This window comes from Patulibacter defluvii (assembly GCF_034096925.1).
Classification (GTDB): Bacteria; Actinomycetota; Thermoleophilia; order Solirubrobacterales; family Solirubrobacteraceae; genus Patulibacter; species Patulibacter defluvii.
The window spans coordinates 1-55,697 of sequence record NZ_JAWZSQ010000009.1; the positions used below are offsets into that span (position 1 = coordinate 1).

Below are 55,697 nucleotides of genomic sequence, written 5' to 3' on the forward strand. Positions count from 1 at the left end.
GCCGGCGCGCTCGAGGGCGCCTCGGCCGACGGCTCCGGCGACCGCACCAGCGGCGGCCGCGGCGGCTCGGGCAGCGGCGGCGGCTCCGCCCGCGGCGGATCGAGCAGCGGCTCCCCCGCTGGATCGGGCGCCGCGCCCACCCCCGCCGCCGGCGACCGGACCGACGACGCCACCGCCCGCGCCGCGACCCGCGCCGCCGCCCGCCGCCGACGCGCCCAGCCGGACGCCGACGACGGTGCCGCCGACCAGGTCGCCGGCACCGTCGTCGGCGCCAACGGCCCCACGCCGCGGACGGCCGGGGTCGCGGCCGGCGGCCCCGACGGCGGCGACGACGGTCCCACGCTGGGACTGGCCAGCGCGCTGCTGGCGGTCGCGCTCGCCGGCTCGCTGCTCGAGCGCCGCCGCGCCGAACGGGGACCGCGATGAGCCCCCGCCGACGCCCGCCGTCCCCCCCTCCTGCGCACCACCCCTGGGTACCCCGACCGATTGCGACGTTCCTGACATGCCGCCCCTCGACGCCCTGCCCGACCACGACGCTCCCGCCGACGCGTACACGGCCCCCGCGCCGCTATCGACGCCGGTCGCCGCCGACACCCGCCTCTCGCCCGCCGAGGAGGCGCGGACGATCGTCGCCGGCGCCACGATCGGCACCCTCGGCACGCTCTCCGAGGACGGCGGCCCCTGGGCCTCGATGGTCGCCTTCGCCACGCTCGCCGACGGCCGCCCGGTGCTCGTCGTCTCGACCCTGGCCGAGCACGGCCGCAACCTGCTGCGCGACCCGCGCGCGAGCCTCAGCGTCGTCGCGCCGGCGACCGGCGGCGATCCGCTCGACAGCGGCCGGGTGACGTTGGCCGGGGCGGTCGAGCCGGCCACCGGCGACGACGCCGAGCAGGCCCGCGAGGCCTACGTCGCCGCCGTCCCGCCGGCCGGCCTGTTCGCCGGCTTCGGCGACTTCCGGACCTGGCTGCTGCGGGTCGACCGCGCGCGCTGGGTCGGCGGCTACGGCCGGATGGACTCGGTCAGCGCCGACGACTACGCCGCCGCCGCGCCCGACCCGGTGCTGCCGGGCGCCGCCTACGCGGTCGAGCACCTGAACGCCGACCACGCCGACGCGCTGCTGGAGATGGCCCGCAACCTCGGCGGCTACGACGACGCCGACGAGGCCCGCTGCCTGCGCGCCGACCGCTACGGCCTGGACCTGCGCGTGACCACGCCGCGCGGCGTCGGCCGCTCGCGGATCGGCTTCGACGAGCGGCTCGACGCGCCGGCCGGGCTCCGGGCCGCGACCGTCGCCCTCGCCCGCCGGGCCCGCGGCGCGGTGCTGCTGCCGCTGCTGGCGCTGGCGCTGGTGGCCGGCGGCGTCGGCGCCACCGCCCCGACCGCCGACGCCGCCCCGACCGCCAAGGTCGCGGCCAAGAAGAAGAAGAGCTACAAGCGGGTCGTCGCGCTCTCGCCGTTCCTGGCCAACGCCGTCGCGCGGCTCGGGATCACCCCGAAGGCCGTCGGCGACGCGATCGACGCCGTCCCCCGCAACCGGCGGCTCAACGGGGTCCGGCGGCTGACGCTGGCGCACCCGAACGGGCCGAACCTCGAGCAGCTGATCCGAATCAAGCCGGACCTGGTGCTCTCGTCGCCGAACTGGCGGACCGGGACGCCGCGGATCCGCCGCCAGGGGATCGAGGTCGTCGACCATCTGGAGCCGCTGCGGATCAACGACGTCTCCCCCGCGGTCCGCCGGCTCGGCCGGCTGTTCGGCCGCGAGCGCAAGGCACGGACCGCGATCAAGCGGATCGACCGCGGGATCCGCGCCGCCCGCGGCGGGATCGTCAAGCGCCCGAAGGTGCTGCTGGTGCTCGGCGTCGGCCGCTCGACGATCGCCTTCCTGCCCAACAGCTGGGGCGGCGACGCGATCAGCTACGCCGGCGGCGAGCTGGTGACCGCGGGCCTGAAGGCGTCGTTCAACGCCGGCATCCCGGGCAGCTTCGCGCCGCTCAGCGACGAGGAGGTGCTGCGGCGCGATCCCGACGTGATCATCGTCGTGCCGCACGGCAACGTCTCCGCGATCGAGGCGACGAAGCAGTTCTTCCGCAACAAGCCGGGCTGGGCCCCGACCCGCGCGGCCAAGAGCGGCCAGATCCACATCGCCGACCCGAACACGCTGCTGCAGGCCTCCGACGATCCCGGCGCGGTGATCACGAAGGTCCGGCGCGAGTACCTGAAGAACTAGTGGCCCTGCGCCAAACCGCCGTCCTGGCGACCGCCGGGGCGCTGCTGGTGCTCGCCGCGCTGGCGTCGGTGGCGCTCGGCTCGACGACGATCCCGCTCGCCGACGTGCTGCACGCGCTGCCGCTGGTCGGCGACGGGAACGTCGACGAGGCGACCGACAAGATCATCGACAACCTGCGGATCCCGCGGACGGTGACGGCGATCGCCGTCGGCGCCGCGCTCGGGGTCTCGGGGGCGCTGCTGCAGGGCGCGCTGGCCAACCCGCTGGCCTCGCCCGAGGTGATCGGCGTCACCGCCGGCGCCGGCTTCGGCGCGATGGTCCTGCTGCTGGCGATCCCCGACGCGGTCGCCCTGGTGCCGCTGAGCGCGCTGGCCGTCGGCCTGCTCGCCGCCGGGCTGGTCTTCGTGGTCGCCTGGAGCGGCCGCGGCGGCGGCAGCATCGCGCGGCTGATCCTGGCCGGGATCGCGGTCAGCGCGGTCTTCACCGCCGGCACCACGATGCTGATGACCGCCTACCCCGACCGGGTCTCGTCGGCGATCTTCTTCATCGCCGGCTACATCGCCGACGACGGCTGGGGCGTGCTGGAGCACGTCTGGTACTACGTCGTCGCCGGGCTGGCGCTGGCCGCGCTGCTGGTGCGGCCGCTCGACCGGCTGGCGCTCGGCGACGACGTCGCCCAGTCGCTCGGCGTCCGCCCGCGCGCGATCCGGCTGGCCGCGGCGGCGGTCGCGGCGCTGCTGGCGGCCGCGGCGGCGGCGCTGGCCGGGCTGCTCGGCTTCGTCGGGCTGGTGGTCCCGCACGTGATGCGGATGGCCGGCGGCACCGCCAGCCACCGCTTCGTGGTCCCCGCCTCGGCGCTCGGCGGGGCGGCGATCCTGCTGATCGCCGACATCGTCTCGCGGCGGGTGGCGGCGCCGCTGGCGCTGCCGGTCGGGCCGTTCATGGTCGCGCTCGGCGTGCCGCTGTTCCTGTGGCTGCTGCGGAAGGCGGTCTGACGGTGACCGCGAGCGACCAGGCCCCGCCGCTGCTCGAGGTCCGCGACCTGGAGGTGCGGCTGGGCGGGCGGCCGATCGTCCACGCCGCCGACCTGACCGCCCGGCCGGGACGGCTGGTGGCGATCGTCGGCCCGAACGGGGCCGGCAAGTCGACGCTGGTGCGGACGGCGGCGGGGCTCCAGCGGGCGTCGGCCGGCAGCGTCCGCTGGCAGGGGACCGACGTCCGCCAGGTCTCCGGCCGGCGGCTGGCGCGGCTGCGGGCGTTCGTCCCCCAGCGGCCGCGGGTGCCGGACGGGATCGACGTCCGCGAGGCGGTGATGATCGGCCGCTCGCCCCAGATCGGGGCCCTCCGGCGGCCGGGCCGGGCCGATCGCGACGCGGTCGAGGATGCGCTCCGGCGGGCCTCGGCGCTGGAGCTGATCGACCGCCAGCTGTCGACCCTCTCCGGCGGCGAGCTGCAGCGGGTCCAGCTGGCCGTCGGGTTGGCCCAGGGCGCGCCGGTGCTGATCGCCGACGAGCCGACCTCGGCGCTCGACCTCGGCGCGACGGCGACCTTCGCCCAGCTGCTGCGGCGGCTGGCCGGCGACGGGCTGGCGATCGTGCTGGTGGTCCACGACCTGGCCCTGGCCGCGGCGATCGCCGACGAGGTGGTGGTGATGGCCGACGGGCGGACGGTCGCCAGCGGCCCCCCCGAGGCGGTGCTCGACCGCGAGCGGCTGGCCCGGATCTGGCGGGTCGACGCCGCGCTCCGCCGCGACGACCGCGGCCGGACGGCGCTCGACGTCGACTGGCTGACGCCGCCCGCCGGCGCCTGACCCGGGCATTGCCGACTATCACCGTCGGCTTTTGTTAGGGTGGCCGAAGGTTGATGTCCGGGTGTTGCCGGGCAGCGACCGCTCTCCCCCCGGATCCGACGCCTGGAGCAACCCGTGCCCCGCTCAGCCCGCGCCTCGCGCGCCCTCTCCCTGACCCTCGTCGCGGGAACCGCCGCCGCGCTGGTCCCGACCGCCGCCCACGCGGCCACGATCGACGGCGGCACGGTCACCGTCACGCCGAAGGGCGCCGCCGCCCGCGCGCTGACCCGGGCCGGGGTGACGATCAGCGCCGAGGGCGCCGCCAGCGGCAGCGGCGGCGCGATCGTGCTGCCGGTCAGCGGCGGCAGCACCGCGAAGGTCACGCTGGTCGACGTCGCCGGCGGCGCCGGGCTGCGGCTGAAGGGCCGCGACGGCAGCGTCACGCTGACCGACCTGCAGCTGAAGCTCGGCCGCACGCCGCTGGTCCGCGGCCGGATCGACGGCGGCCCGCGGCGCACGATCTTCCGGCTGAAGGCGACGACGCTCTACCCCGACGCCGCCGGCACCACCGCCTCGCGGCCGTCGCTGAGCCTGCGGCTGGTGGCCGGCGCGGTCCGCAGCCTCCGCGAGCAGCTGGGCGCGCCACGGCTGCGGGCCACCACCTTCGGCCGCGCCGGGGTCAGCGTGACGCTCGCGTCGGCGCCGGCGGTCGCGCCGCCGGTGATCCCGGTCAGCCCGATCGATCCCGGCCCGAGCGTCCCCACCGTCCCGACGACGCCGACCGTCCCGACGACGCCGACCAACCCCGGCCCGACCCTGACCGGCACCGCCGACTGGGGCGTCAAGGCCTCGTTCCGCGGCTACATCGCCAGCCCGATCGCCCACGGCACGATCACCGTCGCCGACGGCGCCGCGACCAACCCCGACGGCAGCTTCCGGTTCGCGCCGCCGGAGGGCAGCTACGACGCGGCCAGCGGCGCGATCGACGCCCGCTTCGGCGGCACGGTCACCTTCGACGGCCACGCCGGCGCGCTGCACGTGGTCCTCCGCCGGCCGCGGGTCGTGCTGGCCGCGGGCGCCACCGACGGCGTCCTGCGCGCCGACGTCACCAGCAAGGACATGGCCAGCGGCGCGCTGGTCGAGTACCCGGACGTCGCCCTCGCCACGCTCGACTTCGCCCAGGGCACGAAGTCGACCACCGCCACCGGCGTCAGCTGGAGCGGCGTCGCGGCCACGATGACCGCCGACGGCGCGCCGGCGTTCGCCAACTTCTACGCCGCCGGCACGGCGCTCGACCCGCTCTCGTTCGCCCTCGACAACGGCTGAGGAGGACGACGATGACCCCCCGCCGCGGCCTCGGCGTCGCGCTGCTCGCGACCGCCGGCCTGGCCACCGTGCCCGCCGGCGCCGTGGCGGCGTCCGCCCCCGGAACGACCACGATCCGACCCACGGGAACGGCCGGCCAGGCGCTGGCCAAGCAGGTCCGGATCGGCGCCGCGCGGCCGGCCACGGCCAAGCGCACGGCCTGGACGCTGGCGGTCGCGAGCGGCACCGTCGGCCGCAGCGCGGCCACGCTCGACCACCGCGGCGAGCTGCGGCTGCGGGCCGGCCGCCGCAGCCTGCGGATCAGCGCGGTCCGGACCGTGCTCGGCCGGCGCTCGTCGCTGCGGGCGCGGGTCGGCGGCCGCACGGTCACCGTCTTCACCATCGCCCCCGCGCGCAAGCGCCCGCCGCGCTACGACGCCGGCGCCCGCCGGGTGCGGCTCGACGGCGCCAGCCTGCGCCTGACCGCCGCCGGGGCCAGCGCCCTCCGTCGCGGGCTGCGGCTGCGGCGGCTGGCCGCCGGCCGCTTCGGCACCGTCGCCGTCCGCGCGACCCTGCCGGCGCCGGCGCCGCCCGCGCCCGGCGGTCCGACCGTCCCCGGCCCAGGACCGATCGCCCCGGGCCCACCGCCCGGGCCCGCCCCCGGCCCGGTCTGCGCGACCACCGATCCCGGCGACGTCCGCTACCCCGACGGCTATCCGGCGGTCCCCCCGGCCAGCGCCGCGCCGCCGGTTCGCTGGACCCTGCGGACCTCGCTGGTCGACTACCTGCTGCGCCGCTGGGCCTCGGTCGCCCCCGCGAGCGACCCGCTCTGCAGCCAGGGCTGGGGACGGCTGGTCGGCACCGGCGGCGCCGCGGTCGGGGTCAGCGCCGACGGCGCCGCGAGCCCGCCGGCTGCCTCGATCGTCTCGCTGGTCGACAGCGGCAACGCCGGCCAGCCCGACCGCGCCGGCGTCTTTGCCGCCTATCGCGCGACCCCCGACGCCAGCTACGCGGCGACCACCGCCGACGCCACCCGCTACCGGTCGCGGTTCACCGTCGCCGCCGTCGAGCGCGACCCGGCCAGCGACGAGGTCATCCTCCAGTTGCGGGGCACGGTCCACCTCGACATGCCGGCGCACCTGATCGACACCCGGATCAGCGACCCGCGGATCGTGATCGCCGCCGACCGCCAGCAGGCCCGGCTCTACGCCGACGGCCGCGACTCGGGGGCGATGGCCGACGCGCTGGCCGGTACGCCACGGCCGAAGCGCTGGCAGCAGCTGCCGCTGCTCGACCTCGACCTGTCGCAGGTGACCCCGACCGACGGCGACGGCATCCGGACCTGGACCGCGGTCCCGGCGACGGTCGCCCCCGACGCCCCGGGCGCGACCCCCGACCCGCAGCTCCAGCACTCGGCGGCCGCCGCGCTCGGCTCCGGCCAGTACCCGGCCGGCAGCCCCTTCGGCACGCTGACCATCGCCGTCCCGCTGGCGGAGCTGGGCCCGTGAGCGCGCCCCGCCGTCCTCTCCTCGCGGTCGCCGCCGTCGCGCTGCTCGCCGTCGGACCCGGCCTCCTGCCCGCGCCGGCGGCCGCCGCCACCGCCACCGCGCCGCGCGGGATCACCGTCCTGACGCTCGACGGTCCGGCGGCCACGCGGCTGCGGGCGGTCGCGACGGTCGACGCCCGCCGGCCGGCGGTCCGCCGCGGTCGCGCGCTGCGGCTGCCGGTCCGCAGCGGCAGCGTCGACGCCGCGCAGGGGATCGTCGACCACGAGGGCCGGCTGGTGCTGCGGGCCGGCGACCGCAAGCTCGGGCTGACCGGGCTGCGGGTGACCGTCCGCCACGGCGGCACGATCAGCGCCGTCGTCCGCGGCCGCCGCGAGCGGCTGCTGACCATCGCCAGCCGCGGCGCCGACCGCACGCTGCGGCCGACCGCCGGCACCGTCGGCCTGCGCGCCAGCCGCGTGACGCTGACCGCCCGCGGCGCCCGGATCCTGCGCCGGGCGCTGCGGCTGCCGCGGCTGCGCGGCGGGCGCTTCGGCACCGTCGCGGTCGACGCCCGGCTGGGCGCGCTGACCCCCGCCCCGTCACTGCCGGCCGGCAGCGCCCTGACCCCGACGGCGGACGCCCGGCCGGTCGTCGCCGGCACCCTGACCTGGCGCCAGCGACCGTCGTGGCTGCAGTACATCGAGAGCGGCCGCGGCAGCGACCCCGACGGCGGCACGACGGTGATCGCGCCGGCGACGGCGGGGCCGGTCGAGTCGCTCTCGGTCGACGGCCGCGAGCCGATCGCGCTGCCGTACAGCCACGTCTACCCGCTGACCAGCGGCTGGTACGACCCGGTCCTCGGCGTCGGCGCGATCCGCTTCGGCGGCGGCCTCCGGCACCGCTTCTCCAGCCACCTGATCGACTACGCCGCGACCGATCCCGAGCTGGTCCTGAACGGGGCCGACTCGCAGCTGGTCGCGACGCTGAAGGGCGCGCCCGGATCGACCACCAGCTTCGACGGCCGCGGCCGCTACGTCACGCTCGACCTGGCGGCGGCGGAGCGGACGATCGCCGGCGACGAGGTCGCGGTGACCGGGATCGCGGGCCGCGTGCCGGCCAGCGGCAGCGGCGCCTTCCAGGGCTTCTACGCCGACGGCGACCCGTTCGGCGGGATCGACCGGGTGCAGCTGACCCTCGGCCGCTGAGGGCGGCGGACGGCGGAGGGGCGGCCTGCGTTAGGCTGCCCGAACTCCGTGTCCGCGATCCGGGTTCCTCGCTTGCGCCGTTCCGCCGTCCTCGTCCTCCTCGCCGCCGTCGCCCTGCCGGCGGCCGCCGCGCCCGCCGCCCCGGCCGCGACCGTCGCGGCGAGCGGCGGGACCACGACCGTCCGGCCCGGCGTCGCGCTCGAGCGGGCGAAGGTCCGGCTCGAGGCGACCGGCGACGCCCGCCGGCGGAGCGGCCGGATCGTGCTGCCGATCGCCGCCGGCAGCGTCGGCCGCGACGGCGAGGCGACGACGCTGCGCCACGCCACCCGCGCCGGCCTGCGGCTGCGCGCGCCCCGCGGCCGGGTCACGATCAGCGCCCTGCGGCTCGACCTCGACCGCACGCCGACCGTCGTCGGCCGGGTCGGCGGCGGCCCGCGGCGGACGCTCTTCCGCGTCGCCCCCGCCGCCCCGCTGCGGATCGACGCGGCGGCCGGCACCGCCGGCGGCGCGCTGCGGCTGACCGCGACCAGCGCCACCCTGCGGACGCTGCGCCGGGCCCTGCGGCTGCCGAAGCTGCCGGGCGCGAAGATCGCCCGCGCGACGGTCGCGGCGACGTTCGCCCCGACCACCGGCGGCCCCGGTCCGGCGTCGACCCGGATCGCCAGCGGCCACGCCGACTGGGGCGTCAAGGCCTCCTTCCGCCGCTACCTGGCCGGCGCCTTCGCGGGCGGCACCACCACCCTCGCCGACGGCGCGGCCAACAACCCCGACGGCAGCTTCCGGTTCGCCGCCGGCAGCGGCCAGCACGACCCCGCGACCGGTGCGCTCGACGCCCGCTTCGCCGGCAGCGTGCTCTTCAGCGGCCACGGCAGCGGCGACGCCGCGATGCTGCGGGTCGAGATCCGGCGGCCGCGGATCGTCGTCGCCGCCGGCGCCAAGCAGGGCATGCTCCACGCCGACGTCCGCAGCAAGAGCCTCTCCTCGGGCCACGTCGTCGACTACCCGAACGTGGGCCTCGCGACGCTCGACCTGACCAAGGGCAGCCGGACGGCGAACGGGAAGACCGTCGGCTGGAGCGGCGTCCCGGCGACCCTGACCGAGGCCGGCGCCCCCGCCTTCGCCGACTTCTACCACCCGGGCGAGGCGCTCGACCCGATCACGTTCTCCGTCGTCAACGGCTGATCCGGCCGCTCACGCCGCCGGCGCGGCCGGCTCGCCGCGGAAGGTCCGGCGGTAGGCGAGCGGGGCGACGCCGATCGTCGCCTGCAGGTGCTGGCGGAGCCCCGCCGCGCTGCCGAAGCCGGCCTCGTGGGCGACGGTCTCGACCGGCAGGTCGGTGGTCTCCAGCAGGCTCCGGGCCAGGTCGACGCGGCGCTGGATGATCCAGCGCGCCGGACTGACGCCGACCTCGGCCCGGAAGCGGCGGCTGAAGGTGCGGACGCTCATCCGTGCGTGGGCGGCCATCTCGGCCAGGGTCAGCGGGTCGCGCAGCCGCCCCAGCGCCCACTCGCGGGTCGGCGCGGTCGTCGCGTCGCCGTGGCGCGGCGGGGGCGGCTCGACGAACTGGGCCTGACCGCCCTCCCGCCACGGCGACACGACGCAGCGGCGGGCGGCGGCGTTGGCCACCATCGCCCCGTGGTCGCGCCGGATCAGGTGCAGGCAGAGGTCGACCCCGGCCGCCCCGCCCGCCGCGGTCAGCACCCGCCCGTCGTCGACGAACAGCACGTCGGGATCGAGGGTGACGCGCGGGAACAGCCGCCGGAAGCGCTCGGCCTGCATCCAGTGGGTGGCCGCCGGCCGGCCGTCGAGCAGGCCGGCCGCGGCCAGCACGAACGAGCCGGTGCAGATCGAGACCACCCGCGTCCGCTCGGGGATCGCGCGCAGCGCCGCCAGCACCGGCTCCGGCAGCACGCCGTCCTCGGCCAGCGCGCCCTCCGGCTCCTGGGTCGCGACGACGACCGTGTCGGCCCGCCGCAGCAGCCGCTCGTCGTGGTCGACGGCGATCGAGAAGTCGGCGCTGGTGCGGACCGACCCGCCGCCGATCGCGCAGGTCGCGACGGCGTAGAGCGGGCGACCGTCGCCGTCGCGCGCCGCGCCGAAGACGCGCGCGGGGATCCCGAGGTCGAAGGGGACGACCCGATCGAGGGCGAGCACCGCGACGCGATGGACCATGGCCAGATTCTTGCGCATCTTGTCTTTTCGGCCACTGGTGGGCTCGTCGCCGCGCCGGAACACTCGCTCCATGAGCACGATCGAGCAGACCATGCGCGCCCTGACCGTCCCCGCCTGGGGCGCGGACGAGCCCCTCCGCGAGACCCACCTCCCCCGCCCCGTTCCGGGGCCGACCGAGGTCCTCGTCGCCGTCCGCGCGGCCGGCGTCAACCCGGTCGACTGGAAGTCGCGCGCCTCGGGCGGATTCGGGATGTGGGACGAGCCGGCGATCCTCGGCTGGGACGTCTCCGGCGTGGTCGCGGAGGTCGGCCCCGGCTCGACCCTGTTCGCGGTCGGCGACGAGGTCTTCGGGATGCCGCGCTTCCCGCGCCAGGCCGGGGCCTACGCCGAGTACGTCGTCGCGCCCGCCCGCCAGCTGGCGCCGAAGCCCGCGGCCCTCTCCCACGTCGAGGCGGCCGCGCTGCCGCTGGTCGGCCTGACCGCCTGGCAGGCGCTGGCCGAGGTCGCCCACGTCCAGCCCGGCGAGCGGGTCCTGGTCCACGCCGCAGCCGGCGGGCTCGGGCACGTGGCGGTCCAGATCGCGCGGGCGCTCGGGGCGAGCGTCGTCGGCACCGCCTCGGCCGGCAAGCACGCGCTGCTGCGGCGGCTCGGGGTGGACGAGCCGATCGACTACACCGCCGTCGACTTCGTCACCGCCACCGCGCCGGTCGACGTCGTCCTCGACACGATCGGCGGCGACTACGCCCGGCGCTCGCTGGCGCTGCTGCGCGACGGCGGCCGGCTGGTCTCGATCACCGGTCCGGACGCCCCCGGCGCCGAGGTCGAGGCGGCGGCCGCGGCGCGCGGGATCCGGACCGGCTGGACCGTCGTCGAGCCCGACCGCCACGGCCTGCTGCAGCTGGCGCGGCTGGTCGACGAGGGCCGGCTGCGGCCGGAGATCGCCGCGGTGCTGCCGCTGGCCGAGGCCGACCGCGCGCACCAGCTGGGCGCGACCAACCGGACCGCCGGCAAGATCGTGCTGGAGGTCGGCGACGGCGACCGCTGACCCCGTCGACTACGGTTCAGCGCCGTGACCGACACCGAGCCGCCCTGCCCCGAGTGCGCCAGCGAGTACACCTACCCGCGCGGCGGGTTCCAGGTCTGCTCGATGTGCGCCCACGAGTGGGAGCCGGGCGCCGCCGCTCCCGAGGCGGAGACGGCGCCGGTGATCCGCGACGCCGTCGGCAACGTCCTCGCCGACGGCGACACGGTCACCGTCACCCGGACGCTCAAGGTCAAGGGCAGCTCGGCCCCGGTCAAGGCCGGGACCAAGGTCCGCAACATCCGGCTGGTCGACGGCGTCGGCGACCACGACATCGAGTGCCGGATCGACGGCTTCGGCGCGATGCAGCTGAAGTCGAGCGTCGTCAAGAAGGCCTAGCCAGCGCCCGCGGCGGGTCGGGCAGCGACAGCGCCAGCCCGAGCGCCGCGACCGCGAAGACCGGCAGCGTCAGCAGCGCGGTGTGGAGGCTGGTCGCGTCGGCCAGCGCCCCGAGCCCGGTCGCGAGCAGGCCGCCGAGGCCGATCGCCAGCCCGAGCGTGATCCCCGACGAGAGGCCGGTGCGGCCCGGCAGGTACTCGTGGCCGAGCACGACCGTGGTCGCGAACGGCCCGTCAACGGTCAGCCCGACGCCGAGCAGCAGCACCAGGAAGAGCGCCAGCCCGACGTGCGGCAGCGCGGCCAGCAGCAGCGCCAGCGGCAGCATCGCCCAGACCAGCACCACCCGCCGGCCGAAGCGGTCGGCGCAGCGGCCGCCGATCAGGGTCCCGAGCGCGCCGGCGGCCAGCATCGCCACCAGCGCCAGGGTCCCGACGCCGTCGCCGGTCCCGAGCTGCTGGACCAGGTAGAGCGGCACGAACGCCTGCAGCGCGAAGAAGGCCGCGGTCCGCGAGACGGCGGCGCCGGCCAGGCGGGTGAACGGTCCCCAGGCGGCGGGCGTCGCCGTGGTGGGCGTGCCGGCGCGGGTGGGCGCGGCCGCGGCGGCCGCCGGGGCGATCCGCGGCAGCTCGCGCGCCAGCAGCGCCGCCACCGCCAGTCCCGGCAGCGCCAGCAGCGGCGCCGCGTCGAGGCCGCCGATCGCCAGCACCAGCAGCACCAGCGCCGGCCCGACCGCGAAGCCGACGTTGCCGCCGATCGAGAAGTAGCTCATCCCGCGGGCGCTGCCGCCGGCGACCGCGCCGGCCATCCGCGCGCCCTCGGGGTGGAAGAGGGCCACGCCGAGCCCGCTGACGGCCAGCGCCACGGCCAGCGCCAGGTAGCTGTGGCAGAGCCCGACGGCGCCCAGGCCGAGGGCGCCGATCGCGACCCCGATCGGGGCCAGCCGCGGCGTCGACAGCCGGTCGGCCCAGAGCCCGAAGAGCGGCTGGACCACCGATGAGCCGATCGTCGCGATCGAGACCAGCGCGGTCGCCGAGGCCAGGCTCAGGCCGCGGTGGGCGATCAGGGCCGGCAGCAGCGCCGGCACCGCGCCCTGGCAGAGGTCGGCGCAGCCGTGGCCGAGCGACAGCCGGCCCATCGCCCGCCGGTCGATCGCCGCGGCGGTCACGGCCGGACCCCGGCGGTCAGCAGCGCCGCGACCCGGGTGGTCGCCTTCTCGACGCTCCAGCGGTGGCCGGTGCGCAGGTGGCGGTAGGTCCAGCCGGCGGCGTTGAAGAGCAGCGTCGCGGTCTCCTCGGGATCGTCGTCGGCGGCGAGGGTCCCGTCGCGGGCGCCGTCCTCGAGGATCCGGCGGAGGGCGTCGGTGAAGCCGGGACGGGTCAGGACCTCGCCCTCGCCCGGCTCGTGGAAGACGTCCGGCAGCCGGTCGCCGAGGCCGTCGATCAGCCCCCGGTAGCGCTCGTCGACCGCGCAGACGGCGCGCAGGGCCTGCTCCAGCCGCGCGACCGCCGGGCCGGATGCCGTCAAGGCCGGCAGCGCCGCGGCGGCGTACTCGTCGCGCAGCAGCTCGGAGAGGCCGTCGGCGACCTCCTGCTTGGTGATGCCGTGGCGGTGGAGGGTCGCCCGCGAGACGCCGGAGGCGCGGGCCAGGTCGGCGATCGTGACCTCGTGCCACGACTGCGGCCCCAGCTCGTCCCGAACCCGCCGCAACTGCTCCACGCTCAACATGAGACGGAAGAGTAGCGTGAATGAGACTTCTATGTCTCACGGCGGGTCCGGCGGGAGGTCAGCCCGGACGGCGGGCGGTCACGGTCAGCCGCGCGCCGGCGGCCGGGATCATCGTCACGTTGCGGTGGGCCGGTCGCTCGGCGGCGGCGTCGACGGCGGCCATGTCGGTCCGCAGGACGATCTCGCGGAGGACGATCCGCAGCTCGGCCATCGCCAGCGCGGCGCCGAGGCAGCGACGGATCCCGCCGCCGAAGGGCAGCCAGGTGTAGGTGCCGGGCTTGACCCCGAGGAACCGCTCGGGCCGGAAGGCGAGCGGATCGGGGTAGAGGTCGGCGCGGCGGTGGAGCAGCAGGATGCTGATCAGGATCCGGCTGCCGGCGGGGACGGCGACATCGCCCAGCCGCCACGGCACCAGGACCTCGCGGCCGATCGTCGGCACCACCGGCCGGATCCGCATCGCCTCGTGGATCACCGCGTCGACGTAGCCGTCGTCCTCGCCGGAGCGGACCGACTCGCGCAGGCGGTCGTAGGCGGCGGGGGTGCGGAGCAGCCGCTCGAAGGCCCAGGCGAGCGTGTTGGCGGTCGTCTCGTGGCCGGCGAGGACCAGGGTCACCAGCTCGTTGCGCAGCTCCAGGTCGGTCAGCTGCTCGCCCTCCTCGGTGCGGGCGTCGAGCAGCATCGAGAGCACGTCGTGGCCCTCGCCGGGGCGGTGGGCGGCGCGGCGGGCCGCGATCAGCGGGTAGATCGCGCGGTCGAGCCAGTCCATCGCCAGCCGCTGGGCGCCGACCGCCTCGTCGCTGCCGACGTTCAGCAGCTCGGCGAGCTTGGCGCCGGGGCCGACCGAGAGCGCGAGGATCCCGCGGACGGTGCGGCGCAGGCGGTGCTCGGCGGTGCCGGGAGCGGGACGGCCGTCGATCCCGAAGACGCCGGCCAGGATCACGTCGAGGGTGATCGCCTGGGCGGCGGGGGCCAGCCGGAAGGGCTTGCCGACGGGCCAGCCGGCGATCTCGCGCTCGGCGGCGATCGTGATCTGGTCGCGGTAGTGGGCGATCGCCTCGCCGTGGAAGGCGGGCAGCAGCAGCTTCCGCTGGCGCATGTGGCGGGGGCCGACGGCGGTCAGCACCGAGCTGTCGCCGACGATCGGCCGCAGCGGCGACTGGCCGGTCAGCGACGGGGCGACGGCCGGGTCGGCGGTCAGCAGCGAGCGCACGTGGTCGGGGTGCGAGGTGTAGGTGACGCGCTCCTGGCTCAGGTCGAGCGAGAAGACGTCGCCGTAGCGGCGCTGGGCGGCGATCAGCAGGCTCGACTGGCGGACGCTGAAGCGCAGTGTCTGGCGGCGGGGGCCGCCGGGCAGGACGGGCGGCGCGGGCAGGCCGGTCTCGCCGTCGCCGAGCGGGCCGGCGGGCGACGCGGGGGCCGCCTGGCTGATGGTCTCGGTGCCGCTGGTCGTCATCGCGCTTCTCCGGTCCCTGGCCGCTATTGGACGCACTGTAGAATTAGCCCGCCGCCCCGGACTGTGATCTACCGCACACGGCCGGCTCCTAGGCTGACGACGACGTGCCCGAGCCCGAGCGACCGCCCCGAACGCGACTGCCGATCGACCGCCGGCGCGAGCAGATCCTCGAGGTCACGATGGGCCTCTTCGCCCAGCGGCCGTACGAGGAGCTGTCGATGGACGGGATCGCCGAGGCGTGCGGGGTCTCGCGGGCGCTGCTCTACCACCACTTCGGCGACAAGCGGCGGCTGTACGTGGCCACGATCGCGGCCGCGGCCGGGCGGCTGACGGCGCCCGACGAAGAGGCCGGGGCGGGCGCGGCGAGCGTCGAGGGCGCAGCGGGCGGCGAGAGCGCGGCGGGCGGCGGGCCGCCGGACGCCGCCGCCGACCCGGCCGAGGACGAGCTGCGGACGGGGCTCCGTCACTACTTCGCCACGGTCGAGAAGGCGCCCGAGGTGCACGCCGCCTTCCGCCGCGCGGCGGCCACCGACCCGGAGATCGCCGGCATCGTCGCCGCGACCCGCGAGGGCTTCGCCGCCCGCGTGGTCGAGGCGATCGAGGGCGGTCCGGAGTCACCCCTCGCCTGGGCGGCGGCCCGCGCCTGGGTGGCGGCGGTCGAGGCGGCGGCGGCCGACTGGATCAGCCGCCGCGCCCCGGCCACCGACGACCTGATCGAGGTCCTGGTGGCCGCGCTGGAGGCCTCGATCGACGCCGTCCGGGCGCAGGATCCGACGGTCGGGGGCTGAGGGGTGGCATGGCGGCGGCCGATCGTCCCTAACGGAATCGGCAAGTTTCGTTAGAGACGATCGGCGACCGGAACGCGGGCGTTCTGGTCGCCGATCCCGACCGCCTGGCGCCAGACCGGCTCGTCGAACCGGACCGGGAGCGGCCGGTCGCTTCCGGCCATTCAGCCCTCGCCGTCGGCAGGACCCATCTGGTCGACCAGCGCCGAGAACTCGGCCTCGGTCGCGGGCGTTGCGCCGAGCCGGGCGTAGACCTCGCTCATCGGCACCGGCGGGGTCACCTCCAACAGCTGCGAGGCGAGGCGATCCATCCGCGCCGCGACCTGCTCGGCCTGCCGCGCGTCGAGCGTCTGCACCGCCGAGAGCGTCCGCGTCAGACCGTCGAACTGCTCCTGGAGCCGGGCGAACACGTCAGCCTGTGCGCTCATGGGTCAACGGTAGCGCCAGCCACCGACGATCCAAACCCGCGCGACCATCGCCCCCAAACGACGGAACCCCCGGCGACTCGCCGAGGGTTCCGTATCGAGAGCGGCAGACGAGGCTCGAACTCGCGACCCTCAGCTTGGGAAGCTGATGCTCTACCAACTGAGCTACTGCCGCACGCTGCGGCGAGGATATCGCGCCCGACCGGCGGGGGTCGGGCCGGGCGGCGCGGCGCGGCCGTCGCGCGGCCGAATCCCTAACGTTCTTGGGCGATGCGCCGCTCTGCCGTGCCGTTCCTGCTCGGGATCCTCGCCCTCGGCCTGATCGGGCTGCTGGTCTTCGCGATGGCCCGGACCGGGGAGGGCGAGGATCGGCGGGACACGATCGACGCGCAGATCCAGGCCGGCAAGGTGGTCGCCGCCCCCGGGCTGCAGCGGCAGCTGCCGCGGGTCGGCCATGACGGCACCGCCCGGATCGCCGACTACCGCGGCCAAGTCGTCGTCCTCAACATCTGGGCCTCGTGGTGCCAGCCCTGCAAGGCCGAGGCCCCGCTGCTGGAGCGCACCCACCAGGCGCTGCGCAAGGCCAACGCCGGCACCGTCCTCGGCGTCACCAACCGCGACACGCCCGAGGACAGCGTCGCCTTCGCCCGCCGCTACGGCATGACCTATCCCTCGCTCGGCGATCCCGGCAGCAAGCTCGCCACCGACTACGGCGCCCTCCAGGTGCCCGAGACGATCGTGATCGACCGCCAGGGCCGGATCCGCGACCTCGTCCGCGGCGAGGTCGACGTCGCCTTCCTCCGCCGCGCCCTCGGCGAGGCCGGCGTCCCCGCCGCCGGCCTGCCCGCCCGCTGACCACCGCGATGAGCCGCCGCCTCCCCCTCCGCCTGCTCGCCGCGCTGCTGGCCCTCGTGGCCGCGCCGGCCGCCGCCGTCGCCGCCCCCACCCCGGCCCAGCAGCAGCAGGTCGCGCGCGAGGCCGAGTCGCGGCTGATGTGCGTCACCTGCAACACCCCGCTCAACCAGTCCGAGGCGACCCAGGCCAACCGCGAGCGGACCGAGATCGAGCGGCTCGCCGCCCGCGGCCTGAACGCCGACCAGGTCGTCGACCGGATGGTCGAGATCTACGGCGAGAACGTCCTGATCGACCCGCCCGACGACACCGTCCGGCTGCTCCGCTGGCTGCTGCCGGCCCTCGGCGCGCTCGCCGCCGCCGCGCTGCTGACCGTGCTGGTCCGCCGCTGGCGCCGCCGCCGCAGCGTCGACGACGACGCGCCCTTCTCCCCCGCCACCGCCGACGACGCCCCCGCCCCCGCCGAGGACGCCCCCAGCGGCGAGGACGCGCGCCGCCTCGACGCCGACCTCGCCCGCTACCGCTGAGCCGACCGTGCCGCTCGCCGTCGCCCCCGACCCCACGATCTTCGCCGCCTTCGCCGCCGGCCTGCTCTCGTTCGCCTCGCCCTGCGTGCTGCCGCTCGTGCCCGGCTACCTGTCGGTGCTGACCGGCGGCGCCAGCACGCTGCCGGCCGCCGAGCGCCGCACGACCACGATCCTCGGCCCGGCGGCGCTCTTCTGCCTCAGCTTCATCCTCGTCTTCGTCGCCCTCGGCATGTTCGCCAACGGGGTCGGCGCACCGCTGGCCAAGAGCAAGAACACGCTCGAGATCGTCGCCGGCGTGCTGCTGATGGCGATGGGCGCGATCTACCTGCTGACCCCGTTCGTCCCGTGGCTCAACCGCACCCTCCGGCCCGAGGTGCTGCTGCGCCGCGCGGGCACCGGCGGACCGGTCGTCGCCGGGATGGCCTTCGCGATCGCCTGGACCCCCTGCACCGGCCCGATCCTGGGCGCGATCCTGACCGCCGCGGCCGCCCAGACCGGCGTCGGCGGCGGCGCCTTCCTGCTGCTCTTCTACGGCCTCGGGCTGGCGGTGCCGTTCGTGGCCGCCGCGCTCGCCTTCGAGCGGGTGACGAGCGCCGCCCGCGTGCTCCGCAACCACTACGCGGTCGTGACCGCCGTCGGTGGGGTGCTGCTGCTGGTCGTCGGCTGGCTGGTGGCGAACCACGAGATGACCCGCCTGGCCGCCGAGACCCGCGACCTGGCCGACAGCCTCGGCCTCGGCGGCGTCTTCGCGTTCTTCGAGCAGTAGCCGCCGGCGAATCGGGGTTGTCCCCGATGCGGCGGGCGCGCGCGGGCCCTACGGTCGGTGGCGCGTCCCCTGCGGATCGGCCGTCGCGGTGGTTCACGTGGGCTTCATCCGGCCGCTCCTACGGTGGGTGCGTCCAGTTCACCGGCCGGCGAGACCGGCCACCCCGAAGGGAACGACCATGCTCGCTCGCGTACGTCACGGCCTGCGGTTCGCCAACGTCCTGTCGCTGCTCGCGCTGTTCGTGGCGCTCGGCGGCACCAGCTACGCCGCCATCACGATCACCTCGCGCAACGTCAAGGACAACTCGCTGACGTCGCGCGACATCAAGAACGACTCGATCAAGTCCAGCGACATCAAGAACGGGTCGCTGCTGCGCAAGGACTTCAAGGCCGGCGAGCTGCCCACCGCCACTCCCGGGACGCCCGGCACCCCGGGCACCCCCGGGACGCCCGGCACCCCCGGCGCCCCGGGAGCCGGAACCGCGCTCGACGGCTTCGCCACCACCACCGCCGGCTCGACGTCGATCTCGCTCAACACCGGCGAGTTCAACGGCGGCGACCGCGTCGCCCAGCTGACCCTGCCCGAGGGCTCCTACATCCTCTCCAGCAGCGTCGAGGTCGGCTCGAACAGCGCCAACAGCGCGCTGGTCCGCTGCGCCCTCCGCGACAGCGGCCAGGCCACCTCGCAGGGCTCGACCAGCACCCGGGCGGCGGCCGTCTTCAGCGGCACGATCGCCCTCAGCGGCCAGTCCGACGGCGGCCTCGTCGACCTGGTCTGCGTGAGCGACATCGGCGCCACCGCCCGCAACCGGGTGATCACCGCGACCCGGGTGGCGCGGCTCAACCCGTAGATGGTTGGTTCCGCGAGATCGTGGATGCGGGGTGCGTTCCGGGCGGATGCGGGACGCCACCGGGTGCCGAGAGCCAGGCCGGTGGCCTGACTGAGGTGCCCGGGGGGGGGCGGATCCGCGCCGTCCGGGACGTGCATCCGCGCCGCGAGCGCGCGGAATCAACCATCCGGCGGACTACATCTCCTCGGGCGCGTCGACCCCGAGGATGCCCAGGGCCGCCGCCAGCACCGCGGCGGTGGCCCGGCAGAGGTCGAGCCGCCGCGCGCGAACCTCGTCCGGCAGGCCGGCCGCCAGCACCGGGCAGTCGCGGTAGAAGGCGGAGAACTGCCGCGCCAGCGCCAGCGCGTAGGTCGCGATCCGGTGCGGGGCGCGGCGGGCGGCTGCCTCCGCCACCTCGTCCGGCCAGGCCAGCAGCGCCAGCAGCAGCTCGCGCTCGCTGGCCACCAGCAGCGACCCGGGTTCCGGCTCGGGCGCGCCTTCGCGGGCCTCGGTCGTCTCGCCGTCGGCCGCCCGCCGCAGGATCTTGCGGATCCGGGCGTGCGCGTACTGCACGTAGTAGACCGGGTTCTCCTGCGACTGCTGACGGGCCTCGTCCAGGTCGAGGTCGATCGTCGTGTCGACCGACCGCGCCAGCAGGTACCAGCGGGCGGCGTCGACGCCGATGTCGTCGACCAGGTCGTCGAGCGCCACGAACTCGCCCGCCCGCTTGCTCATCTTCGCCCGCTCACCGTCCTCGAAGAGGTTGACGAACTGGGTGACCAGGACCTCGATCTGCTCGGCGGTGCCGCCGAGGGCGACGAAGGCCGAGACCACCCGCGCGACGTAGCCGTGGTGGTCGGCGCCGAAGACGTCGAGCACCCGGTCGAAGCCGCGCAGCCGCTTGTCGTGGTGGTACGCGATGTCGGACGCGAAGTAGGTCGGCCGGCCGTCGGCCCGCCGCATCACCCGGTCCTTGTCGTCGCCGTCGTCGGTCGTCCGCAGCCAGAGCGCGTCGTCCTGCTCGAACGAGCGGCCCTGCGCCGCCAGCACTGCGAACGCCTCGTCGACCTCGCTGATCGGCTCGCCGCCGCCCGCGGGCGGCCGCGGCTCGTACAGCGAGCGCTCGCTGAACCAGCGGTCGAAGGTCGTCCGGAAGCGGTCGAGCGAGGCCTTCTGCCGCTCGACCATCAGCGCGATCCCGGCCAGCGCGACCTCCTCGACGGGGCGGGTCGCCGCGTCGGGGATCAGGGCCGCCACGTCGGCGATGTAGTCGCCCTGGTAGCCGCCCTCGGGGACCTCCTCGCCGCGGGCCCGGGCCTGCAGCGAGGCACCGAACATCGCGACCTGGTTGCCGTAGTCGTTGACGTAGTACTCGCGGTGGACCCGGTGGCCGTGGAAGGTCAGCAGGTTGGCCAGCGCCGACCCGAACGCCGCGCCGCGGGCGCCGCCGATGTGGACCGGCCCGGTCGGGTTGTTGGAGACGAACTCCAGGTGGATCGCCTCGTCGACGCCGGCGTCCGCTGCCGCACCGGAGCCGAACCGCTCGCCGGCGGCCACCACGTCGGCCAGCGCCGCCTGCAGCCAGCCGTCCGACAGCCGCAGGTTGAGGAAGCCGGGGCCGGCCACCTCGACCTCGCGCAGCGCGTCGCCCAGGTGCTCCTGGAGCGCCACCGTCAGCCGCTCGGCGATCATCGGCGGGGCCGCGCCGACGATCTTCGGCAGCAGCATCGCCGCGTTGGTCGCGTAGTCGCCGTGCGCCGCCTGCTTCGGCCGCTCCAGCGAGGGCGCCGATCGCGGACGCTCGCCCCCGGTGACGTTGAGCACCGCGTCGTCGAGGACGGTGCGCAGTCGCTGCAGCGGAGAGGCGATCGTTGCGTCGGTCACGGTCTCCCACACGATAGGACGCGCGGGCGCGCGACGCGGCTCCGGCCGGGCGCCCCGCCGGTTCGAGCCCGTCGACCCGCCGCCCGCGAGAATGGTCCGGTGCCCCCGCTCCCCTCCCCCGCGCCCCTCGACCCGGCCTTCCGCCGGCGGCTGCTGGCGATCCACGGCGAGCCGGCCCGGGCCTGGATCGACGAGCTACCGGCCACGATCGAGGGCTGGAGGACCCGCTGGGGGCTCGGCCCGCTGCGGCCCTTCCCGCTCTCCTACAACTGGGTCGCGGCAACCGTCCGCGACGACGACGGCGCGGCGTGCGTGCTGAAGCTCTCGCCGGATCCGGAGATCCTCCGTCCCGAGGCCGCCTGGCTGACCCTGGCCGAGGGCCGCGGCGCCTGCCGGCTGCTGGAGTCGGCCGCCGACGAGGGCGCGCTGCTGCTGGAGCAGGTGGTGCCCGGGACCCTGCTGGCGACGCTGGCCGACGTCCGCGACGACGAGGCCTGCGACGCGCTCGGCGCCGTGATCGGGGCCTTCCACCGCCCCGACGACGGAGGGGTGACGTTCGCGTCGCTGCCGACCCTGCGCGAGCGGGTGGCCGAGCTCGACGACCACCTCCGCGCCCATCCGGCGGGCGATCCGTTCCCCGGCGGGCTGGTGGCGAGCGCCGCGCGGGTGGCGGAGCAGCTGCTGGCCACCGCCGACGGCGACGTGCTGCTGCACGGCGACCTGCACCACGACAACATCCTCCGCGACGACGCCCGCGGCTGGCTGGCGATCGACCCCCACGGCCTCCGCGGCGACGCCACCTACGAGCCGGCGGCCTTCCTCTACAACCCGCTCGAGCACGGCCAGCGGGTGGCCGAGCTGGCCGCCGGCCGCTGCCGCCGGATCGCCGCCGCGACCGGCTTCGACGAGGCCCGCGTCCGCGGCTGGGGCTTCGTCCAGGCCGTCCTCTCCGCCGTCTGGTCGCTCGACGAGGACCCGCGGCCGGACGAGCACGTGCTGGCGGTGGCGCGGGTGCTGGCGCCCTGAGTCCCGCTCAGTGGTGGTACGGCTCGCCGCGCAGGATCCGGTGGGCGCGGTAGAGCTGCTCCAGCACGATCACCCGCGCCAGCTGGTGGGGCAGCGTGATCGGCCCGAAGGAGAGCCGTTCGTCGGCCCGCTCCAGCGCCAGCCCGTCGGCGCCGCCGAGCACGAAGCAGAGGTCGCGGCCGCTGGCCCGCCGCTGCTCCAGCCAGTCGGCGGCGGCGACGCTGTCGCGGGTCGGCGCGTCGATCGCCAGCAGCACGCAGTGGGCGCGGTCGGGCACCCGCCGGGCGACCTGGGCCGCGTCGGCGTCGTCGCGCAGCTCGATCGACTCCAGCTTCACGTACGGCCGCAGCAGCTTCTCGTAGTGGGCCAGGTCGTCGAGGTAGGGCGCGCGGGCCTTGCCGACGGCCACCACCGTCACCTTCACGCCGGTCCCTCCCCCGCCGCCAGCCGCGGCGGCCGCGGGGCGGGCAGGGCGATCCCCGCCTCGGCGGCGTGGCCAACCGCCGCGGCGATCCGCTCGATCGTGGTCGGGTGGGTGCCGAGCAGCAGCTGGCTGAGGCGCGCGAGCCCGCGCGGATCGGGATCGCCGAGGTTCGCCACCACGATCTTCTGCTGGAACTCGACCATCGCCGCCGGGTCGCCCGACCAGCGCAGCGCGTCGGCGTCGGCCCGCCGCTCGATCGCCCGCGAGAGCTGGCCCGAGGCCGAGGCCAGCAGCGCCCCGACCGCGCCGCCGGCCAGCAGCACCCCCGGGACGGTCACCGGCAGCGTGCCGCCGCGGCCGTCCGGGTGACCGGCGCCGGGCCGGGTCAGCGCCTCGGCCAGGACCGCCGTCGCGCGGGTCGCCGGTCCGACGACGATCGCCAGGAAGGCCAGTCCGCGCGGGATGTCGCGGTGGACGACGTGCGACAGCTCGTGGGCCACCACGACCCGCGCCTCGCGGGCCGAGAAGCGCTCCAGCAACGTGTCCCAGAAGACCACCCGCCGCGAGCGCCCGAGCCCGCTGACGTGGGCGTTGACGGCGGTCGTGCGGCGGCTGGCGTCCGAGACCAGCACCCGGTCGACGTGGACCCCGGCCCGCCGCGCCAGCGCCCGGACGTCGGCGGTCAGCGCCGGGTCGGCGGGCACCGTGCGGGTGAAGAGCGGCTCGATCAGCAGCGGCGCGGCGAAGGTCAGCGCCGCCGAGGCCCCGAGGCCGAGGCCGGCGCCGGGCAGCCACCAGCGCTGCGGCCAGCGCCGCACCAGGCCGACGGTGCCGGCCCCGAGGACCGCCCCCGCCACCCCGCTGAGCGCGGTCGAGCGGCCGGCGTCGGCCGCCCACAGCCCCCAGCTGCCGGTCGCCAGGCCCGCCCGCAGCGCCCGCCGGCGGGCGAGCGCGGCCAGCGGCAGCGGCGCCAGCCCGACGGCGGCGACCGTCACCGCCCCGGCGGCCGCGCCGGCGGCCAGCGGATGGCGCTCGAACCAGCCCGGCGGCGGGCCGGCGGGCTCCGGTTCCGGGTCGTCGGTGGCCGCGGGCGGCTGGTCGGCGCCCCACGGCGCCCAGCGGCGGCGGCGCGCCAGGGCCAGCAGCAGCCCCGCCTCGACCGCCGTCGACGCCCAGCCGAGCGCCGCCTGGGGCCGCCGGAAGCGACGCGCGCGGTCCAGCTGGTCCGGGGTGAAGTACGATCCCGGGTCGATCGGTCGGGCCGAGGCGGTCCGGGCGAGCGGGAATCGCGTCCTCGGACGCAGTGCGACCACCGCCGCCTGGGCCACGACGAGCGTCGCCGCTCCGGCAGCGAGCGGCCTCTGGGCACGCACCATCCCTCCGAGTATGCACGTCGCGGTCCTCTCCGACATCCACGGCAACCGTCACGCCCTCGACGCCGTCCTCGCCGACGCCGACGATCGCGGCTGCGACGAGATCTGGTGCCTCGGCGACATCGTCGGCTACGGCGCCGATCCGAACGGCTGCTGCGCGGCGATCCGCCAGTTCGCCGCGATCAGCCTGGCCGGCAACCACGACCTGGTGGCGATCGGGGCCCTGTCGAGCGCCGAGTTCACCCCCGACGCGGCCGCCGCGGCCGCCTGGACGGCCGACGAGCTGCAGGGCGAGCACCGCGAGTGGCTGGCCGGCCTCCAGCCGAGCGCCGAGGTCCAGGGCTGCGTGCTGGCCCACGGCAGCCCCCTGCACCCGGTCTGGGAATACGTCCTCAGCGACGAGCAGGCCGAGCGCTCGCTGGAGGCGTTCGAGGACCAGGTGGCGCTGATCGGGCACAGTCACGTGGCGCTCTCGTTCGCCAAGGCCGGCCGCGACCCGGTGGTCTTCGCCCGCCGCGGCGACGGCGACGAGATCCTGCTCGGCGCCCGCCGCTGGCTGCTCAACCCGGGCAGCGTCGGCCAGCCGCGCGACGAGGATCCGCGCGCCGCCTGGCTGGAGCTGGATCCGCTCGAAGGCCGTGCGACCTGGCGGCGGGTGCCCTACGACGTCGAGGGCGCCGCCCGCGCGATCCGCGACGCCCGCCTGCCCCCGTCACTGGCCGACCGCCTGCAGTTCGGCCGGTAGCCTCCAGCGGATCGCCCCCCAGATGCGCGCCTCCCTTCCCTTCGTCCTGCTCTGCACCGCCGCGGTCGCCCTCCCCGGGTGCGGCGGCGACTCGAAGCTGCTCGATCCGCAGTCGGCCAGCGCGCTCCAGGAGAGCCTGCAGGACGCCCGCGACGCGGCGGCCGACAACCAGTGCGCCGCGGCCCGCGACGCGGCGGTCGCCGGCAAGCAGCGGGTCGAGGAGCTGCCCGGCTCGGTCGACGACCGGCTGGTGCGACGGCTGCGCGAGGGCTTCGAGGCGCTGCAGACGAAGATCGACAGCGACTGCCAGGAGCAGTCGACGACGACCACCGACACGACGACGACCGACACGGTCCCCGAGACGACGACCGACACCCAGCCGCCGCCGACCACGACGACGACCGAGACCACGCCGCCGCCGACCCAGACCACGCCGCCGCCGACCACCGATCCCGGCGACGGCGACTCGGGCGGGGTCGATCCGGGCGCCGACGAGGGCACCGGCCTGCCGCGCAACGCCGACGAGGCGCGCCGCCGCTTCAAGGACGCCGCCAAGCGGGCCCAGAAGGATGCCCGCGAGGCCTGGAAGGACTTCCGCGACGCCGTGAAGGGGGACCGATGAGCGACCTGCTGGTGGGCCGCTACGAGCTCGGCGACCGGCTGGGCAGCGGCGGGATGTCGACCGTCCGCCTGGCCTTCGACCGGCGGCTGGAGCGCCACGTCGCGGTCAAGCTGCTGGCCGAGCACCTGGCCGACGACCGCCAGTTCGTCAGCCGCTTCCGCCGCGAGGCGCTGTCGGCCGCGCGGCTGGTGCACAACAACATCGTCCAGGTCTTCGACTTCGGCTTCGACGACGACTCCGGCCGCTACTTCATCGTGATGGAGGCGGTCCGCGGCCAGTCCGGGGCCGAGCTGCTGCACGAGCGCGGCTACCTGTCGGTGCCGGAGACGGTCTCGCTCGTCGGCCAGGCGGCCCGCGGGCTCGACTACGCCCACCGCAACGGCGTCATCCACCGCGACGTCAAGCCGGGCAACATCCTGCTCTCCGAGGACGGCACGGTCAAGATCGCCGACTTCGGGATCGCGAAGGCGATGGCCGAGGAGTCGTCGATCACCCAGATCGGCTCGGTCGTCGGCACCGCCAGCTACCTGGCGCCGGAGCAGGCGACCGGCGGCGACGTCGGTCCCGCCGCCGACATCTACGCGCTCGGCGTCGTCACCTACCAGATGCTCGCGGCGCGGCTGCCCTACGAGGCCGACTCGCTGGCCGAGCTGGCGCTGAAGCAACAGCGCGAGGCCCCGCCGCTGCTCGACCAGCTGAACGCCGAGGTCCCGCCGGAGCTGGGCCTGGTCGTCGACCGCGCCCTCAGCCTCGACCCGGGGATGCGCTACGCCAGCGCCGAGGCCTACGCGTCGGCGATCGAGGACGGCGCCTTCGGCGGCGACGGCGAGGACGACGCCCGCACCCGGATCGTCGATCCCGGCACCGGGGCGACGGCGATCGTCCCCCGCGACGCGATCGCCAGCATCGAGCGCGACTTCGACCCGGTCGACGAGGAGGACGACGACCGGACGCTGCTGCAGCCGGCCGCCGGCCGCCGGCGCGAGACCGAGGAGCGCCCGGCGGTTCCGCGGCGGACCGTCCGCGAGCCGCGCCGCGCCCCGCGCGAGGCGGTCGCCGCCGCCCCCCGCCGCGACCCGCAGCCGGGCGGCTGGGTCCAGCCGCCCGCCCAGCAGCCGGCCAAGCGCCGCGGCTGCCTCGGCCGGCTGATCCGCGCCGTGCTGATCCTGGTGGTGCTGGCCGCGATCGTCGGCGGCGCGATCTACTTCGTCGTCGGCCAGGAGATCGCGCCGCGGCTGAACGACGTCGTCGGCAACACGGTCGACGACATCAGCAACCAGATCGACAAGCTGATCAATAACAACCAGCAGAAGTAGGCGACCAGCGCCTACGGCAGCGCGCCGCCGCGGATCGCGGCGGCCTCCTCGGCCAGCCGCCCGTCGACGATCGCCTGCCGCAGGCGGGCCATCACGCGCTGGACGAAGGCCAGGTTGTGCTGGGTCAGCAGCCGCATCCCCAGCAGCTCGCGCTGGTGGGTCAGGTAGCGCAGGTAGCCGCGGCTGAAGCCGACCGCGCAGGCCGGGCACGGGCAGCCCTCGCAGAGCGGCTCGTCACTGTCCTTCCAGCGGGCCTGGGTCAGGTCGACCCGCCAGCGCTTCTCGGGCTCGGGCACGAGCGCCATCCCGTGGCGGCCGAGCCGGGTCGGCATCGCGCAGTCGAAGGTGTCGATCCCCTGCTCGACCCCGCGCACCAGGTCGTCGATCTCGCCGATCCCCAGCAGGTGGCGGGGCTTGTGCTCGTAGGCGCCGCCGAGCCGGGCGGTGGTCCAGCCGACCACCTCGTACATCTGCTGCTTGTGGCCGCCGAGCGAGCCGCCGATCGCGATCGCGTCGGCGCGCGACGCGGCGACCGTCTCCGCCGCCTCGATCCGCAGGTCGTGGTGGACCCCGCCCTGGACGATCCCGTAGACCAGCTGCCAGCCGGGCGCGTGCTGCTCGTGCCAGGTCAGGCAGCGCTCCAGCCAGCGGTGGGTGCGCTCGGTCGAGCGAGCGGTGTAGTCGCGGTCGACGTGGAACGGCGTGCACTCGTCGAAGACCACGGCCAGGTCGGTGCCGAGCGCGGCCTGGACCTCCATCGACCGCTCGGGCGAGAGGAACTGCTTCGACCCGTCGAGGTGCGAGCGGAAGGCGACGCCCTGCTCGCCGATCTCGTCGATCCGGCCGTGCGAGCGGACGCCGCCGGTCCCGGCCGCCCCGGTCCGGCCCTTGATCTCGTCGGCGACCGCCCCGTGCCCGAGCGAGAAGACCTGGAAGCCGCCGGAGTCGGTGATGATCGGCCCGTCCCAGCCCATGAACCGGTGGAGCCCGCCGTGGCCGCGGATCAGCTCGTGGCCCGGCGACAGCATCAGGTGGAAGGTGTTGCCGAGGACGATGTCGTAGCCGAGCTCGCGGACCTCGCTCGGCAGCAGCCCGCGGACGGTCGCCTTGGTGGCCAGCGGGACGAAGCCGGGCGTGCGGACCTCGCCGCGGGCGGTGGCGATCACGCCGGCGCGGGCCAGCGACCCCGGGTCCCGGGCCTCGATCCGGAAGACCTCCCGCGGGCGCTCGGCGGCGGGGCGCGGCGGCGCGTCGAGGCTCGGGACGGCGGGGGCGGCAGCGGGATCCATCGCGAGCCATCGTAGGCCGCGGGCGGCGGTGACCGCGGGCCGGCGATCGCCCGCGAGATAACTTGACATGTCTGGACTGAGATTTAATACTCGGCACAGAACGAGAACCGACCGACCCAGGAGGTCCACCACCATGACGATCGTGCGTTGGGATCCGACCCGCGAGCTCGGATCGCTGCAGCAGCAGGTCAACCAGGTCTTCTCCGCCTTCTTCGACCCGACGACGACCGCGGCCGGCACGGCTCGCTGGACGCCCGCGGTCGACCTGGTCGAGCGGGACGACCAGTACGTCCTGATCGCCGATCTGCCCGGCGTCGACCGGGACGAGGTCGCGGTCGAGGTCGAGGGCGACACGCTGACCCTCTCCGGCACCCGCCAGCTCCACCGCCAGGAGCAGCACGGCGGCTTCGTCCGCGCCGAGCGCGCGAGCGGCAGCTTCCGGCGCCAGCTCACGCTCCCCCAGGGCGTCGACGCCGAGCGGATCGAGGCCGAGTTCGACCGCGGCGTGCTCGAGGTCCGGATCCCGAAGCCGGAGGCGGTCAAGCCGAAGCGGATCGCGATCCGCACGGCCGACAGGCCGGAGACGATCGAGGCCGCGGACGAGCAGCGCGAGGCGGAGCCGGCGACCGTCTGAGCGATCGCGGCGGGCGGGCGGCGACGCCGCGCGCCCGCCCCCGCCCCCGCCCCCGCCGTCTCAGGGCTTCAGGCCCGGCTCCAGCGCCTGCAGGATCCGGGTCCAGATCGCGCCCAGCTGCTCCTGCTCCTCGGGACCGACGAGGTCGAGGAAGTGGCGCCGGACGTTGTCGAGGTAGTCGCGACGGGCGGCCGTCACCTGCTCGCGGCCCTTGTCGGTGATGACCGCGAAGTAGCCGCGGGCGTCACTCGGGCAGCGCTCGCGGACGACCAGCCCCTCGCGCTCCAGGCGATCGATCAGGCGCGTCAGGCCGCTGCGGCTGAGCACCGCCAGGGTCGCCAGGTCGGAGAGCCGCAGCCGCCCGTCCTGGGCGTCGACCAGGTGCATCAGAACCTCGTAGGCGGTCAGCTGCAGCCCGTGGTCGCGGATCAGCTCGGCCTCGAACTCGCGCTCCAGCAGGGCGTGGGTCCGGACCAGGCCGCGCCAGGCGGCCAACTCGCGCCGGTCGAGCAGGCGGGGGGCGGCGGTGGCGGTGGCGGTCTCGGACATCGGGGCTCCTACGTCGTGTCGCTCCATTGTTGCACCCGCAAGGAACGGACCGCTCCGGGTTGCAAGCGGACCGCGGTCCCGATATGCTGCGGACGCAACAATTGTTAACGCAACTTCCCCGATCCCGGGACGCCCCCATGAGCACGAAGATCGCCATCGTCTACTACTCCGCCACCGGTCACGTCCACCAGCTGGCCCAGGCGCTCGCCGCCGGCGCCGAGCAGGAGGGCGCCGAGGTGCGCCTGCGTCGCGTCGCCGAGCTGGCTCCGCCCGAGGCGATCGCCGCCAACCCGGCCTGGCAGGCCCACCACGACGCCACCCAGGACGTCGCGGTGGCGACCGCCGACGACCTGATCTGGGCCGACGGCTACGCGCTCGGCACCCCGACCCGTTTCGGCAACCCCGCGGCGCAGCTGAAGCAGTTCATCGACACCCTCGGCGGCGCCTGGCAGGCCGGGCAGCTGGCCAACAAGGCCGCGACCGCCTTCACCTCGGCGATGAACACCCACGGCGGCAACGAGTCGACGATCCTCGCCGTCGAGAACGTCTTCCACCACTGGGGCTCGGTGATCGTGCCGCCCGGCTACACCGACGCATCGATCTTCGCCAACGGCGGCAACCCCTACGGCACCGCGGTCGCGAGCGGCGCCCTCGAGGACGGCAACGTCCCCGAGGGCATCCTCGGGATCGCCCGCTATCAGGGCGCGCGGCTGGCGAAGGTGGCCGCGCTGCTCGGCCCGCTGCGAGGCTGAGCGGCGCCTCCGGCCACGGTCTCCGGGACGGGACTGGCCGGAGCAGCGCCAACGAAGGACGAAGCGGGAGCGGGCTCTCCGGGACGGGAGCCCGCTCCTCGTTCGTCCTACGAGACGATCATCGAGCGACCCGTCATCGCCTCCGGCTGGACCACGCCGAGCAGGTCGAGGACGGTCGGAGCGACATCGGCGAGGATCCCCTCGTCGCGCAGCGTCAGCCCCTCGCGGGTGACGACGAACGGCACCGGGTTCAGCGAGTGGGCGGTGTTCGGCGAGCCATCGGGCTCGAGCATGTTGTCGGCGTTGCCGTGGTCGGCGGTGACCAGGCAGACCCCGCCGCTCTCGGTGACCGCCGCCACCACGTCGGCCAGGCAGCCGTCGACGACCTCGATCGCCCGCACGGCGGCCGGGATCACGCCGGTGTGGCCGACCATGTCGGGGTTGGCGAAGTTGATGATCCCGAAGGTCGGGCCGTGCTCGCGCCAGAGCCGCACGAACGCGTCCGCCGCCTCGCGGGCCGACATCTGCGGCTTCAGGTCGTAGGTCGCCACGTCGCGCGGGCTCGGCACCACGTCGCGGAACTCGTCGCGGTGCTCGGCCTCGATCCCGCCGTTGAAGAAGTACGTCACGTGCGGGTACTTCTCCGTCTCCGCGACGTGGATCTGGGCCCCGCCGGTGGCCTCGATCACGTCCGCCAGCGTCACCTCGGGGTTGCGCGGCGGGAAGGCGATCGGGTACGGCCAGTCGGCCTTGTACTCCGTCATGCAGACGTAGCGATCGGCGGCCACCGGCGGCAGCGCCGGGTCGACCTGCTCGGGGTGCGGCGCCGCGGCCTGACGGTCGACCTCCATGTCAGCGATCCCCCCCACCCCAGCCAACGCGCGGGTGATCTCGCGCACGCGGTCGGGGCGGAAGTTGAAGACCAGGACCGTGTCGCCGGGGCGGATCGTGGCCTCGTCGCCGACCGCGGTCGCGGTCACGAACTCGTCGGTCTCGTCGCGCTCGTAGGCCTCGCGCACCGCCTGGACCGCGGTCGACGCGCGGTGCGGCGCCTCGCCGTGGACGAGCAGGTCGTAGGCCTGCTGGATCCGCTCCCAGCGCGAGTCGCGGTCCATCGCGAAGTAGCGCCCGATCACCGAGCCGACCCGGACCCGACGGCCGCTGGCCTCCTCGGAGGCCTCCGCGCACCAGCCCTCGACGGTCTCCAGGTAGCCGGCGCCGGCGGTCGGCAGCGTGTCGCGGCCGTCGCTGAACGCGTGCACCACGACGTCGCGGACGCCGGCCGCCGCGGCCGCGTCGATCAGCGCCTTCAGGTGCTCCATCGAGGAGTGGACGCCGCCGTCGGAGACCAGGCCGATCAGGTGCAGTCGATCGCCCTCCTCCCCCGCGCGCCCGGCCTCCGCCACCCGCTCCAGCGCCTCGCGGATCGCCGCGACCTCGCGGATCGAGCCGTCGGCGACCGCGTCGTCGATCCGGGCCAGGTCCTGCTTGACGACCGCGCCGGCGCCGAGGTTCAGGTGGCCGACCTCGCTGTTGCCCATCTGGCCCTCGGGCAGGCCGACGGCCGGGCCGCAGGCGGTCAGCTGGGCGTGCGGGTAGCGCGCCCAGAGGCCGTCGAAGGTCGGAGTGCGGGCCAGGCTGACCGCGTTCCCGGGACCGTCCGGCGCCAGGCCGAAGCCGTCCAGGATCACCAGGCAGACGCCGGGCGCCCAGTCGTCGCGGGTGACGCCGACGTCGGCGGTCAGGCCCGCGGCCAGCGAGCTGCGCGTGGCGGGCAGCGGCTCGGCGCCGTTGCGCGACGGCTGGGCGTCCGGCGCGTCGCTCATGCCCGCGCGGCCTCGACGATCGCGGCGAACGAGGCCGGGTCGAGCGCCGCGCCGCCGACCAGCGCGCCGTCGACGTCGGGCAGCGCCAGCAGCTCCTGGGCGTTCTCCGGCTTGACCGAGCCGCCGTACTGGACCCGCAGCTGCTCGCCCTGCTCGGCGTCGCGGGCGGCGACCAGCGCGCGGACGAAGGCGCAGGCGTCCTGGGCCTGCTCCGGGGTCGCGACCTTGCCGGTGCCGATCGCCCAGATCGGCTCGTAGGCGATCGTCACCTTCGCCAGGTCGCCGTCGGCCACGTCGTGCAGCCCCTCCTGGACCTGGTGGCGCAGGACCCGCTCGGTCTCCCCCGCCTCGCGCTGCTCCTCGGTCTCGCCGACGCAGAGGATCGGCTCCAGGCCCGCGGCCAGGATCGCCGGCAGCTTCTTGCGCAGGTCGGCGTCGGTCTCGCCGAAGAACTGGCGCCGCTCGGAGTGGCCGACGACGACGCCGGCGACCTCGAGCTCGTCGAGCATCGCGATCGAGACCTCGCCGGTGTAGGCGCCCTGCTCGGCCCAGTGGACGTTCTGGGCGTAGACCTGGAGCGACGAGCCGCGGGTCGAGTCGACGACCGCCTGCAGCGACGGGAAGGGGACGCAGACGCCGATCTGGACGTCGTCGATCGCCCCGACCAGCGGCAGCGCGCCGCTCACGAACGCCTCGGCCTCGGCGATCGTCTTGTGCATCTTCCAGTTGCCGGCGACGAAGGGCGTGCGGGTCATCGGTGCGGTGCTCCGGTGTGGTTCGGGAACGACGGTTGGGGACGGTGCGGCGCGGCGCTAGGCCTGGCGCAGCACCTCGACGCCGGGGAGGGCCTTGCCCTCGATCAGCTCCAGCGACGCGCCGCCGCCGGTCGAGAGGTGGGTGACCTGGTCGCCGAGGCCGAACTGCTGGAGGGCCGCGGCGCTGTCGCCGCCGCCGACGACGGTGGTGGCGCTGGTCTCCGCCACGGCCTCGGCGACCGCGCGGGTGCCGGGCGCGAACGGGGCCAGCTCGAAGGCGCCCATCGGGCCGTTCCAGAAGACCGAGCCGGCGCCGAGGATCTCCTCGCGGTAGGCGGCCGCGGTCTTCGGCCCGACGTCGAGGCCCATCCAGCCCGCCTCGACGTCGACCCCGTCGAGGTCGCGCTGCTCGGTGTCGGCCGAGAACTCGCGGCCGAGCGAGAGGTCGACCGGCAGCAGCAGCCGGCAGCCCTTCAGCTCGGCGTCGCGCAGCGCGCGGGCGGCGGGCTCGACCCCGGCCTCCTCGCAGAGCGACGAGCCGACCTCGTGGCCCTGGGCCTTGAAGAACGGGAAGCACATCGCGCCGCCGATCAGGATCGTGTCGGCGCGCTCCAGGAAGGCGTCGATCACGCCGATCTTGTCGGTCACCTTGGCGCCGCCGACGATCGCGACCAGCGGCCAGCCCGGATCCGCCAGGATCCCCTCGAGCGTCTCGACCTCGCCCTGGAGCAGCAGGCCGGCGGCCTTCTGCTCGACGTGGTGGGCGACGCCCTCGGTCGACGCGTGCGCGCGGTGGGCGGCGCCGAACGCGTCGTTGACGAAGACGCCGTCGCTGAGCGCGGCGTAGGCCCGCGCCAGCTCGGGGTCGTTCTTGGTCTCGCCCGGCTCGTAGCGGACGTTCTCCAGCATCAGCACCTGACCGGGCTGCAGCGCCGCGGCCAGGCGGGTCGACTCGCCGCCGACGACCTCGGGCGAGAGCGTCACGTCGCGGGCCAGCAGCTCGCTCAGGCGGGCGGCGACCGGCGCCAGCGAGAGCTCCGGGTCGACGCCCTTCGGGCGGCCGAGGTGGGCGGCCAGGATCAGCGCGGCGCTGTCGTCGAGCAGCCGCCGCAGGGTCGGAAGGGCGGCCTGGATCCGGGTGTCGTCGGTGATCGAGCCGTCGGCCAGCGGGACGTTGAAGTCGACGCGCACGAAGACCCGCTTGCCGTCGACCTGCAGGTCGTCGAGCGTGCGGATGGCGGCCGGCGTGGTCGGGGCGTCGGAGCTCATGCGGATCCTTCGGGCGTCGGGAGGTCGTCGGAGGGACCGGCGCCGCGCGGGGCGGCGCCGGACCAGGGTCCCGCGCGCGGCCGTCGTCCGGCCGCGCAGCGGGCGGGGTGGTCTAGAGCAGGCGCCCGACCAGGTCGACGACGCGGTTCGAGTAGCCCCACTCGTTGTCGTACCAGGAGACGACCTTCACCAGCGTGCCGTCGATGACCGAGGTCAGCAGGCCGTCGACGATCGAGCTGTGCGGGTTGGTGACGATGTCGCTCGAGACGATCGGATCCTCCGTGTACTGGAGGATGCCCTTCATCGGACCCTCGGCGGCGGCCTTGAACGCCGCGTTCAGCTCCTCGGCCGAGGTCGCGCGGTCGGCCTCGAAGGTCAGGTCGACGACCGAGCCGGTCGGGACGGGGGCGCGGACGGCGAAGCCGGACAGCTTGCCGTTCAGCTCCGGCAGCACCAGGCCGACGGCCTTGGCGGCGCCGGTCGAGGCCGGGACCAGGTTGGTGGCGGCGGCGCGGGCGCGGCGGAGGTCGCTGTGGGGCGCGTCGAGCAGCCGCTGGTCGCCGGTGTAGGCGTGGATCGTCGTCATCAGGCCGTGCTTGATGCCGACCGTGTCGTTGGCGACCTTCGCGAACGGCGCCAGGCAGTTCGTCGTGCAGGACGCGTTCGAGACGACGTGGTGGCTGGCCTTGTCGTACTGGTCGTCGTTGACGCCGAGCACGAGGGTGATGTCCTCGTTCTTGGCCGGCGCCGAGATGACGACCTTCTTGACGTCGCCCTTGAGGTGGGCCTTGGCGACGTTCGCGTCGGTGAAGAAGCCGGTCGACTCGATCACGACGTCGGCGCCGACCGACGCCCAGTCGATGTTGCCGGGCTCGCGCTCGGCGAAGACCTTCAGCTCGTCGCCGTCGACGATCAGGCCGCCGTCGGTGGCCTCGACGGTCCCCGGGTACGGCCCGAGGATCGAGTCGTACTTGACGAGGTGGGCGAGCGTCTTCGGGTCGGTCAGGTCGTTGACCGCGACGAAGTCGATGTCCGCTCCTGCGGCCTTGGCGGCGCGGAAGACGTTGCGGCCGATCCGGCCGAAGCCGTTGATGCCGACGCGTACGGGCATGGAACCGTCCTTGTGGGGTCCGAGTCAGAGCGAATGTGCAACCACGACGGCCCGACCCCACCGTGGTCGCGGCGGACTCGGGCGACCCAGTGCAGGCTATCGGAGGGGACGTCGTGTGCGCCGTCCGCCAGGGCCGGTCACTCGCCGGTGCGGGTGCGGTGGAGCTGCGCGTAGACCTCGCGCGCGACCTTGCCGGGAAGGCCCGGCGTCGCCTCCAGCTGCTCGCGCGAGGCGGCGACGACCCGCTCGGGCGAGCCGAAGTGCTGCAGCAGCGCCTTCTTGCGGGCCGGGCCGACGCCGGTCAGGTCGTCGAGCACCGAGCCGGTCAGGCGCCGGTCGCGGCGGCCGCGATGGTGGCTGATCGCGAACCGGTGGGCCTCGTCGCGGACCCGCTGCAGCAGCTGCAGCGCCGGCGTGTCGTGGCCCATCAGGATCGGCGCCGAGCGGCCGGGCAGGAAGACCTCCTCGATCCGCTTGGCCAGCGAGACGACGGCCACGCCGCGCTCGACGAACGGCTCGAGCGCCCCCAGCCCGGCCGACAGCTGGCCCTTGCCGCCGTCGATCACGATCAGGTCGGGCAGGCTCGCGAACGACTCGTCGCGGCCCGGCTCGTGGACCGGCTTCTCCTGCTGACGGGTCCACTGCGCCAGCCGACGCCGCAGCACCTCGTTCATGCTCCGGAAGTCGTCCGGGGTGTCCGGCTCGAGGTCGCGGATCACGAACCGGCGGTAGTGGTCGTTGGCCGGCGCGCCGCCCTCCAGCACCACCATCGAGGCGACCGTCTCGGTCCCCATCAGGTGCGAGATGTCGTAGCACTCGATCCGGACCGGGATCCGGTCGAGGTCGAGCCGTCGCTGGAGGTCGGAGAGCGCCTCGACCCGCTGCTCGCGCCGGCGCTCGGCCTTCAGCCGCTCCTGCCCGAGGGCCAGCTCGGCGTTGCGCCGAGCCATGTCGAGCATCCGCCGGCGGTCGCCGCGCTGCGGGGTGGCGACCTCGACCCGGCCCCCGCGCAGCTCGGCCAGCGCCTCGGCCAGCGCGGCGTGCTCGTCGACCTCGTCGGGAACGAGCACCGTCGGGGGCACGGTGGCGCCGGCGTAGTAGCGCAGCAGGAACTGCTCCAGCACCTCGGGGACCTCGCCCGAGACGCCGGTCAGGTAGAAGGAGTGGCGGTCGGTCAGCGAGCCGTCGCGGACCTGGAAGACCTGGGCGTTGGCGTCGTCGCCGTCGACCGTCACCGCGATCACGTCGAGGGTCCCGATGCTGTCGCTGGTCACCCGCTGGCGCTCCAGCAGCGAGCGGACCGCCTGCAGCCGGTCGCGCTCGCGGGCCGCCCGCTCGTACTCCTGGGCGGCGGCCGCGTCGTGCATCCGCTCCTCGATCGTCGCCTCGATCTCGCGGTAGCGGCCGGCGAGGAAGGTCATCACCCCGTCGATCGCGTCGCGGTACTCCTCGCGGGTGACGTAGCCGACGCAGGGCGCGGTGCAGCGGTCGATGTGGAAGTCCAGGCACGGCGAGCCGGAGCGGCGGCCGGGCTCGGCCCCCTCGCAGGTGCGGAACTGGAACAGCCGCCCGAGCAGGTCGAGCGTGTGGCGGACCCGCTTGGCGTTCGAGTAGGGCCCGAAGTAGCGGCGGCCGGGGCGGTGCTTCTCGCGCGTGAGGAACACCCGCGGGTAGTCCTCGTCGAGCGTGATGCAGACGTAGGGGTACGACTTGTCGTCGCGCAGCCGGATGTTGAACTCGGGCTGGTACTGCTTGATGAAGCGGTTCTCGACCAGCAGCGCCTCGGTCTCGCTGGCCACGAGCACGAAGTCGATGCTGTCGGCGACGTCGACCATCTCGACCGCGCCGCGGGTCACCGGGTTGACGAAGTGGCTGGCGACCCGCTTCTTGATCGACTTCGCCTTGCCGACGTAGATCACCTCGCCCGCGTCGTCGCGGAAGAGGTAGACGCCCGGCCCGTCGGGCAGCGTGCGGCGCTGCTCGGCGAGTCGGTCGCGGCGGGATGCGGCGCGCTCGGCCATCGCCTTCGAGGATACGTCGGCGGCCGGCCGGGCCCGTCCCCGCCCGCCGTCACGATCTCCCCACCCGATTGGCACCGTTTCGGCACGCTTTGCCCCTGGTTCCGTCACAGCGCCCCAGGCGACCCTGGCGGCATGCCCCCCTCCCCCCACCCGCGCGGCCAGGCGTCGGTCGAGCTGGTCGCGCTGCTGCCGATGCTGATGCTGCTGATGTTCGGCCTGCTGCAGGCCGTCCTGGCCGGCTACGCCGCGTGGTCGGCCGCCACCGCCGCCCGCGCCGGGGCCCGTGCGGCCGCCGTCGGCCGCGATCCGACCGCCGCCGTCCGCCGGGCCGCGCCGCTCGGCGGCCGGGCCGCCAGCGTCGTCCGCGAGGGCGACGCGATCCTCGTCCGGCTGCCGGTGCCGTCGCTGCTGCCGTGGCGGCTCGGCCAGGTCGAGGGTCGGGCCCGCTTCGAGGCCCAGCGATGACCGGTCGCGGATCCGTCGGCGAGCAGGGTCAGGCGGCGGTCGAGGTCGTCGCGCTGGCGCCGCTGGCGCTGCTGGCGCTCGCTGCCCTGGCGGTGGCCCTGCAGGCCCAGCGCGCGGGCGAGGCGGCCGGTGCCGCCGTCCACGCCGCCGGCGTCGCGCGGCTGCAGGGGCGGGATCCGCTCGCCGCCGCCCGGGCCGCGGTCCCCGGCCTCGCTCCCGACCGGCTCGCCGTGCACGTCCGCGGCGATCGGGTCCAGGTGCGGGTGCGGGCCGCGGGACCGCGCGCCCTGGTCGCCCGCTTCGACGCCGAGCGGACGGTGCTCGTGCGCCCGATCGGGAACGACGACCGATGACCGCGGTGGCGATGGCCGGCGCGCCCCGCGCCACCGGCCCGACGGCCGGGCCCCAGGTCGTGCTCGCCCCGCGAGAGCGCGCGGCCAGCGTCGGCGCCGCCGTCGCCTGCCCGCTGATCGCGCGCCGCGGCGCGGTCCCGGTCGTGGCGCTCTGGGACGGCGATCCGGCTGCCTCGCAGACCGTCCTCCCCCGCCCGTTCGCCACCGGTGCCGCCCGCCGCGGCGTCGCCCGGGCCGAGCGCTGCGGCGTCGCCGCCGTCGCCCGCGGGCGCATGGTCCAGGCGGCGCTGCCGGCCGACGACCGGCAGGCGGTCGCCGCGGTCGACCGCCTGGCCGTCGCCGACGGCCTCGGCCCGCTGGTCGTCGTCCTCGCCGGGCCGTGGGGTCCCCCGTTTCTGCCGCTGCTGGTCGCCGCCGGCCGCGTCCACGCCGCCGGACCGACGGCCGCGCTCGCCGCCTGCGCCACGACGCTCGCCCGCCACGGGATCGCGGTCATGCCGGCCCCGCGGGCGACCGGCCCACTCGCCCAGCGACTGCTGCGGGCGGGCTGGATCGGCCGCGCCCACGTCCGCCCCACCCCCGTGTCGCAGCCGCCCGCGACGGCCCCCGGCGAACGCGGCCAGGCGCTGCTGCTGGTGCTCCTGTTCCTGCTGATCGCGTTGTCGCTGGCCGGCGTGCTCGGCGCCGTCGCGGCCGCCGCCGGTGGGCGCGAGGAGCGTCAGCGCACCGTCGACCTGGCCGCGCTCGCCGCCGCCGACCGGATGCGGGCCGACTGGCCGCGGCGGGCCGGGCTTCCGGCCGCCCTCAGCGAGGCCGCGTTCCGCTCCCGCGCGGTCGTGGCCGCCCGCCGCACGGCGCGCGACAACGGGCTGGAGGCGGTCGCCGTCGACTTCCCGGACGCCGAGGCCTCCGAGGGAGGGCCGCTGACCGTCCGCGTCCGGGCCGACGGCGCGCGCCTGGTCGCCGGGATCCGGCTCTCGCAGGCGGTGACCGCGACCGCCGAGCTCTCCCCGCCCGCGCTCTCCCTGGAGGACGCCGCGACCGGCGCCGAGTACCGCGGGCCGCTGGCGCGCCGCGACGGCCGCCCGATGCGTCCCGACGTCGCCCTCGCCTTCGACCGGATGCGGGCCGCCGCCCGCCGCGACGGCCGCGCCCTGACGGTGGTCAGCGGCTTCCGCTCCAACGCCGAGCAGGCGCGGCTGTTCGCGGCCAACCCGAACCCGCGGATGGTCGCCCCGCCCGGTCGCAGCAACCACCGGCTGGGGATCGCGCTCGACCTCGGCCCGGCCGCCTCCTACGGCTGGCTGGCGGCGCGGGCCGCGCGGTTCGGCTTCCGCAAGCCGATGGCGTGGGAACCATGGCACTGGGAGTTCACGCGCGACCCCGGCAGCACCCTCGAGGCCGGCCCGCGTCCGTTCGGTGCCAGTGCGCTGCCGCCGTGGGTGCCGGCGGCGTACCGCGCGGCGATCCGCCGCGCGAGCGTCCGCCACCGCGTCTCGGCCGCGCTGCTGGCGGCCCAGCTGCGGCAGGAGTCCGGCTTCGACCCGCGCGCGGTCTCGCCGGCCGGTGCCCAGGGGATCGCCCAGTTCATGCCCGGCACGGCGCGGGCGGTCGGCCTGCGCGACCCCTTCGATCCACCGGCGGCGATCGACGCCCAGGCGCGCCTGATGCGCTCGCTGCTCATCCGCTTCGGCGCCGTCCAGCTGGCGCTCGCCGCCTACAACGCCGGCGAGGGCGCGGTCGCCCGCTGCCACTGCGTCCCGCCCTTCCCCGAGACCCGTCACTACGTCGCCGTGATCATCGCCCTGATGCGCGGGCACGACCCGGTCGGCGGCCTCGCCGACGCCCTCACGATCCGATTGGTGGCTGATGTCCACGTCCCGTCAGCCCGCGCGCGAGCAGCTGCTCGACGCCCCGCCCCCGCCCATCCCCCGCCCGCTGGACTTTCCCCCGCATCCGTCTAGATTCGAAGACGTGTCCAACTCCCCCACCACCATCATCGATGGCACCCTCCACGCGGTCGACCCCGCGACCTGGCGGCTCGACCGCCTGGCCCAGCCGTCGGTCGCCTGCCTGGTCGCCCCCGAGCAGCGCCAGAGCGCCGACCGCCTGGCCGGACGGCGCGTGCGCGTCGTCGGGCGCGGTGCGTTCGCGCCGGGCCGCGGCGAGCCGCACCGGATCACGGTCGAGCGCCTGGTCCCGCTGCCGGACCTGCCGGGCCTCGACGCCGCCGCCCACGCCCAGACCTGGACCTGGCCGACGCTGGTCGCCGCCCAGGGAACGGCCCCGCTCGACGAGCCGTCGGCGCTCGCCGTCGGCATCTTCGACGCCGACCGCGAGCTGGAGCACTTCCTTGCGTCCCTCCGGGCGGCCTGACGTGCCGGTGCCGCGGATCACCCGATCGACGCGGGCCGGCCGGGCGGTCGGCGATCGGCCCGGGCCGGTGCTGCTCGACACCGACGTCTTCTCCTGCCTGCTGAAGGGCCCGCGGCAGGCGGCGAGCTGGACGCCGGTGGTCGCGGGCAAGCACGTGCTGGTCAGCTTCGTGACCGTGGCCGAGCTGTTCGCCTGGGCCGAGATCCACCGCTGGGGCTCGCCGCGGCGAAACGCGCTCGCGCGGGCGATCTCCACCGTCACCGTCATCCCCCCGAACCAGGAGCTGATCGCCGAATGGGCCAGCGTCCGCGCCGAATCCCTCCGCGACGGGCACCCCCTGGGCGCCCGGTCCCAGACGCACGACGCCTGGATCGCCGCGTCGGCCCGGCTCTACGAGCTGCCGCTCGCCACCGGCAACGGCCGGCACTTCGCCGGGGTGGCGGGGATCGCGCTGATCGACGGTTGAGCGGGTCGGTGTCGCCGCTCCGCCGCCGGTCAGACGACGTCGCGCCAGCGCTGGTAGACCGCGAACAGCATCGCCACGGCCGAGCCCACCAGGACCAGCCAGAGGACGGTGCCGGCGCCGGTCTCGACCAGGCGCGGGCGGGCGGCCATGGCGACGACGATCATGCCGATGGCGCCGTAGAGCAGCAGGCGGTGGGCGTCGCCCAGGATCTCGATCCGGCCGCGGGTCTCGCGGTAGGCCCGGATGCCGAGCAGGACGATCGCGCCCAGGAACAGGGCGCTGAGGGTGGCGCCGACGGCCGCTCCGCCGTCCCCGCCGCCCGGCACCAGCCAGACGATCAGGGCCAGGCCGACGACGATCGCCGCGGTGCGCACGCCGTTGCTGGTCACCGGCCCAGCCTACCGCTCAGGGCCGCGGCGGCCCGCCCGGCACGTGGTCGCCGGACGTTGAGCGCGCGGCGCCCGGCGACCGGCCGTTCGCCGTCGTCACCTTCCGGTCGCCGAGCGACCGAAACGTCGCGGCGGGCGGCGCGCGGCGGCCGGCCGCCCCCACCGTCACCTTCCGGACGCCAAGCGACCAGAACGTCACAGCGGGCAGCGCGCCCGGCGGCCGTCCGGGCCCCACCGCCACCCTCCGGACGCCCAGCGACCGGAACGTCGCAGCGGGCGGGCGACGTCGTGGTGCGTGGGCGGGGCTAGCTGGCCGCGCGCTCGAGCTCGTGCTCGGCGGCGGGGCCGGTCTCGGCGACCGGGTGGGCGTCGGTGGTCGAGCGGACGCGGCGGTCCGGCTCGGCGACCGGCAGCGGCTCGACCGGCTCGGGCGCGAAGCGGTAGCCGACGCCGAAGTGGGTGTGGATGTAGCGCCAGCTGGGCGAGGCCTTGTCGAGCTTCTGGCGCAGCTTGCGGACGAAGACGTCGACCGAGCGGTCGCCGCGGGCCATGGCGTAGCCCCAGACGCGCTGGTAGATCTCCTCGCGCTCCAGCACGCGGCCCTCGGCCCCGGCCAGCAGGTCGATCAGCTCGAACTCGCGCTTGGTCAGCTCGGCCGACTGGCCGGCGACGAAGGCCTGGAACTGATCCCCGCGGATCTCCAGCTCGCCGCAGACGCGCGGTCCACGGTCCTCCTGCGGCTCGACCCGGCGACGGCGGCGGACGACGGCCTCGATCCGGGCCATCAGCTCCTCCGGGTGGCAGGGCTTGCCGACCCAGTCGTCCGCCCCCAGGCGCAGGCCGCGGACCCGCTGGGCCACGCTCGACTGGCCGGTGCAGACGATGATCCCCAAGCCCGGCATCCGGGTGGCGACCTTCTCCAGGTACTCCCACGCCTGCGGGCCGAGGACCCCGACGTCGACGACCAGGGCGCTGAGGCGCATCGCGACCAGATCCTCGACCGGGACCGGGCTGGCCAGCACGCGCTGCTGCCACCCGGCGCGCTCGAAGCGCTTGCCGAGGACGTGGAGGAAACCGCTGTCGGTGTCGATCAGGGCGACCCGCAGGGTGCCGCCCGCGGCCGCTGAACTGCCGACGCTCGAGACGGAGGAGTTCTCCTGCATCGCGGCGAAGTCTAGTCGGCTCAGGGGGTGTGAAACGACTTGTGACGTCACAGTCACCACTTCTTCACAACCCGCTGAGCACCGTGTGACGGACGGCACGTTTGCGCCGTCCGCCCGTTCGCCCCGCACAGCGCGGACGATCGACGGGCTCCGCGGACCTCTCCCGGCCCCCCGGCAGGCCCGCGAGGCTCGCTCGCCGGCGGCCATCCTGGCGCGCTGCCGCTCGTCGCCGGTCACGTGCACGGGGCCGGTGCGGGCTCCCGCCGTGTTCGACCCCGCCGCGCGGCGGGCCGGTCGATCGCGACCCGCTTCGCGCGTCAGCCCTGCCCCAGCGCGGGCCCGCCCCGACCTGACCCGCCAGGCCCGCCGACCGCGCGCCAGGCGCCCTCGGCCCCGACTCGCCGCGGTCGCCGCCGCCGCGCCCGTCAGGCGCCCTGGGCCCCGGGCTCGTCCGCGTCGGGCCGTTCGACGCCCGGGCCATCGGCACCGGCGTCGCCGCCCGTCGAACCACCGGCTGCGCCGCCCCCGGGCGCGCCATCGCCCGCCGCACCGCCACCCGCAGCCCCATCGCCCGGCCGGCCCGAACCATCCGCCGACCCAGGACCAGCATCCGCCGCCCCAGGCCCGCCCATCGGCCCGCCCCCGGGACCGCCAGCCACCGCTCCACCGGCCACCGACCCCGGCGGCACCAGCCCCCGCGCCCGCTGGGCACGGCGGTAGGCCCGCGAAGCCGACTCCTCGAACTCGGGCGAGGGGCCGTCGACGACGAAGGCCACCTGCTCGCCGATCGCGACGGCGTTGTCGCCGACCCGCTCGAAGGCGCGGGCGACCATGGTCATGGTCATCAGCCACTCGCGGGTGTCGATGTCGTCGCCGAGCTCGATCGCCAGGCGGAAGACCTCGCGGTTGAGCTCGTTCAGCTCCTGGTCCCGCCGCACCAGGTCGAGGGCCAGATCGACGTCACGCAGCTCCAGGGCCTGGCGGCACTGAACCACCTCGTCGCGCGCCAGCACGCCCATCCGCAGGATCGGCCCCAGCACCTCGGCCCGCCGCGGCGGGTCGTTGCCGGTCAGCGGAATCAGCTTGGCGATGTTCACGCACTGATCGCCCATCCGCTCGAAGTGCTTGGCGATGTGGAGCAGGCTCGCCACCAGCCGCAGGTCGCCCGCGACCGGGGCCTGGAGCGCCAGCAGCGACAGCACGCCCTGGTTGACCTCCAGGTAGCGGCCGTCGATCCGGTCGTCGTCCGCCATCACGAACGTGCCCAGCTCGACGTCCTGCTGCTCCAGCGCCTCGGTCACGCGCTCGATCTGGCGCACGACCAGCCCCAGCGCACCGAGCGTCACCCGCTCCAGCTCCAGCAGCTCTTCCCGGTAATGCGTCCTCGTCGCCACCGATCGAACCTACTCTCCGCCGTCCGCGCCCGGCGCGCGGGTCAGGAGAACTTCCCGGACACGTACTCCTCCGTCCGGGAGTCGCTCGGGTTGGTGAAGATCTTCTCGGTCGCGTCGACCTCGACCAGATCGCCCAGGTACATGAACGCCGTCCGGTCGCCGACGCGCGCGGCCTGCTGCATGTTGTGCGTCACCAGGACGATCGTGAAGTCCTGCTTCAGCTCCTGGATCAGCTCCTCGACCTTCAGCGTCGCGATCGGGTCGAGCGCCGAGCAGGGCTCGTCCATCAGGATCACGTCGGGCTTGATCGCGATCGTGCGCGCGATGCAGAGCCGCTGCTGCTGACCGCCCGAGAGGCCGACGCCCGGCGCGTTCAGCCGGTCCTTGACCTCGTCCCAGAGACCCGCCCCGCGCAGCGCCCACTCGACCCGGTCGTCGTGGTCGACGTCCTTGATCTTGTTGAACTTCAGGCCCGCCGCCACGTTCTCGCGGATCGACATCGTCGGGAACGGGTTCGGCCGCTGGAAGACCATCCCGATCATCCGCCGGATCGCCACCACGTCGGTCCCCGACGCGTTGATGTCGACCCCGTCGAGCAGGATCTCGCCCTCGACGCGCGCGCCCGGGATCTCCTCGTGCATCCGGTTGATCGAGCGCAGCAGCGTCGACTTGCCGCAGCCGGACGGCCCGATCATCGCCGTCACCTCGTTCGCCCGGTACTCCAGGTCGACGCCCTTGACCGCCATGTTGTCGCCGTAGAACGACTTCACGTTCCGCAGCGTCACGCTGTGGCCGGTGGTCGCGCTGGCGTGCTCGACCGGCGCCTGGCCGTCGGCCACCGACGCCGGGGTCTGCAGCGGGGTGTCGTGGGTGCTCACGGGAATACCACCGGAGGTCTGCGGGTCGCTGGTGCGCGGGTCGCGCACCCGGGTCGGGTCGGAGGTCATGCGATGCGGCTCCTGCGCTGGGCGAGGCGGGCGATGAGGCTGAGGAGGAGGATCAGCACGACGAGGGTCAGGGCAGCGCCCCACGCCCGGTCGTGCTGGGCCGACGACGAGGCCGTCACGTCGGCGTAGATCTGGGCCGGCAGCGTGTTCAGCGGCCCGTTCGGATCACCGGCGAGCGCGGTCGCGACGCCGGCGGTGAAGATGATCGGCGCGGTCTCGCCGGCGGCGCGGGCGATCGCCAGCAGCGAGCCCGTCACCAGGCCCGGCGCCGCCGTCGGCAGGACGATCCGGAGGATCACCTTCCAGCGGGGCACGCCGAGCGCCAGCGCGGCCTCGCGCAGCTGCTGCGGCACCAACCGCAGCACCGGCAGCGCCGCGTTGATCACGATCGGCAGCATCAGCAGACCGAGCGCGACCGACGCCTTCCAGCCGGCGAACGGCCCGCCGCCGACCTGGCTGACCACCAGCGTGATGTAGACGAAGAGGCCGAAGACCACCGACGGCACGCCGGTCATCACGTCGACCAGGTAGCGGACGAAGTTGCCGAACCAGGTGCCCTCGCCGTACTCGACCAGGTAGACCGCGACCGCGATCCCGATCGGGACCACGATCGCCGCCGCGATCCCGACCACCTCGAGGGTGCCGATGATCGCCGAGCGGATCCCGCCCAGGTCGGCCGCCTGCGACTGGACCGCGGCGTCGCCGAGGAAGCGGTTCGTGTTCGCCACCGCGCCGGCCGCGCCGGTCGGATCGGAGGTCAGGAAGCTCCAGCTGATCGAGCCGCCGCCCTTGACGAGCAGGAACCCGAGCAGCAGCGCCAGCGGCAGCAGCGCCAGGCCGGTCAGCGAGGCGACCAGCCCGCGGGCGCAGCGGTCGACCCGCTTGCGGCCCTCCAGGCTCGTCACCAGCTCCGGGTGCGGGATCCGCGTCAGCAGTCGGCGCTGGGCCTTCGGCAGCTCGCCGCGGGCCGCGGCGTCGACCGCGCGCTTGGCGTCGCGCTCGGCCCGCTTCAGCCGGCTCTCGGAGCGGGTGATGTAGCCGCGGGCGACCGCGTTGATCACCAGCGTGACCGCGAACAGCAGCAGGCCGGCGCCGATCAGCGCCGCGCGGTGCTCGGGGCTCGACGTCGCCTCCTGGAACTCCAGCGCGATCACCGAGGCCAGGGTCGACCCCTGCGAGAAGAGCGAGTCGCCGACGCCGGCCGTGGCGCCGCCGATCAGGATCGCGACGGCGATCGTCTCGCCCAGCGCCCGGCCGAGGCCGAGCATCGAGCCGCCGACGATCCCGGCGCGCGAGTACGGCAGGACGGCGGTCCGGATCATCTCCCAGCGCGTGGCGCCGAGGGCGAGGGCCGCCTCCTTGTGGTCGGCCGGGACCGTCGCCATCACCTCGCGCGAGATCGCGGAGACGATCGGGATGATCATGATCGCCAGGATCAGGCCGGTGATGAAGTAGTTGGCCGCCGAGACGTCGCCCCCGATGAAGGGGATGAACGAGAAGGTGTCGGCGAACCACTGCTCGGCGCCCTTCAGCTTCGGCGCCAGGAAGAGGAAGCCCCAGAGGCCGTAGACGACCGAGGGGACCGCGGCCAGCAGCTCGAGCGTGCCGGCGATGACCCCGCGCCAGCGCGCCGGCGCCAGCTCGGTGACGAACAGCGCCGTGGCGACCGCGACCGGGACGCCGATGATCAGCGCGACCACCGAGGTGATCAGCGTGCCCGCGACCAGCGCGCCGGCCCCGAAGGTGTCCTGCGACGGCAGCCAGTCGACCTTCGTCACGAAGTCGGTGAACCCGTACGCCGAGAAGACCGGCTCGGACTCGATCCCGAGCTTGATCAGGAAGTACAGGAGCAGGACGAAGATCAGCCCGGCGAGGGCCGTCAGCGCGTACTTGACCCATGGGTCGAGCCAGCTGCCGGTCTTCGTCCGGGCCAGCGTCTGCCGGAGCCGTGACGCGGCGTCGGGATTGGGGACGGTTGCGGTGCTCGATTCCATGCTGTCGGTGGGGGTCGCCGGTGGACCGGAGCGCCCGGGCCGCTACGACCCCCGCCCCGCCGCGAGATCGCGGCGGGGCGGGAGGACGCGTGCGCGGTGGGCGCGACCGCGGATCAGGAGATCGGCGCTCCGTTGCACTCGAGGGAGTCGACGACGGCCTTGGCCTTCGTCAGGATGCTGTCCGGCAGCGGCGCGTAGGCCAGCTGCTTGGCCTCTTCCTGACCGGTGGTGAGCCCGTAGGTCAGGTAGTTCTTGACGTCCTTGGCGACGCTCTCGGACTTCCCGGCCTTGCAGAGGTCCTTCGGCAGGACGACGAACGTGGCGGACGCGTCCGGGTAGGTCTGGTCGCCGTCGGCGTCGCCGATCGCGAACCGCAGGTCCTCCGGGACCTCGACGCCCTCACCGGCGGCGGAGACGGACTCCAGCGTCGGCTCGACGTAGTTGCCGGCCTTGTTCTTCAGGCTGGCGTAGGCGAAGTCGTTCTGCAGCGCGTAGGCCTGCTCGACGTAGCCGATCGCGCCCTCGGTCTGCTTGACCGCGGCGGCGACGCCGTCGTTGCCCTTGGCGCCGGTGCCGGTCGGCCACTTGACCGACTTGTCGACGCCCGGGCCCTTCTCCCACTCCTTGGAGTAGGCGCCGAGGTACGAGAGGAACGCCTTCGTGGTGCCCGACTCGTCGGAGCGGTGGACGACGGTGATCTTCTCGTCCGGCAGCGTCACGCCGGAGTTCTGATCGGCGATCGCCTTGTCGTTCCAGTTCTTGATCTTGCCGAGGAAGATGTCGGCGAGGGTGGCGCCGTCCAGCTTCAGGCCGGTCTCGAGGCCCTTGACGTTGTAGGCCGCCACGACCGCGCCGAAGAACGTCGGGACGTGGACGATCTCGCCCTGCTTCTTGGCGGCGGCGATCTCCTCGTCGTCCATCGCCGAGTCGGTGCCGCCGAAGTCGAGCGTGCCGTCGGTGACGCCGGCGATGCCCGCGCCCGAGCCGGTGCCCGCGTAGTTGAAGGTCAGGCCCTGGGACTTGAGCTTCGCGCCCCAGGTGTCGTAGACCGGCTTGGCGAACGTCGAGCCGCCGGCGTTGATCGCCCCGGAGAACGACGCGCTGGCCGTGGTCTCGGTGCCGGTGCTGGCCGCGGTGGTGTCGTTCTTCTTGTCGTCGGAACCGCAGGCTGCGACGCCGAGAGCGAGGACGGCAGACGCGCCCATCGCGGCAAACGTACGAATTCGCACGTGGTCTCCTTGAGTCAGTCAGGGGAACGTGACGCAGGGCAGCGTGTCAGCGCCGTTCCTGCATCCTGTTACCTGGGTGTGGCCGGGGTGTGAACTCGATGTGAACGTGGTGTGTCGGCGACGAGCGGGAGCCCGCCGACGACGTCCCGATCAGGCCGCGGGCTCCGGCGCGAACCGGTACCCGAACCCGATGTGGGTGTGGATGAAGCGCCAGCCCGGGGACGCGGCCTCGAGCTTCTGGCGCAGCTTGTGGACGTAGACGTCGATCGAGCGGTCCCCGCGGCGGAGCGGACCGCCCCAGACCGTCGAGAACAGCTCCTCGCGGGCCACGACGTGTCCCGAGCGGGTGGCGAGCGCCGAGAGCAGCTCGAACTCGCGCACCGACAGCGGGACGACGCGACCGGCGACGACGGCCAGCCCCTCCTGGGGCCGGATCTCGACCTGGGCGACGCGGATCGGCTCCGCGGGGGCTCCGGGGGCCACGTCGTCCGTGGATCGGGTCACGGTGCTCATCGCCCCGTGAGTGTGCGACAGCCCGCGGGCGCGCCAGTTACCGGACCGTGAACCAGCTGTGAACGGCATGTGAAACCGCGCCGATCACGCGCAACAGCAGGCGATTCGGCGCTAGCGTCGCCCGACCGATGCCGCTCTTCTTCCGCGCGACCGGAACCGACACCGCGCTGCTCGACCTGCTCGAGGAGTACGGCCGCACGATCCAGCGCTCGACGCTGCTGCTGCGCGACCTCGTGCGCGACTACCCCGAGCAGGCCGGCCTGGTCCGCGACCTCGTGCTCTGCGAGCAGGAGGGCGACCGGATCGCCCACGACATCATCCACCGGCTCAGCCGCCACAGCGCCGCCCAGGCGTCGCCGTTCGAGATCGACGACGGCTACCGGCTGGCGACCGCGCTCGACGACATCGTCGACGACGCCGAGGCGGCGGCCGACATGTTCTCCGTCTACCAGGTCGAGGCGGCCACCGACCAGGCCACCCAGCTGGCCGACATCCTGGTGGCCTGCGGCGAGCAGCTGGCGCTGGCGCTGCGGGCGCTGCGGACCGGCAGCGACCTGTCGCCGTTCCTGGTCGAGATCCACCGGCTGGAGAACGACGGCGACCGGATCAGCCGCGACGCGATCGCGTCGCTGTTCGAGATCGGCGTCGACCCGCTGTTCGTGATCCGCTGGAAGGACATCTACGCGGCGCTCGAGAGCGCGATCGACGCCTGCGAGACGGTCGCCCACCACCTCGAGGGGATCGTCCTCAAGCGTCGCCGCTGAGGCTGAGCGCCCCGCGCTCACCCCGGCCCCTCCCCGACCGGCGCCGGCCAGGCCCCGGCCGCGCCGTCGGCCAGGTCGCAGGCCAGCGCCGACCAGGCGAACCCGCGCGCGCCGTAGCCGCGGCCGTCGCGCGGGTCGTAGTACTCGCGCAGGCCCTCGCGCTCGACGGCGGCGACCAGCGCCGCGGCGGTCGCGGAGGCCTCGGCCTCGTGGCCGAGCGCGGCCAGCGCCGGCAGCAGCAGCCAGGCGACGTTGACCCACGACGGGCCGCGCCAGGTCCGCCAGCGGTCGAAGCTCGGCCGGTGCGCCGGATCGTCGATCGCGACCGACGGGATCCCGACCGGGGCGGCGAAGCGGTCGCGGGCCAGCAGCTGCTCGGCCGCCAGCCGGCGCCGGATCGGCAGCGGGATCCCCGGCAGCAGCAGCGGCGCCAGCGACGACCAGCCGCCGGCCGCCACCGGTCGCCGGCCGCGGCCGGCGAGATCACGGAAGAGGCCCGCCGACTCGTCCCAGCAGTGGTCGACCAGCGACCGCTCGCTGCGGGCGGCGAGGGTCGCCCAGGCCCGGTCGCCGGTCAGCCGCGCCATCGCGTGCAGCGACAGCGCGTAGGCGGTCGTGGTCCAGACGTCGACCACGTGGTGGTCGTGGCGGGCGGCGAAGCGGCGGGCGTCGTAGCCGACCCGGCGGGCCCGCTCGACCAGCAGCCAGTAGCCGGGCCGGTCGTGGACCAGGGCTCCGAACGGCCGGTCGTACTGGGGGCTGTCGTCGAGCCCCGACTCGTCCGGGAAGAGGATCGTCAGCAGCCCGTCGCCGGCCAGGTCGCGCTCGGCGGCCAGCCAGTCGAGGTGCTCGGTCAGGGCCGGCAGCGCCTCGCTCGCGAAGCCGGGATCGCCGGCCGGGTCGGCGGCGGCGACCCGCTCCCAGGCCAGCGGCAGCAGCGGCGGGCCGATCGAGGCGGTCGCCAGCTCGCCGACGATCCGGCGGGTGGCGTAGAACGGCGCCCGCCGCCAGCCGGCCGGCCGGTCCCAGAAGACGGTGTGCGGCAGCAGCCCGGGGCGGGCGCCGACCCGCGGGGCGATCCGCGGGTCGCCGCCGCGGACGACGGTCCGCAGCTCCTCGCGAGCGCGCGCGGGGTCGAACCGGGTCCAGGCGATCGCGCTGAAGCAGGAGTCCCAATGCCACTGGTGGCGGTAGCGCGGCGTCGACGGGCAGGTGAAGGCGTAGGGCACGCCGCGCCGCTCGCCGCTGCGCCAGTTGGCCCGCAGCGTCGCCTCGGCCAGCGCGTCGACCGGCCGCGACGCGCGCGGGGCCTGCCGCTCGATCAGGCCGCTTCCGGAGGTCATCGGGTCAGGCCGCCGCGACCAGCTCGCGGTAGGTGACCGACGGCCGGCGGGCGTGGCGGCGGAGGACGTCCTCGGCCGCCGCGATCAGCCGCGGGTGGTCGAGGTCGGCCGGGTGCAGCTCCAGCCGCACCGGTCCGCCGCCGATCCGCGACGCGGTCCGCAGCACCGCCGGCGAGGCGAACCGCTTGAGCGGGGTCGAGGCGCCGAGCCCGAGCGCCAGCGCCCGCAGCGGCCGCGGCCGGGAGCCGCCGTGGACCGCGTCGATCGTCGCCCACCACGCGTAGCGGTCGCGGAGCGTCGCGTGCAGCGACGGCGTGTAGGCGAAGCCCGGGGCGACGAAGCCGTCCGGCTCGATCCCGGCGTCGGTCAGGATCCGGCGACCGGCGGCGACGGCGCGGTCGGTCTCCTCGGCGTCGAGGCCGACGAACTCGGCCGCGCGGCCGCCCTGCCAGAGCGCGACCGCCTGCCGCAGCGGCGCCGCCGGCCGGGTCTGCTCGTGGCGGAAGCCGTGCTGGGCGACCTCGTCGCCGGCGTCGATCCGCTCCCCCAGCCAGGCCCGCAGCGCCGGGCTGCGGCGGTCGAAGGGGTGCAGGTCGGGGGCCGGGATCACCAGCAGCGTGACCCGCGCGACGCCGTGGTCGGCCAGCCACTCGCGGAGCAGCGCGCAGCGCTCCCAGGTCGCCGGCTCGACGTCGTGGACGGTGACCGCGATCGCGTCGCGCGGGTCGACCGCGCGGCGGGCGGCGGGCAGCGACGGCAGCGCCCGCAGCGGGGCGGGGCGCGGGATCGCGTCCTCGGGGCTCATGCGGCCACGGCTCCGCGGCGACGGCGCCGCTCCAGCAGGTCGACCATGTCGCGCAGCTCCTGGTGGAAGAGGACGGTCCAGCCGTGGCGCCAGGCCAGCGCCGCAGCCGCGCCGGCGTCGGGCGCGGCCCGGCGGGCGGCCTCGATCGCGCGCCGCAGGCCGTCGACGTCGCCGGCCCGGTAGCCGTGGCCGAGGCTGCCGATCGCCGCCGCCGAGGGCGCGCTCTCGCAGGTCACGACCCGCGCGCCGCAGGCGGCCGCCTCGAGCCCGACCAGGCCGAAGGTCTCGTTCGGGCCCGGCATCACCACGCACGAGGCGGCGGCGTAGCGACGAGCCAGCTCGGCGGGATCGCGGACGTAGTCGCCGAGCGTCACCCGGTCGCTCAGCCCGAGCGCCTCGATCTCGGCCGGCAGCGCGGTCCGCCAGGGACCGTCGCCGACCAGCTCCAGCCGCCAGTCGCCGTCGCGGGTGGCGCGCAGCAGCTCCCCCACGCCCTTCGAGCGCGAGAGCCGGCCGGCGTAGAGGACGTGGTCGCCGCGGACCACGTCCGGCTGCGGGCGGAACGCCGGGTCGAGCCCCAGCCGCAGCGGCAGGTCGGCCGCGCGGCCGCTGTCGGGGACCGGGTCGATCACCGACATGATCGCGTCGACGTCGCGGTAGGCGTGGTGCATCCAGGCCCGGAAGACCGGCAGCCAGGCGGCGTCCGGCCCCGGCATCCCGGCCGCGGCCAGCGCCGCCGACCCGTGGTGGACGGCGACCACCAGCGCGCCGGCGCCGTGGGCGGCGGCGATCGCCTGGCGCGGGGTCCAGAAGGGGTCGTGGAGCAGCAGCACGTCGGGCCGCAGCCGCTCGATCGTCCGCCGCAGTCCCCCGCCGCCGGGCGGGATCCGGTAGTCGTTGCGGGTCACCCGGACGCCGCGGATCCGGTGCATCCCGTCGCCCTCGTCGTCGCGCGGGCCGGGCACAATGACGTGGTGCTCGTAGGCGCCGGTGATCGCCGCGTGGCGCCGCTTGGCGTCGAGGTAGCTCTTGATCCCGCCGCTGCGCTCGCCGTACCAGAGCGTCACGTCGGCGATCCGCAGCCGCCGGCCGTGGCGGCGGGTGGCGCCGACGGCCGGCGCCCCCGCGCCGTCCGCCCGCCCGCGGTCGGGCCGCGGGCGGAGGACGGCCGTGCTCAGCGACTCACGCGACACGCCGCTCACCGGCGGGGCGGATGGCCTCGCGGGTGGCGGCGGCCTCGGCGTCGCGGCGGGCGGCCCGCAGCGTGCCCGCGGCCAGCGCCCGCCGGTAGCCCTCGGCCAGCCGGCCGAGCGCCGCGTCCCAGGTCCGCTCCTGGACCGCCCCGAGCCCGCCGATCGCCAGCTCGGCGCGCCGCTGCGGGCTGGCGGCCAGCTCGACCACCGCGTCGGCCAGCGCGCCGGCGTCGGCCGGGCGCAGCAGCCCGCTGACCCCGTCCTCGATCAGCGAGACCGGCCCGCCCTCGGCGACGGCGACGACCGGCAGCCCGGACGCCTGGGCCTCCAGCAGCACCTGGCCGAAGGTGTCGGTGCGGCTGGCGAAGAGGAACAGGTCGGCGCTGGCGTAGACGTCGGCCAGCGGGTCGCCGGAGAGCCAGCCGAGGAAGCTGGCGTGCTCGCCCAGCCGCTCGCGGAGGACGTGCTCCTCGGGGCCGCCGCCGGCCAGCACCAGGTGCAGGCGCGGATCGCGCTCACGGGCGGCGAGGAAGGCGTCGGCCAGCAGCTGGACGCCCTTCTCCTCGGTCTGGCGGCCGGCGTAGAGGACGTGGATCCGCTCGCCGGCGCGGCCCGGCTCGCGGCCGGCGAGGCGATCGATCAGGGTCGGGTCGCGGCGCTCCGGGCGGAAGCGGGCGATGTCGACCCCGCGGTCCCAGCGGCCGAGCCGGTCGCCGGCGATCCCGAGCCCGCGGAGGACGTCGTCGCTCTGCGGGCTCGGCGTCAGGACGACGTCGGCCTGCTGGTAGAAGAGCGCGATCGCGCCGGTCGCGTAGGCCTCGAGGTCGGCGTCGGCGGAGCGGAGGCCGGTGTAGGCGGCCAGCTCGGTGTGGTAGCTGCCGAGGATCGGCAGCTCCAGCATCTTCGCCAGCGCCAGGCCGACGACCCCGGAGGGGCCGGGCGAGCAGAGGTGGACCACGTCGTAGCGGCCCTCGGCGATCTGCTCGACCAGCGAGGGGACGCTCGGGATCCCGACCTGCAGGCCCTCGTAGAAGGGGATGTCGACCTCGGCGATCGCGGGCAGCCGGCGGTCGACGTTGGCGTCGGTGCCGATCACCTCGACGTCGAAGCCGGGCACGCCGCGCTCGCGGATCGTGTTCAGCGTGTGGGTGACGCCGTGCATCCCGCCGATCCCGTCGGCGATCAGGGCCACCCGGTGGCGCTCGCCGTCGACCCGCGGCTTCAGCTTCCGCCGCTCGCGCCCGAGGAAGGCCGTCGAGGGCAGGTAGGGCACCGCCGGCACCAGCGCGTCGAGCAGCTGGCCGCCGATCGCCCCGAGGTCGACCGAGCCGACGCCGTCGCCCTCGCCGATCCGGCCCGCGGCGCCGAGCACCGAGTCGAGCGCGGTGGCCAGCTTGCGCTCGTGGGCGCGGCGGGCGCGGCGGTAGAGGTCGTCGTGCTCGAAGCCCTCCTCCTGGAACATCGCCAGCAGCTCGGCCTCGGTCATGCCGTCGAGGCCGACGCCGTCGAGCCAGGCGCGGAGCAGTGCGCGGGCGTCGTCGGAGGTGACGTCCGGGGCGTCGCCCTCCTCACCGCGGCGAACGTCGCCCTCGCTCATCACCCGCGAGACGATCTTCAGCATCGCCTCGGGCCGCGGCCGCGCGACGGTCCCGGACTCGGGCGTGCCGAGGGCCCGGATCGCGATCCCCATCGCGGCGTGCGACCACTTGGCGGCGCCGCCCTGGATGCCCTTGGCGACGCAGCGGCCGGCGCGGATGTGGGCCAGGAAGTCCTCGGCGGTGTAGGCCAGCGGGGTCTCGGTGTAGGTGCGGCCGATGTCGACGCCGGCGTGGTCGTCGGTGCCGCCGACGCCGATCCCGCCGTGGGTGTCGATGTAGGTGGCGGCCGGGGCGTTCAGCTCGCGGGCGCGGGAGCCGTTGCGGACCTCCCAGATCGGGAACAGCTCGGCCAGCTGGCGGCGGTGGCGCGGGGTCAGCGGCGCCTCGACGTAGTAGAAGGGGTGGGCCAGCGCGGTCGTGATCTCGTTCTGGTGCAGGTACTCGGCGCAGCGCACGACGTCGTGGCTGTGGGCCTGGAGCCAGTCGTGGTCGTCCTGGTTGAGGCCGAGGACGAGCACGTGGACGGCCTGCGGCTCGCCCTTGAACCAGGCGGTCAGCTCCTCTCCGACGATCACGTCGGGACGGTCGGCGATCGTCAGCGCGCCGGCGATGGTGTCGTGGTCGCTGATCACCACGTAGTCCATGCCGCGGCGCTTGGCCAGCTCGTAGACGTCCTCCGGCGGGGTGGCGCACTCGGGCATCCCGACCGAGCGCTGGACCCCGAGCTTGCTCAGCTGCGAGGCCGTCGAGTGGACGTGGAGGTCGGCGCGCGAGAGGGCCGGCGGGATCGCGCTGGCGTCGCCCGCGCCTGGGCCGCGCTCGTCGCCGGGGACCGGCGGGTGGGAGCTGCCGTTCATGGGGCTCATGTCACGACAAGGGTCCGCCCGTCGCCGAGCCCCGAAGTGACGGCTTCGTATCCGATCGGTGACGATGGTGTGAAGGCCACCGCCGCGATCGGCCGTCCCGGGGAACCCCTGATTTTGCAGGTCGTTTCGGACGGAGCGGGCGATCCACCGCTGGGTCCGGGGCCGGCGGCAGCCCGGTCCGTGAAACCGTCCGGGCGGAGCCGGTGTAGGAGATGGGCCACCGCCGCCGACGGCGCCCCGCGGGCCTTCACCGGACCTTCACCGCGACGCGCCGCCCGGCCCCGAGCATGCCTCCGTGGCCACCACCCCCGCGATCGCCCCGGTCCTGCTCGAACGGGGCCCGGTGACGGTGACCCTGACCCGTTCGCCGCTGCGGATCGCGGTGATGCGCGACGGCGTCCCGGTCGTGCGCGCGATCGAGCCGTGGGTCCGCGACGGCACGGTCGACGACCGCTTCGTGCGCGTGACCGAGGGGGTCGTCGCGCGCGAGCGGCTGCGGGCGCTGGACGCGCTGGTCTCCGCGACGGTGGTGCCGCGGCCGGGCGACGGTCCCCCGGCCTCGCTCGACCCCGACGCGCCGCCGAACGGCACGCTGCCGCCCCCCGCGGCGGTGCCGGCGACGACGCTGGCGCTGCGGTTCGCGTCCGGCCGCGAGGGCACGCTGCGGATCGCGCTGCCCGAGCCCGACGTCGTCCACGTCGACCTGGCGGTGGGCCCTGGGCCTGGCGCGCCGCCGCCGCTGCGGCTGGGCGTCCGCTGGCCGGTCCCGGGCGACCTGCGGCTGAGCGGGCTCGGCGCCCGCCACCACCCGTCGGTCGACCACGCCGGCCGCCGGATCCAGCTCGGCGCCGACCGTCGCTACCTGGGACCGGGCTGCGCGCCCGAGATGGCCGCCGCCGGCGGGATCCCCCAGGGCGACTACGCGCCGGTGCCGTTCCTGCAGTCGGCCGCCGGCTGGGCGGCGTGGCTGGACACCGCCGGCAACGGCACCCAGTTCTTCCTCGACGGCGGCGCGGTCAGCCCCAGCGTGCGGACGGTCAGCGGGCCGCTGCGGCTGCGGCTGCACCTGCACCCCGGGCCGGTCCAGCGTCTGCTGGCCTTCCAGCGCGCGACCGGCCGGCCGGCGCTGCTGCCGGTGTGGGGCTACGGGTTCTGGAAGTCGCGCGACATCCACGACCACCAGGACCAGGTCGAGGAGGACGTCCACGGCTGCCGCTGGCACGAGATCCCGGTCGACGCGGTGGTGCTCGACTCGCCGTGGGAGACGAACTACAAC

At 75.5% G+C, this 55,697-nt stretch carries 52 protein-coding genes, 1 tRNA gene and 3 pseudogenes (1 of these 56 running past the window's edge); 29 read left to right on the forward strand and 27 right to left on the reverse strand.

The window, feature by feature from the left end; translation table 11 throughout:
* The 9 genes and pseudogenes from SH587_RS11200 to SH587_RS11235 form a co-directional block, all read left to right on the forward strand.
* A pseudogene (locus SH587_RS11200) lies at positions 1-426 on the forward strand (hypothetical protein); the annotation flags it as partial.
* Positions 427-502: 76 nt separating this feature from the next.
* Positions 503-1,312, forward strand: a pseudogene (locus SH587_RS24640) (HugZ family pyridoxamine 5'-phosphate oxidase); the annotation flags it as partial.
* A gap of 138 nt (positions 1,313-1,450) precedes the next feature.
* A pseudogene (locus SH587_RS24645) lies at positions 1,451-2,227 on the forward strand (ABC transporter substrate-binding protein); the annotation flags it as partial.
* Positions 2,227-3,222, forward strand: a complete 996-nt coding sequence (locus tag SH587_RS11210) for a FecCD family ABC transporter permease (protein WP_320670698.1) — start codon at positions 2,227-2,229, stop codon at positions 3,220-3,222. The pseudogene SH587_RS24645 and the gene SH587_RS11210, both read left to right, overlap by 1 nt.
* Positions 3,223-3,224: 2 nt before the next feature.
* Positions 3,225-4,037, forward strand: a complete 813-nt coding sequence (locus SH587_RS11215) for an ABC transporter ATP-binding protein (protein ID WP_320670699.1) — start codon at positions 3,225-3,227, stop codon at positions 4,035-4,037.
* 114 nt (positions 4,038-4,151) lie between these two features.
* A complete protein-coding gene (locus SH587_RS11220; protein WP_320670700.1) occupies positions 4,152-5,342 on the forward strand; it encodes an HtaA domain-containing protein in 1,191 nt (396 codons plus the stop codon).
* 11 nt (positions 5,343-5,353) lie between these two features.
* Entirely contained in the window at positions 5,354-6,829 is a 1,476-nt protein-coding gene (locus tag SH587_RS11225) for an HtaA domain-containing protein (RefSeq protein ID WP_320670701.1), read from the forward strand.
* The gene (locus SH587_RS11230) at positions 6,826-8,013 is read left to right on the forward strand and encodes an HtaA domain-containing protein (protein ID WP_320670702.1); all 1,188 of its coding nucleotides are present in this window, start codon (positions 6,826-6,828) and stop codon (positions 8,011-8,013) included. Before SH587_RS11225 ends, SH587_RS11230 begins: the two co-directional genes overlap by 4 nt.
* 72 nt (positions 8,014-8,085) lie before the next feature.
* Entirely contained in the window at positions 8,086-9,195 is a 1,110-nt protein-coding gene (locus SH587_RS11235; protein WP_320670703.1) for an HtaA domain-containing protein, read from the forward strand.
* A 9-nt stretch (positions 9,196-9,204) separates the two neighbouring features.
* On the opposite strand, the gene SH587_RS11240 is transcribed toward SH587_RS11235, so the two are convergent.
* Positions 9,205-10,185: a GlxA family transcriptional regulator gene (locus SH587_RS11240; protein ID WP_320670704.1), complete on the reverse strand. Its 981-nt coding sequence runs from the start codon at positions 10,183-10,185 to the stop codon at positions 9,205-9,207.
* A 70-nt stretch (positions 10,186-10,255) separates the two neighbouring features.
* Here SH587_RS11240 and SH587_RS11245 point away from each other — a divergent pair, with 70 nt between their 5' ends.
* Both SH587_RS11245 and SH587_RS11250 read left to right on the forward strand, forming a co-directional pair.
* Positions 10,256-11,230 (forward strand): NADP-dependent oxidoreductase, encoded by a 975-nt coding sequence (locus SH587_RS11245; RefSeq protein WP_320670705.1) that lies wholly within the window; start codon positions 10,256-10,258, stop codon positions 11,228-11,230.
* Between the two features lie 24 nt (positions 11,231-11,254).
* The gene (locus SH587_RS11250; protein WP_320670706.1) at positions 11,255-11,605 is read left to right on the forward strand and encodes a zinc ribbon domain-containing protein YjdM; all 351 of its coding nucleotides are present in this window, start codon (positions 11,255-11,257) and stop codon (positions 11,603-11,605) included.
* On the opposite strand, the gene SH587_RS11255 is transcribed toward SH587_RS11250, so the two are convergent.
* The 3 genes from SH587_RS11255 to SH587_RS11265 are packed head-to-tail and all read right to left on the reverse strand — an operon-like array spanning position 11,592 to position 14,783.
* On the reverse strand, positions 11,592-12,770 hold the full coding sequence (locus SH587_RS11255) for an MFS transporter (protein ID WP_320670707.1): 1,179 nt from the start codon (positions 12,768-12,770) through the stop codon (positions 11,592-11,594). The genes SH587_RS11250 and SH587_RS11255 overlap by 14 nt on opposite strands.
* A complete protein-coding gene (locus SH587_RS11260) occupies positions 12,767-13,330 on the reverse strand; it encodes a TetR/AcrR family transcriptional regulator (RefSeq protein ID WP_320670708.1) in 564 nt (187 codons plus the stop codon). Before SH587_RS11260 ends, SH587_RS11255 begins: the two co-directional genes overlap by 4 nt.
* A 58-nt stretch (positions 13,331-13,388) precedes the next feature.
* Positions 13,389-14,783 (reverse strand): cytochrome P450, encoded by a 1,395-nt coding sequence (locus SH587_RS11265; RefSeq protein WP_320670709.1) that lies wholly within the window; start codon positions 14,781-14,783, stop codon positions 13,389-13,391.
* A 104-nt stretch (positions 14,784-14,887) separates the two neighbouring features.
* Between SH587_RS11265 and SH587_RS11270 the strand changes: the two genes are divergently transcribed.
* Positions 14,888-15,571, forward strand: a complete 684-nt coding sequence (locus SH587_RS11270) for a TetR/AcrR family transcriptional regulator (RefSeq protein ID WP_320670710.1) — start codon at positions 14,888-14,890, stop codon at positions 15,569-15,571.
* A 161-nt stretch (positions 15,572-15,732) separates the two neighbouring features.
* Here the strand turns inward: SH587_RS11270 and SH587_RS11275 are convergent, their stop codons facing one another.
* Both SH587_RS11275 and SH587_RS11280 read right to left on the reverse strand, forming a co-directional pair.
* Entirely contained in the window at positions 15,733-15,996 is a 264-nt protein-coding gene (locus SH587_RS11275) for a hypothetical protein (protein WP_320670711.1), read from the reverse strand.
* A gap of 99 nt (positions 15,997-16,095) precedes the next feature.
* Positions 16,096-16,168 (reverse strand) — tRNA-Gly (locus SH587_RS11280).
* Between the two features lie 95 nt (positions 16,169-16,263).
* Here SH587_RS11280 and SH587_RS11285 point away from each other — a divergent pair.
* The 4 genes from SH587_RS11285 to SH587_RS11300 all read left to right on the forward strand — a co-directional run bounded on the left by SH587_RS11285 (position 16,264) and on the right by SH587_RS11300 (position 18,988).
* On the forward strand, positions 16,264-16,848 hold the full coding sequence (locus tag SH587_RS11285; protein ID WP_320670712.1) for a TlpA family protein disulfide reductase: 585 nt from the start codon (positions 16,264-16,266) through the stop codon (positions 16,846-16,848).
* An 8-nt stretch (positions 16,849-16,856) separates the two neighbouring features.
* Positions 16,857-17,372 carry a cytochrome c-type biogenesis protein gene (locus SH587_RS11290; protein ID WP_320670713.1) on the forward strand — a complete coding sequence of 172 codons (516 nt, stop codon included), beginning with the start codon at positions 16,857-16,859 and terminating at the stop codon, positions 17,370-17,372.
* 7 nt (positions 17,373-17,379) lie between these two features.
* The gene (locus tag SH587_RS11295; protein WP_320670714.1) at positions 17,380-18,138 is read left to right on the forward strand and encodes a cytochrome c biogenesis CcdA family protein; all 759 of its coding nucleotides are present in this window, start codon (positions 17,380-17,382) and stop codon (positions 18,136-18,138) included.
* Between the two features lie 178 nt (positions 18,139-18,316).
* A complete protein-coding gene (locus SH587_RS11300) occupies positions 18,317-18,988 on the forward strand; it encodes a hypothetical protein (RefSeq protein ID WP_320670715.1) in 672 nt (223 codons plus the stop codon).
* Between the two features lie 174 nt (positions 18,989-19,162).
* On the opposite strand, the gene argS is transcribed toward SH587_RS11300, so the two are convergent.
* The gene (gene argS / locus SH587_RS11305; protein ID WP_320670716.1) at positions 19,163-20,851 is read right to left on the reverse strand and encodes an arginine--tRNA ligase; all 1,689 of its coding nucleotides are present in this window, start codon (positions 20,849-20,851) and stop codon (positions 19,163-19,165) included.
* Positions 20,852-20,950: 99 nt separating this feature from the next.
* Here argS and SH587_RS11310 point away from each other — a divergent pair, with 99 nt between their 5' ends.
* Positions 20,951-21,877, forward strand: a complete 927-nt coding sequence (locus SH587_RS11310; protein ID WP_320670717.1) for an aminoglycoside phosphotransferase family protein — start codon at positions 20,951-20,953, stop codon at positions 21,875-21,877.
* Positions 21,878-21,884: 7 nt separating this feature from the next.
* Here SH587_RS11310 and SH587_RS11315 read toward each other — a convergent pair whose 3' ends face one another.
* Both SH587_RS11315 and SH587_RS11320 read right to left on the reverse strand, forming a co-directional pair.
* A complete protein-coding gene (locus SH587_RS11315; RefSeq protein ID WP_320670718.1) occupies positions 21,885-22,301 on the reverse strand; it encodes a 23S rRNA (pseudouridine(1915)-N(3))-methyltransferase RlmH in 417 nt (138 codons plus the stop codon).
* The gene (locus SH587_RS11320; RefSeq protein WP_320670719.1) at positions 22,298-23,677 is read right to left on the reverse strand and encodes a M48 family metalloprotease; all 1,380 of its coding nucleotides are present in this window, start codon (positions 23,675-23,677) and stop codon (positions 22,298-22,300) included. The genes SH587_RS11315 and SH587_RS11320 overlap by 4 nt, the downstream gene beginning before the upstream one ends.
* A gap of 10 nt (positions 23,678-23,687) precedes the next feature.
* Here SH587_RS11320 and SH587_RS11325 point away from each other — a divergent pair, with 10 nt between their 5' ends.
* From SH587_RS11325 to SH587_RS11335, 3 genes are read left to right on the forward strand one after another with little or no spacing between them, the layout of a single operon-like run.
* Positions 23,688-24,419, forward strand: a complete 732-nt coding sequence (locus SH587_RS11325) for a metallophosphoesterase family protein (protein WP_320670720.1) — start codon at positions 23,688-23,690, stop codon at positions 24,417-24,419.
* A 22-nt stretch (positions 24,420-24,441) separates the two neighbouring features.
* Complete coding sequence (locus SH587_RS11330) at positions 24,442-25,041, forward strand: hypothetical protein (protein WP_320670721.1); 600 nt, start codon at positions 24,442-24,444, stop codon at positions 25,039-25,041.
* Positions 25,038-26,357 carry a protein kinase domain-containing protein gene (locus SH587_RS11335; RefSeq protein ID WP_320670722.1) on the forward strand — a complete coding sequence of 440 codons (1,320 nt, stop codon included), beginning with the start codon at positions 25,038-25,040 and terminating at the stop codon, positions 26,355-26,357. The genes SH587_RS11330 and SH587_RS11335 overlap by 4 nt, the downstream gene beginning before the upstream one ends.
* 11 nt (positions 26,358-26,368) lie before the next feature.
* Here SH587_RS11335 and tgt read toward each other — a convergent pair whose 3' ends face one another.
* Positions 26,369-27,646 (reverse strand): tRNA guanosine(34) transglycosylase Tgt, encoded by a 1,278-nt coding sequence (gene tgt, locus SH587_RS11340; protein WP_320670723.1) that lies wholly within the window; start codon positions 27,644-27,646, stop codon positions 26,369-26,371.
* Between the two features lie 133 nt (positions 27,647-27,779).
* On the opposite strand from tgt, the gene SH587_RS11345 reads away from it, so the two are divergent.
* Positions 27,780-28,280 (forward strand): Hsp20/alpha crystallin family protein, encoded by a 501-nt coding sequence (locus SH587_RS11345; RefSeq protein WP_320670724.1) that lies wholly within the window; start codon positions 27,780-27,782, stop codon positions 28,278-28,280.
* 60 nt (positions 28,281-28,340) lie between these two features.
* On the opposite strand, the gene SH587_RS11350 is transcribed toward SH587_RS11345, so the two are convergent.
* Entirely contained in the window at positions 28,341-28,829 is a 489-nt protein-coding gene (locus tag SH587_RS11350; protein ID WP_320670725.1) for a MarR family winged helix-turn-helix transcriptional regulator, read from the reverse strand.
* Between the two features lie 137 nt (positions 28,830-28,966).
* Between SH587_RS11350 and wrbA the strand changes: the two genes are divergently transcribed.
* The gene (wrbA, locus tag SH587_RS11355) at positions 28,967-29,581 is read left to right on the forward strand and encodes an NAD(P)H:quinone oxidoreductase (RefSeq protein WP_320670726.1); all 615 of its coding nucleotides are present in this window, start codon (positions 28,967-28,969) and stop codon (positions 29,579-29,581) included.
* 107 nt (positions 29,582-29,688) lie between these two features.
* Here wrbA and gpmI read toward each other — a convergent pair whose 3' ends face one another.
* From gpmI to uvrC, 5 genes are all read right to left on the reverse strand, one after another.
* Positions 29,689-31,407, reverse strand: a complete 1,719-nt coding sequence (gpmI, locus tag SH587_RS11360) for a 2,3-bisphosphoglycerate-independent phosphoglycerate mutase (RefSeq protein WP_320670727.1) — start codon at positions 31,405-31,407, stop codon at positions 29,689-29,691.
* Entirely contained in the window at positions 31,404-32,162 is a 759-nt protein-coding gene (gene tpiA, locus SH587_RS11365) for a triose-phosphate isomerase (RefSeq protein WP_320670728.1), read from the reverse strand. The genes gpmI and tpiA overlap by 4 nt, the downstream gene beginning before the upstream one ends.
* Positions 32,163-32,219: 57 nt before the next feature.
* A complete protein-coding gene (locus SH587_RS11370; protein ID WP_320670729.1) occupies positions 32,220-33,431 on the reverse strand; it encodes a phosphoglycerate kinase in 1,212 nt (403 codons plus the stop codon).
* A 112-nt stretch (positions 33,432-33,543) separates the two neighbouring features.
* Positions 33,544-34,542, reverse strand: coding sequence for a type I glyceraldehyde-3-phosphate dehydrogenase (gap, locus tag SH587_RS11375; RefSeq protein WP_320670730.1), 999 nt, complete (start codon positions 34,540-34,542; stop codon positions 33,544-33,546).
* Positions 34,543-34,679: 137 nt separating this feature from the next.
* Positions 34,680-36,563 carry an excinuclease ABC subunit UvrC gene (uvrC, locus tag SH587_RS11380; protein WP_320670731.1) on the reverse strand — a complete coding sequence of 628 codons (1,884 nt, stop codon included), beginning with the start codon at positions 36,561-36,563 and terminating at the stop codon, positions 34,680-34,682.
* Positions 36,564-36,695: 132 nt separating this feature from the next.
* Here uvrC and SH587_RS11385 point away from each other — a divergent pair, with 132 nt between their 5' ends.
* From SH587_RS11385 to SH587_RS11405, 5 genes are read left to right on the forward strand one after another with little or no spacing between them, the layout of a single operon-like run.
* On the forward strand, positions 36,696-37,028 hold the full coding sequence (locus SH587_RS11385) for a TadE/TadG family type IV pilus assembly protein (RefSeq protein WP_320670732.1): 333 nt from the start codon (positions 36,696-36,698) through the stop codon (positions 37,026-37,028).
* Entirely contained in the window at positions 37,025-37,381 is a 357-nt protein-coding gene (locus SH587_RS11390) for a hypothetical protein (RefSeq protein WP_320670733.1), read from the forward strand. Before SH587_RS11385 ends, SH587_RS11390 begins: the two co-directional genes overlap by 4 nt.
* A complete protein-coding gene (locus tag SH587_RS11395) occupies positions 37,378-39,345 on the forward strand; it encodes a transglycosylase SLT domain-containing protein (protein WP_320670734.1) in 1,968 nt (655 codons plus the stop codon). The genes SH587_RS11390 and SH587_RS11395 overlap by 4 nt, the downstream gene beginning before the upstream one ends.
* 10 nt (positions 39,346-39,355) lie before the next feature.
* On the forward strand, positions 39,356-39,757 hold the full coding sequence (locus SH587_RS11400) for a hypothetical protein (protein WP_320670735.1): 402 nt from the start codon (positions 39,356-39,358) through the stop codon (positions 39,755-39,757).
* A gap of 7 nt (positions 39,758-39,764) precedes the next feature.
* Positions 39,765-40,223 (forward strand): PIN domain-containing protein, encoded by a 459-nt coding sequence (locus SH587_RS11405; protein WP_320670736.1) that lies wholly within the window; start codon positions 39,765-39,767, stop codon positions 40,221-40,223.
* A gap of 29 nt (positions 40,224-40,252) precedes the next feature.
* On the opposite strand, the gene SH587_RS11410 is transcribed toward SH587_RS11405, so the two are convergent.
* From SH587_RS11410 to SH587_RS11440, 7 genes are all read right to left on the reverse strand, one after another.
* Positions 40,253-40,612 carry a hypothetical protein gene (locus SH587_RS11410; protein ID WP_320670737.1) on the reverse strand — a complete coding sequence of 120 codons (360 nt, stop codon included), beginning with the start codon at positions 40,610-40,612 and terminating at the stop codon, positions 40,253-40,255.
* A 305-nt stretch (positions 40,613-40,917) separates the two neighbouring features.
* A complete protein-coding gene (locus SH587_RS11415; protein WP_320670738.1) occupies positions 40,918-41,775 on the reverse strand; it encodes a response regulator transcription factor in 858 nt (285 codons plus the stop codon).
* 425 nt (positions 41,776-42,200) lie between these two features.
* Positions 42,201-43,169 carry a phosphate signaling complex PhoU family protein gene (locus SH587_RS11420; RefSeq protein WP_320670739.1) on the reverse strand — a complete coding sequence of 323 codons (969 nt, stop codon included), beginning with the start codon at positions 43,167-43,169 and terminating at the stop codon, positions 42,201-42,203.
* 41 nt (positions 43,170-43,210) lie between these two features.
* Positions 43,211-44,116, reverse strand: coding sequence for a phosphate ABC transporter ATP-binding protein PstB (gene pstB / locus SH587_RS11425; RefSeq protein WP_320670740.1), 906 nt, complete (start codon positions 44,114-44,116; stop codon positions 43,211-43,213).
* Positions 44,113-46,110: a phosphate ABC transporter permease subunit PstC gene (gene pstC / locus SH587_RS11430; protein WP_320670741.1), complete on the reverse strand. Its 1,998-nt coding sequence runs from the start codon at positions 46,108-46,110 to the stop codon at positions 44,113-44,115. Before pstC ends, pstB begins: the two co-directional genes overlap by 4 nt.
* 113 nt (positions 46,111-46,223) lie before the next feature.
* Positions 46,224-47,315, reverse strand: a complete 1,092-nt coding sequence (gene pstS / locus SH587_RS11435; RefSeq protein WP_320670742.1) for a phosphate ABC transporter substrate-binding protein PstS — start codon at positions 47,313-47,315, stop codon at positions 46,224-46,226.
* A 174-nt stretch (positions 47,316-47,489) separates the two neighbouring features.
* Entirely contained in the window at positions 47,490-47,843 is a 354-nt protein-coding gene (locus tag SH587_RS11440; protein WP_320670743.1) for a winged helix-turn-helix domain-containing protein, read from the reverse strand.
* A 137-nt stretch (positions 47,844-47,980) separates the two neighbouring features.
* Here SH587_RS11440 and SH587_RS11445 point away from each other — a divergent pair, with 137 nt between their 5' ends.
* Positions 47,981-48,616 (forward strand): DUF47 domain-containing protein, encoded by a 636-nt coding sequence (locus tag SH587_RS11445; RefSeq protein ID WP_320670744.1) that lies wholly within the window; start codon positions 47,981-47,983, stop codon positions 48,614-48,616.
* 17 nt (positions 48,617-48,633) lie between these two features.
* Here the strand turns inward: SH587_RS11445 and SH587_RS11450 are convergent, their stop codons facing one another.
* The 4 genes from SH587_RS11450 to SH587_RS11465 are packed head-to-tail and all read right to left on the reverse strand — an operon-like array spanning position 48,634 to position 54,421.
* Positions 48,634-49,959, reverse strand: coding sequence for an MGH1-like glycoside hydrolase domain-containing protein (locus tag SH587_RS11450; RefSeq protein ID WP_320670745.1), 1,326 nt, complete (start codon positions 49,957-49,959; stop codon positions 48,634-48,636).
* Positions 49,960-49,963: 4 nt separating this feature from the next.
* Positions 49,964-50,764: a DUF2334 domain-containing protein gene (locus SH587_RS11455; protein ID WP_320670746.1), complete on the reverse strand. Its 801-nt coding sequence runs from the start codon at positions 50,762-50,764 to the stop codon at positions 49,964-49,966.
* A complete protein-coding gene (locus SH587_RS11460) occupies positions 50,761-51,966 on the reverse strand; it encodes a glycosyltransferase (protein WP_320670747.1) in 1,206 nt (401 codons plus the stop codon). Before SH587_RS11460 ends, SH587_RS11455 begins: the two co-directional genes overlap by 4 nt.
* Positions 51,947-54,421 (reverse strand): glycosyltransferase, encoded by a 2,475-nt coding sequence (locus SH587_RS11465; RefSeq protein WP_320670748.1) that lies wholly within the window; start codon positions 54,419-54,421, stop codon positions 51,947-51,949. The genes SH587_RS11460 and SH587_RS11465 overlap by 20 nt, the downstream gene beginning before the upstream one ends.
* A 295-nt stretch (positions 54,422-54,716) precedes the next feature.
* On the opposite strand from SH587_RS11465, the gene SH587_RS11470 reads away from it, so the two are divergent.
* On the forward strand, positions 54,717-55,697 hold the beginning of the coding sequence (locus tag SH587_RS11470; protein WP_320670749.1) for a glycoside hydrolase family 31 protein. It continues 1,425 nt past the right edge of the window; the window shows 981 of its 2,406 coding nt (coding positions 1-981); it begins with the start codon at positions 54,717-54,719; its stop codon lies beyond the right edge, outside the window.

What these genes read in the sequence shown, in the direction of transcription:
- gpmI (WP_320670727.1), bottom strand. Translation starts at nt 31,407, where the DNA reads ATGAGCGACGCGCCGGACGCCCAGCCGTCGCGCAACGGCGCCGAGCCG.
- SH587_RS11330 (WP_320670721.1), top strand. Translation starts at nt 24,442, where the DNA reads ATGCGCGCCTCCCTTCCCTTCGTCCTGCTCTGCACCGCCGCGGTCGCC.
- SH587_RS11320 (WP_320670719.1), bottom strand. Translation starts at nt 23,677, where the DNA reads ATGGTGCGTGCCCAGAGGCCGCTCGCTGCCGGAGCGGCGACGCTCGTC.
- pstS (WP_320670742.1), bottom strand. Translation starts at nt 47,315, where the DNA reads ATGGGCGCGTCTGCCGTCCTCGCTCTCGGCGTCGCAGCCTGCGGTTCC.
- SH587_RS11445 (WP_320670744.1), top strand. Translation starts at nt 47,981, where the DNA reads ATGCCGCTCTTCTTCCGCGCGACCGGAACCGACACCGCGCTGCTCGAC.
- SH587_RS11240 (WP_320670704.1), bottom strand. Translation starts at nt 10,185, where the DNA reads ATGGTCCATCGCGTCGCGGTGCTCGCCCTCGATCGGGTCGTCCCCTTC.
- SH587_RS11290 (WP_320670713.1), top strand. Translation starts at nt 16,857, where the DNA reads ATGAGCCGCCGCCTCCCCCTCCGCCTGCTCGCCGCGCTGCTGGCCCTC.
- SH587_RS11325 (WP_320670720.1), top strand. Translation starts at nt 23,688, where the DNA reads ATGCACGTCGCGGTCCTCTCCGACATCCACGGCAACCGTCACGCCCTC.
- SH587_RS11455 (WP_320670746.1), bottom strand. Translation starts at nt 50,764, where the DNA reads ATGAGCCCCGAGGACGCGATCCCGCGCCCCGCCCCGCTGCGGGCGCTG.
- SH587_RS11245 (WP_320670705.1), top strand. Translation starts at nt 10,256, where the DNA reads ATGAGCACGATCGAGCAGACCATGCGCGCCCTGACCGTCCCCGCCTGG.
- SH587_RS11300 (WP_320670715.1), top strand. Translation starts at nt 18,317, where the DNA reads ATGCTCGCTCGCGTACGTCACGGCCTGCGGTTCGCCAACGTCCTGTCG.
- SH587_RS11345 (WP_320670724.1), top strand. Translation starts at nt 27,780, where the DNA reads ATGACGATCGTGCGTTGGGATCCGACCCGCGAGCTCGGATCGCTGCAG.
- SH587_RS11265 (WP_320670709.1), bottom strand. Translation starts at nt 14,783, where the DNA reads ATGACGACCAGCGGCACCGAGACCATCAGCCAGGCGGCCCCCGCGTCG.
- pstC (WP_320670741.1), bottom strand. Translation starts at nt 46,110, where the DNA reads ATGGAATCGAGCACCGCAACCGTCCCCAATCCCGACGCCGCGTCACGG.
- uvrC (WP_320670731.1), bottom strand. Translation starts at nt 36,563, where the DNA reads ATGGCCGAGCGCGCCGCATCCCGCCGCGACCGACTCGCCGAGCAGCGC.
- pstB (WP_320670740.1), bottom strand. Translation starts at nt 44,116, where the DNA reads ATGACCTCCGACCCGACCCGGGTGCGCGACCCGCGCACCAGCGACCCG.
- SH587_RS11275 (WP_320670711.1), bottom strand. Translation starts at nt 15,996, where the DNA reads ATGAGCGCACAGGCTGACGTGTTCGCCCGGCTCCAGGAGCAGTTCGAC.
- gap (WP_320670730.1), bottom strand. Translation starts at nt 34,542, where the DNA reads ATGCCCGTACGCGTCGGCATCAACGGCTTCGGCCGGATCGGCCGCAAC.
- wrbA (WP_320670726.1), top strand. Translation starts at nt 28,967, where the DNA reads ATGAGCACGAAGATCGCCATCGTCTACTACTCCGCCACCGGTCACGTC.
- tpiA (WP_320670728.1), bottom strand. Translation starts at nt 32,162, where the DNA reads ATGACCCGCACGCCCTTCGTCGCCGGCAACTGGAAGATGCACAAGACG.
- SH587_RS11450 (WP_320670745.1), bottom strand. Translation starts at nt 49,959, where the DNA reads ATGACCTCCGGAAGCGGCCTGATCGAGCGGCAGGCCCCGCGCGCGTCG.
- SH587_RS11415 (WP_320670738.1), bottom strand. Translation starts at nt 41,775, where the DNA reads ATGCAGGAGAACTCCTCCGTCTCGAGCGTCGGCAGTTCAGCGGCCGCG.
- SH587_RS11335 (WP_320670722.1), top strand. Translation starts at nt 25,038, where the DNA reads ATGAGCGACCTGCTGGTGGGCCGCTACGAGCTCGGCGACCGGCTGGGC.
- SH587_RS11390 (WP_320670733.1), top strand. Translation starts at nt 37,025, where the DNA reads ATGACCGGTCGCGGATCCGTCGGCGAGCAGGGTCAGGCGGCGGTCGAG.
- SH587_RS11350 (WP_320670725.1), bottom strand. Translation starts at nt 28,829, where the DNA reads ATGTCCGAGACCGCCACCGCCACCGCCGCCCCCCGCCTGCTCGACCGG.
- SH587_RS11465 (WP_320670748.1), bottom strand. Translation starts at nt 54,421, where the DNA reads ATGAGCCCCATGAACGGCAGCTCCCACCCGCCGGTCCCCGGCGACGAG.
- tgt (WP_320670723.1), bottom strand. Translation starts at nt 27,646, where the DNA reads ATGGATCCCGCTGCCGCCCCCGCCGTCCCGAGCCTCGACGCGCCGCCG.
- SH587_RS11285 (WP_320670712.1), top strand. Translation starts at nt 16,264, where the DNA reads ATGCGCCGCTCTGCCGTGCCGTTCCTGCTCGGGATCCTCGCCCTCGGC.
- SH587_RS11395 (WP_320670734.1), top strand. Translation starts at nt 37,378, where the DNA reads ATGACCGCGGTGGCGATGGCCGGCGCGCCCCGCGCCACCGGCCCGACG.
- SH587_RS11385 (WP_320670732.1), top strand. Translation starts at nt 36,696, where the DNA reads ATGCCCCCCTCCCCCCACCCGCGCGGCCAGGCGTCGGTCGAGCTGGTC.
- SH587_RS11225 (WP_320670701.1), top strand. Translation starts at nt 5,354, where the DNA reads ATGACCCCCCGCCGCGGCCTCGGCGTCGCGCTGCTCGCGACCGCCGGC.
- SH587_RS11260 (WP_320670708.1), bottom strand. Translation starts at nt 13,330, where the DNA reads ATGTTGAGCGTGGAGCAGTTGCGGCGGGTTCGGGACGAGCTGGGGCCG.
- SH587_RS11370 (WP_320670729.1), bottom strand. Translation starts at nt 33,431, where the DNA reads ATGAGCTCCGACGCCCCGACCACGCCGGCCGCCATCCGCACGCTCGAC.